Origin of the sequence: Pricia mediterranea (assembly GCF_032248455.1) — a bacterium.
Classification (GTDB): Bacteria; Bacteroidota; Bacteroidia; order Flavobacteriales; family Flavobacteriaceae; genus Pricia; species Pricia mediterranea.
This window is the reverse complement of record NZ_JAVTTP010000001.1, coordinates 1,650,856-1,708,526: the sequence shown is the minus strand read 5'-3', so window position 1 is coordinate 1,708,526 and position 57,671 is coordinate 1,650,856. Positions and strand designations below refer to the sequence as shown.

Annotated in this window: 43 protein-coding genes, 1 tRNA gene and 2 pseudogenes (2 of these 46 only partly in view); 30 read left to right on the top strand and 16 right to left on the bottom strand. The window is 47.9% G+C overall.

Annotated elements, in window-relative coordinates; genetic code table 11:
- Window positions 1-227, bottom strand: partial view of an aldo/keto reductase gene (locus RQM65_RS07095; RefSeq protein ID WP_314013735.1) — the start only. It extends 757 nt beyond the left edge of the window; 227 of the gene's 984 nt are visible here — the first part of the coding sequence; the start codon lies at window positions 225-227; the stop codon falls past the left edge of the window.
- A gap of 311 nt (window positions 228-538) precedes the next feature.
- On the opposite strand from RQM65_RS07095, the gene RQM65_RS07090 reads away from it, so the two are divergent.
- Both RQM65_RS07090 and RQM65_RS07085 read left to right on the top strand, forming a co-directional pair.
- Complete coding sequence (locus RQM65_RS07090) at window positions 539-1,171, top strand: hypothetical protein (RefSeq protein ID WP_314013734.1); 633 nt, start codon at window positions 539-541, stop codon at window positions 1,169-1,171.
- A gap of 45 nt (window positions 1,172-1,216) precedes the next feature.
- The gene (locus tag RQM65_RS07085) at window positions 1,217-1,450 is read left to right on the top strand and encodes a helix-turn-helix domain-containing protein (RefSeq protein ID WP_314016800.1); all 234 of its coding nucleotides are present in this window, start codon (window positions 1,217-1,219) and stop codon (window positions 1,448-1,450) included.
- A gap of 32 nt (window positions 1,451-1,482) precedes the next feature.
- On the opposite strand, the gene RQM65_RS07080 is transcribed toward RQM65_RS07085, so the two are convergent.
- The gene (locus tag RQM65_RS07080; RefSeq protein WP_314013732.1) at window positions 1,483-2,367 is read right to left on the bottom strand and encodes a 3-keto-disaccharide hydrolase; all 885 of its coding nucleotides are present in this window, start codon (window positions 2,365-2,367) and stop codon (window positions 1,483-1,485) included.
- A 458-nt stretch (window positions 2,368-2,825) separates the two neighbouring features.
- On the opposite strand from RQM65_RS07080, the gene RQM65_RS07075 reads away from it, so the two are divergent.
- The 8 genes from RQM65_RS07075 to RQM65_RS07040 all read left to right on the top strand — a co-directional run bounded on the left by RQM65_RS07075 (window position 2,826) and on the right by RQM65_RS07040 (window position 16,912).
- The gene (locus tag RQM65_RS07075) at window positions 2,826-4,652 is read left to right on the top strand and encodes a glycoside hydrolase family 2 protein (protein WP_314013730.1); all 1,827 of its coding nucleotides are present in this window, start codon (window positions 2,826-2,828) and stop codon (window positions 4,650-4,652) included.
- 11 nt (window positions 4,653-4,663) lie between these two features.
- Window positions 4,664-5,680, top strand: coding sequence for a glycoside hydrolase family 43 protein (locus RQM65_RS07070; RefSeq protein ID WP_314013728.1), 1,017 nt, complete (start codon window positions 4,664-4,666; stop codon window positions 5,678-5,680).
- 119 nt (window positions 5,681-5,799) lie between these two features.
- On the top strand, window positions 5,800-8,919 hold the full coding sequence (locus RQM65_RS07065) for a PVC-type heme-binding CxxCH protein (RefSeq protein ID WP_314013726.1): 3,120 nt from the start codon (window positions 5,800-5,802) through the stop codon (window positions 8,917-8,919).
- A 177-nt stretch (window positions 8,920-9,096) separates the two neighbouring features.
- On the top strand, window positions 9,097-9,954 hold the full coding sequence (locus RQM65_RS07060; protein WP_314013724.1) for a sugar phosphate isomerase/epimerase family protein: 858 nt from the start codon (window positions 9,097-9,099) through the stop codon (window positions 9,952-9,954).
- A 204-nt stretch (window positions 9,955-10,158) separates the two neighbouring features.
- Window positions 10,159-11,286 carry a Gfo/Idh/MocA family protein gene (locus tag RQM65_RS07055; RefSeq protein ID WP_314013722.1) on the top strand — a complete coding sequence of 376 codons (1,128 nt, stop codon included), beginning with the start codon at window positions 10,159-10,161 and terminating at the stop codon, window positions 11,284-11,286.
- Window positions 11,287-11,416: 130 nt separating this feature from the next.
- The gene (locus tag RQM65_RS07050; protein WP_314013721.1) at window positions 11,417-13,975 is read left to right on the top strand and encodes a M14 family zinc carboxypeptidase; all 2,559 of its coding nucleotides are present in this window, start codon (window positions 11,417-11,419) and stop codon (window positions 13,973-13,975) included.
- 416 nt (window positions 13,976-14,391) lie between these two features.
- On the top strand, window positions 14,392-15,987 hold the full coding sequence (locus RQM65_RS07045; RefSeq protein WP_314013720.1) for an amidohydrolase family protein: 1,596 nt from the start codon (window positions 14,392-14,394) through the stop codon (window positions 15,985-15,987).
- Window positions 15,988-16,180: 193 nt separating this feature from the next.
- Entirely contained in the window at window positions 16,181-16,912 is a 732-nt protein-coding gene (locus tag RQM65_RS07040) for an acetyltransferase (protein ID WP_314013718.1), read from the top strand.
- A gap of 49 nt (window positions 16,913-16,961) precedes the next feature.
- On the opposite strand, the gene RQM65_RS07035 is transcribed toward RQM65_RS07040, so the two are convergent.
- Window positions 16,962-18,275 carry a phenylacetate--CoA ligase family protein gene (locus RQM65_RS07035; RefSeq protein ID WP_314013716.1) on the bottom strand — a complete coding sequence of 438 codons (1,314 nt, stop codon included), beginning with the start codon at window positions 18,273-18,275 and terminating at the stop codon, window positions 16,962-16,964.
- A 58-nt stretch (window positions 18,276-18,333) separates the two neighbouring features.
- The gene (locus RQM65_RS07030; protein WP_314013714.1) at window positions 18,334-19,080 is read right to left on the bottom strand and encodes a hypothetical protein; all 747 of its coding nucleotides are present in this window, start codon (window positions 19,078-19,080) and stop codon (window positions 18,334-18,336) included.
- A gap of 199 nt (window positions 19,081-19,279) precedes the next feature.
- On the opposite strand from RQM65_RS07030, the gene RQM65_RS07025 reads away from it, so the two are divergent.
- The gene (locus tag RQM65_RS07025) at window positions 19,280-20,323 is read left to right on the top strand and encodes a sugar-transfer associated ATP-grasp domain-containing protein (RefSeq protein WP_314013712.1); all 1,044 of its coding nucleotides are present in this window, start codon (window positions 19,280-19,282) and stop codon (window positions 20,321-20,323) included.
- On the opposite strand, the gene RQM65_RS07020 is transcribed toward RQM65_RS07025, so the two are convergent.
- Entirely contained in the window at window positions 20,310-21,419 is a 1,110-nt protein-coding gene (locus RQM65_RS07020; RefSeq protein WP_314013710.1) for a hypothetical protein, read from the bottom strand. The two genes, RQM65_RS07025 and RQM65_RS07020, sit on opposite strands and share 14 nt — an antisense overlap.
- Before the next feature lie 177 nt (window positions 21,420-21,596).
- Here RQM65_RS07020 and RQM65_RS07015 point away from each other — a divergent pair, with 177 nt between their 5' ends.
- From RQM65_RS07015 to RQM65_RS07000, 4 genes are all read left to right on the top strand, one after another.
- Window positions 21,597-22,523 carry a pyridoxal-phosphate dependent enzyme gene (locus RQM65_RS07015; RefSeq protein WP_314013708.1) on the top strand — a complete coding sequence of 309 codons (927 nt, stop codon included), beginning with the start codon at window positions 21,597-21,599 and terminating at the stop codon, window positions 22,521-22,523.
- Window positions 22,524-22,667: 144 nt separating this feature from the next.
- Window positions 22,668-23,834 (top strand): Gfo/Idh/MocA family protein, encoded by a 1,167-nt coding sequence (locus tag RQM65_RS07010; protein WP_314013706.1) that lies wholly within the window; start codon window positions 22,668-22,670, stop codon window positions 23,832-23,834.
- A 189-nt stretch (window positions 23,835-24,023) separates the two neighbouring features.
- The gene (dinB, locus tag RQM65_RS07005) at window positions 24,024-25,238 is read left to right on the top strand and encodes a DNA polymerase IV (RefSeq protein ID WP_314013704.1); all 1,215 of its coding nucleotides are present in this window, start codon (window positions 24,024-24,026) and stop codon (window positions 25,236-25,238) included.
- A 94-nt stretch (window positions 25,239-25,332) separates the two neighbouring features.
- Entirely contained in the window at window positions 25,333-28,392 is a 3,060-nt protein-coding gene (locus tag RQM65_RS07000; RefSeq protein ID WP_432279838.1) for a DNA polymerase III subunit alpha, read from the top strand.
- Between the two features lie 540 nt (window positions 28,393-28,932).
- On the opposite strand, the gene RQM65_RS06995 is transcribed toward RQM65_RS07000, so the two are convergent.
- Genes RQM65_RS06995 through RQM65_RS06980 form a run of 4 tightly spaced genes read right to left on the bottom strand, consistent with a single transcriptional unit; the run spans window position 28,933 to window position 31,388 of the window.
- The gene (locus RQM65_RS06995; protein ID WP_314013703.1) at window positions 28,933-30,111 is read right to left on the bottom strand and encodes an acyl-CoA dehydrogenase family protein; all 1,179 of its coding nucleotides are present in this window, start codon (window positions 30,109-30,111) and stop codon (window positions 28,933-28,935) included.
- 56 nt (window positions 30,112-30,167) lie between these two features.
- Window positions 30,168-30,881, bottom strand: a complete 714-nt coding sequence (locus RQM65_RS06990) for a tRNA1(Val) (adenine(37)-N6)-methyltransferase (RefSeq protein ID WP_314013701.1) — start codon at window positions 30,879-30,881, stop codon at window positions 30,168-30,170.
- A 2-nt stretch (window positions 30,882-30,883) separates the two neighbouring features.
- Entirely contained in the window at window positions 30,884-31,153 is a 270-nt protein-coding gene (locus RQM65_RS06985; RefSeq protein ID WP_314013700.1) for a type II toxin-antitoxin system RelE/ParE family toxin, read from the bottom strand.
- On the bottom strand, window positions 31,143-31,388 hold the full coding sequence (locus RQM65_RS06980; RefSeq protein ID WP_314013698.1) for a hypothetical protein: 246 nt from the start codon (window positions 31,386-31,388) through the stop codon (window positions 31,143-31,145). The genes RQM65_RS06985 and RQM65_RS06980 overlap by 11 nt, the downstream gene beginning before the upstream one ends.
- Before the next feature lie 190 nt (window positions 31,389-31,578).
- Here RQM65_RS06980 and RQM65_RS06975 point away from each other — a divergent pair, with 190 nt between their 5' ends.
- The gene (locus RQM65_RS06975; RefSeq protein WP_314013697.1) at window positions 31,579-32,859 is read left to right on the top strand and encodes a CHRD domain-containing protein; all 1,281 of its coding nucleotides are present in this window, start codon (window positions 31,579-31,581) and stop codon (window positions 32,857-32,859) included.
- Window positions 32,860-32,966: 107 nt separating this feature from the next.
- On the opposite strand, the gene RQM65_RS06970 is transcribed toward RQM65_RS06975, so the two are convergent.
- The 4 genes and pseudogenes from RQM65_RS06970 to RQM65_RS06955 all read right to left on the bottom strand — a co-directional run bounded on the left by RQM65_RS06970 (window position 32,967) and on the right by RQM65_RS06955 (window position 37,737).
- Window positions 32,967-34,415, bottom strand: coding sequence for a sulfatase family protein (locus RQM65_RS06970; RefSeq protein ID WP_314013695.1), 1,449 nt, complete (start codon window positions 34,413-34,415; stop codon window positions 32,967-32,969).
- Window positions 34,416-34,551: 136 nt separating this feature from the next.
- Window positions 34,552-35,085, bottom strand: a complete 534-nt coding sequence (gene rimM, locus RQM65_RS06965; RefSeq protein ID WP_314013694.1) for a ribosome maturation factor RimM — start codon at window positions 35,083-35,085, stop codon at window positions 34,552-34,554.
- A 417-nt stretch (window positions 35,086-35,502) separates the two neighbouring features.
- Window positions 35,503-36,087 (bottom strand): annotated as a pseudogene (locus RQM65_RS06960) (30S ribosomal protein S16); the annotation flags it as partial.
- 201 nt (window positions 36,088-36,288) lie between these two features.
- The gene (locus RQM65_RS06955; RefSeq protein WP_314013693.1) at window positions 36,289-37,737 is read right to left on the bottom strand and encodes a sulfatase family protein; all 1,449 of its coding nucleotides are present in this window, start codon (window positions 37,735-37,737) and stop codon (window positions 36,289-36,291) included.
- A gap of 295 nt (window positions 37,738-38,032) precedes the next feature.
- Between RQM65_RS06955 and dnaE the strand changes: the two genes are divergently transcribed.
- From dnaE to RQM65_RS06925, 6 genes are all read left to right on the top strand, one after another.
- The gene (gene dnaE / locus RQM65_RS06950; protein ID WP_314013691.1) at window positions 38,033-42,418 is read left to right on the top strand and encodes a DNA polymerase III subunit alpha; all 4,386 of its coding nucleotides are present in this window, start codon (window positions 38,033-38,035) and stop codon (window positions 42,416-42,418) included.
- Window positions 42,419-42,518: 100 nt separating this feature from the next.
- Entirely contained in the window at window positions 42,519-42,836 is a 318-nt protein-coding gene (gene trxA, locus RQM65_RS06945) for a thioredoxin (RefSeq protein WP_314013689.1), read from the top strand.
- Between the two features lie 225 nt (window positions 42,837-43,061).
- Window positions 43,062-43,991 (top strand): DUF58 domain-containing protein, encoded by a 930-nt coding sequence (locus RQM65_RS06940; protein ID WP_314013688.1) that lies wholly within the window; start codon window positions 43,062-43,064, stop codon window positions 43,989-43,991.
- Between the two features lie 620 nt (window positions 43,992-44,611).
- Window positions 44,612-44,688: transfer RNA gene (locus RQM65_RS06935), tRNA-Asp, on the top strand.
- A 482-nt stretch (window positions 44,689-45,170) separates the two neighbouring features.
- Window positions 45,171-45,854 (top strand): PP2C family protein-serine/threonine phosphatase, encoded by a 684-nt coding sequence (locus RQM65_RS06930; protein ID WP_314013687.1) that lies wholly within the window; start codon window positions 45,171-45,173, stop codon window positions 45,852-45,854.
- The gene (locus RQM65_RS06925; protein ID WP_314013686.1) at window positions 45,838-46,500 is read left to right on the top strand and encodes a hypothetical protein; all 663 of its coding nucleotides are present in this window, start codon (window positions 45,838-45,840) and stop codon (window positions 46,498-46,500) included. The genes RQM65_RS06930 and RQM65_RS06925 overlap by 17 nt, the downstream gene beginning before the upstream one ends.
- Here RQM65_RS06925 and RQM65_RS06920 read toward each other — a convergent pair.
- Both RQM65_RS06920 and RQM65_RS06915 read right to left on the bottom strand, forming a co-directional pair.
- Window positions 46,482-47,642: a hypothetical protein gene (locus RQM65_RS06920; RefSeq protein WP_314013685.1), complete on the bottom strand. Its 1,161-nt coding sequence runs from the start codon at window positions 47,640-47,642 to the stop codon at window positions 46,482-46,484. The genes RQM65_RS06925 and RQM65_RS06920 overlap by 19 nt on opposite strands.
- Window positions 47,639-48,424, bottom strand: a complete 786-nt coding sequence (locus tag RQM65_RS06915; RefSeq protein ID WP_314013683.1) for a serine/threonine protein kinase — start codon at window positions 48,422-48,424, stop codon at window positions 47,639-47,641. The genes RQM65_RS06920 and RQM65_RS06915 overlap by 4 nt, the downstream gene beginning before the upstream one ends.
- Window positions 48,425-49,398: 974 nt before the next feature.
- On the opposite strand from RQM65_RS06915, the gene RQM65_RS06910 reads away from it, so the two are divergent.
- The 7 genes from RQM65_RS06910 to RQM65_RS06880 all read left to right on the top strand — a co-directional run bounded on the left by RQM65_RS06910 (window position 49,399) and on the right by RQM65_RS06880 (window position 55,613).
- On the top strand, window positions 49,399-49,755 hold the full coding sequence (locus RQM65_RS06910) for a single-stranded DNA-binding protein (protein ID WP_314013681.1): 357 nt from the start codon (window positions 49,399-49,401) through the stop codon (window positions 49,753-49,755).
- A gap of 79 nt (window positions 49,756-49,834) precedes the next feature.
- Complete coding sequence (locus RQM65_RS06905; protein WP_314013679.1) at window positions 49,835-50,284, top strand: JAB domain-containing protein; 450 nt, start codon at window positions 49,835-49,837, stop codon at window positions 50,282-50,284.
- A gap of 392 nt (window positions 50,285-50,676) precedes the next feature.
- Window positions 50,677-51,225: a BfmA/BtgA family mobilization protein gene (locus RQM65_RS06900; RefSeq protein ID WP_314013677.1), complete on the top strand. Its 549-nt coding sequence runs from the start codon at window positions 50,677-50,679 to the stop codon at window positions 51,223-51,225.
- A gap of 7 nt (window positions 51,226-51,232) precedes the next feature.
- A complete protein-coding gene (gene mobB / locus RQM65_RS06895) occupies window positions 51,233-52,258 on the top strand; it encodes a MobB family relaxase (RefSeq protein WP_314013676.1) in 1,026 nt (341 codons plus the stop codon).
- Between the two features lie 6 nt (window positions 52,259-52,264).
- Window positions 52,265-53,860: a type IV secretory system conjugative DNA transfer family protein gene (locus RQM65_RS06890; protein WP_314013674.1), complete on the top strand. Its 1,596-nt coding sequence runs from the start codon at window positions 52,265-52,267 to the stop codon at window positions 53,858-53,860.
- Between the two features lie 95 nt (window positions 53,861-53,955).
- The gene (locus RQM65_RS06885) at window positions 53,956-54,717 is read left to right on the top strand and encodes a phospholipase D family protein (protein ID WP_314013672.1); all 762 of its coding nucleotides are present in this window, start codon (window positions 53,956-53,958) and stop codon (window positions 54,715-54,717) included.
- A 569-nt stretch (window positions 54,718-55,286) separates the two neighbouring features.
- On the top strand, window positions 55,287-55,613 hold the full coding sequence (locus RQM65_RS06880) for a hypothetical protein (protein WP_314013670.1): 327 nt from the start codon (window positions 55,287-55,289) through the stop codon (window positions 55,611-55,613).
- 477 nt (window positions 55,614-56,090) lie between these two features.
- Here the strand turns inward: RQM65_RS06880 and RQM65_RS18910 are convergent.
- Window positions 56,091-56,301: pseudogene (locus tag RQM65_RS18910) on the bottom strand (IS256 family transposase); the annotation flags it as partial.
- A 228-nt stretch (window positions 56,302-56,529) separates the two neighbouring features.
- Between RQM65_RS18910 and RQM65_RS06870 the strand changes: the two are divergent.
- Window positions 56,530-57,671 carry the 5' portion of a type I restriction-modification system subunit M gene (locus RQM65_RS06870; protein WP_314013669.1) on the top strand. The gene runs 406 nt beyond the window's last position, so only the first 1,142 of its 1,548 coding nucleotides appear in the window; its start codon is at window positions 56,530-56,532; the stop codon falls past the right edge of the window.

The following is a 57,671-nucleotide window of genomic DNA, read 5'->3' as shown; positions in this document are numbered from 1 at the left end:
ACTTGGTTCTTAAACGGTTTTAATGCCTTTCCTGCCAATTCTTCATTAATATAAGGCCCGTACACTTCGGCGGTATCGAAAAGGGTAACCCCCATATCAACTGCTTTACGGATCAATTGTATCATTTCCTTTTCGTCCTTCGGGGGTCCGTAACCGAAGCTCATGCCCATACAGCCAAGGCCGATTTCCGATACTTTCAAATTCTTTCCTAATGTTCTTGTTTTCATATCATTGGTAGGATACAAAAGTATAAGGTCATTTGGCAAAAGGGCTTACCTAAATTACGGATATACCTACCACTATTACGGATTTTGGAAAAGCCGTTTGATTTACTGGGAATCAATGGCTTATCTTTGAGAACTCATCTGGACCTTTTCTTTTGCCTGCAAATTTCACATTTTGCACCCTTATTTTGTTTTTTTTGAGTTCCGTAGCTAAGGCTATGCAACTAAAAAAAGCCTTCATAAAGGCACAAAAGCCGAAATTTTCGGTTCCAAACAAAAAGTCAAGAAGAGTTCTAACGTAAAATTATAGGTCCATGAAAAATGTACTGCACATCGATACTGTAGGTGATTACCTTAATTTGAGAAAACAAGAGGTGTTGCACCCTTTGGTAGGTATTGTTGATTTTGAGGACGTGAACAAAGAAGGCTATGAGAACAAAGATTATGATGCCTTCCATTATAATTGCTATGCTATTTTCTTGAAGGATGCCAAGGGATGCAAAATGCGTTACGGAGGGAAGCCATACGACTATGATGAGGGAACCCTTGTCTTTATGGCGCCCGACCAAACTATTGAACTTAGTGGTTTCGCCCCTGATTATGTACCCAAAGGATATGCGATGCTATTTCACCCCGACTTGTTATCGGGCACCGAGCTGGGCAAAAAAATGCATACCTACGGCTTTTTCTCCTATTCAAGCAACGAAGCGTTGCACCTATCCGCCAAAGAGCGAAAAACGATTTTAAGCTTGGTCGAAAAAATACAGTTCGAGTTGGAACAGAACCTGGACAAGCACAGCAAAAAACTGATCGTGGCCAACATTGAACTCCTTTTGGATTATTGTACCCGTTTTTACGATCGGCAATTCTTGACCCGTGAACTGGAAAACCAAGGTTCTTTAGAGAAGTTCAATAATTTGTTGAACGCCTATTTCAAATCCGATTAACCTCAAGAACACGGTACGCCTTCGGTAGGTTATTTTGCCGATCAGCTGCATTTATCTTCCAACTATTTTGGGGACTTGGTCAAAAAGGAAACCGGAAAATCGGCACAGGAATATATTCAGAACAAATTGATCGATGAGGCGAAAGAACGGGTGTTCGACCCGAAAAAATCGGTCAGTGAGATAGCCTATGAGCTTGGGTTTAAATATCCCCAGCATTTCACGAGACTATTCAAGCAAAGGGTAGGACATTCGCCGAGTGAGTTTAGGAATTTGAATTAATTGACTATTACACCCTTGAACGGACTCAATTATTAATACTCACAAGTGGTATTGTCCGCCTTCACGTAGTAGCTTTTATAGTTTTTCGCCTTCTTGTCCATACACCCTTCGAGATTCAGGACTTGAATGGACTTAAAATCAATTGGGGCGGTCTCCGCTTGAATGGCGATAAACCCTTCCTTCACCGGAGTTCCCTCGCGGTACGCGCTTTCCTTATAACCTGCTACGCTCCCACCCCCAATGGTCGGTTTTCTGTATTCCATGACTACCTCCCCATCTAAAATGTGTTGGATCAGGGAATCGCCAAGTACTAGAGCTTCGACTTCCACCCATTGATCTCCGGGATATGTTTTAGAGGTCGAATTGATGCAATGCGGGGTGAACAAGGTGTCTCCAAGAACGACGTTCGTGCCCGGCGTACATAAATTGGCATTGGTACGCTCATTCACGCCATCACCGCCCAAAAGTTGCAGTTCCAACGATATCGGAAAATCTTGATCCAGCCCGAGGGTGGCGGGGTCTTGACAGTGGAGCATAAGGCCATTGTTGCGAACGGCCCAACCCGGGCCGCCGGTCATCTGCTGGCCCACGAAACGATAAACCGCCTTTAACCTGTAGTGAGAAAACTTTTGATTGTAATAAAGATGGCCAAAATCGCCGTTGAAGGTGTCCTTTTCCGCGTACCGGACACTTAAAAGACTGTCTTTGACACGGAATCTGTTTTTATAGTTATTGCCCAATTCGAATCCCGTGAACTTCGGGGTCCATTGCTTCATATCGGATCCGTTGAACAGCTCGACCCATTCTTCCTTATCGGGGTTTGGTTGTGAGGTTTCGCAAGAATTCAGAAAAATGGCAGCTATAAAAAATAGGATTAACGATGGAATTTTAAAGTGCTTGGTTGTAGGATGTTTCATTTTTGTATTGTTTTGGATTGTGGTTACACTATTTTTAAAGTTTGAGCAGCGCATGTTAGGTGTCAGGCATCTTGAATCCGTCTACTCACCCTAGGGTTGGTTTGATTTTATAGTCCATTTGAACTTTTGTATAAAGCTAATATAAATACTTCTTATCTGTAAATTTGTAGCAGTTACTTAAGCATTGTTCTTCTGATAAGCTAAGAACCTTTTGCGGTTCACCGTACGATTTAATGGGTTATATGTAATTGGCTCTTCCGAATTCGTGTGTAACTGCAAGTTGCCCCGGAGCATGCAATAGCATCCATTGATTTCCCACAATTCCTTGTTTTGATAGAATACCACCCTAAAAAGAAGGAAAAGCATTAGCTTAAATCCCCGAAAATCGTTTTATTTGAATAAGGACATTCCCCAGACTTAAAAGTTCGTAAAACCAGCAACCGAAAATCCGGCATCCAATGAAAAACAGTCTTGTTCTCGCGCTATATCTACTTTCTTTTACCTCGCTTCTGGCCCAATGGAAACCCGCCGGGGACAAAATAAAAACCGAATGGGCGCAAACTATCGACCCAGAAAACGTCCTTCCCGAATATCCCCGCCCGATGATGGAGCGGGCGGAATGGAAAAACCTGAACGGATTGTGGGAGTACGCCATACGGCCCCGGGGAAAGTCCCGTCCCGAAAAATTCGACGGCAAGATCTTGGTGCCCTTTGCGGCGGAATCCAGTCTGTCGGGCGTCATGAAGGAGGTCGGCAAGGCCAACGAACTCTGGTACCGCACAGCTTTTGAGGTGCCCGGGAATTGGGATGAAAAAAATGTTCTGTTGCATTTCGGGGCGGTGGATTGGAAGACGGATGTCTGGATCAACGAGGTGAAAGTAGGCTCGCACGAAGGCGGATATACCCCTTTTACGTTTAACATTACCCCGTTCTTGGGCCAAGGGGAACAAAAACTGATCGTCAAGGTTTGGGACCCCACCGATGAGGGCCCCCAGCCCCGGGGCAAGCAGGTCAAGGAACCGAAGGGCATCTGGTACACGCCCGTTACCGGCATCTGGCAGACGGTATGGTTGGAACCCGTGGCGCAAAAGAGTATCGCGAACCTGAGGACCGTGCCCGATATCGATACCGGCAGCGTAAAGATCGATGCCGATATCGTTGGTGGTATCTACGGCGATATCGTCGAAGTAACGGTCATGGACGGGGTTGCGGAGATAGCTACCGGCAAATCGGCGGTCGGGGAATCAGTGGTGCTGGGTATCGATAACGCCAAGCTTTGGTCGCCCGAATCGCCGTTTCTCTACGAGATGGAGGTAAAACTGCTGGCCAAAGATTCGCTCGCGGGTGAGCATACCCTTCAAGATGAGGTAAAAAGCTATTTTGGCATGCGTAAGATATCCATGAAAAAGGACGATTACGGTATCGTTCGGATGCAGCTGAACAACGAGGATTATTTTCAGTTCGGTCCCCTTGACCAAGGCTGGTGGCCCGACGGCCTTTACACCGCACCCACCGACGCGGCCCTGAAATACGATATCGAAAAGACCAAGGAACTCGGGTTCAACCTGATCCGCAAGCATGTCAAGGTGGAGCCCGCCCGCTGGTACACCCATTGTGACCGGATGGGCATTCTGGTCTGGCAGGACATGCCCAACGGCGACGATGGCCCGCAATGGCAGAACCACAATTATTTCAACGGAACGGAGTTCAAAAGGACCGCCCGATCGGAGGCGATTTACCGAAATGAGTGGAAAGGGATCATGGACTATTTGTTTTCCCACACCAGTATCGTATCCTGGGTCCCCTTTAACGAGGCCTGGGGCCAGTTCAAGACCGAGGAGATCTCGGAATGGACCAAAGCCTATGACCCTAACCGACTGGTCAACGCGGCCAGTGGCGGCAATTTTTACCGAACCGGCGATATCGTCGACCTGCACAACTATCCCGGTCCCGCCATGTACCTTTACGATGCCGAACGCACCAATGTTTTGGGTGAATATGGCGGCATAGGCCTTGCTTTGGAAGGCCACCTTTGGCGTCCTGATGAAAACTGGGGCTACGTCAAGTTCAAAAATTCCGAGGAAGCGACCGATCAATATATTGAATACGCCGAGAAACTGAAAAAGATGGTGAAATCCGGTTTCTCCGGGGCCGTCTACACCCAGACCACCGATGTCGAAGGCGAGGTCAACGGGTTTATGACCTACGACCGAAAAGTAGACAAAATGGATTTTGCGAAGGTGAAAAAGGTGAACCAAGAGCTAATAAAAGTACTACAGGAATAAATACTAGGCCAATGAAAAAATATCTTTTCTACCTGACCCTGACCGTTGGACTGTCGGTTTTTGCCCAAACCCCGGAAACATCGAGAGGCAACAACCCCATCTTCGAGGGCTGGTACGCCGACCCTGAAGGCGCAGTCTTCAACGACACCTATTGGATCTTCCCCACTTATTCCGACGACTTCGACAAGCAGCTTCATTTTGATGCCTTTTCCTCCAAAAATCTGATTCATTGGGAGAAACACGAACGCATCCTGGATACCACCAAAATCAAATGGTTGCGCCAGGCCTTATGGGCACCTTCGATTATCGAAAGGGACGATAAATACTACCTCTTTTTCGGGGCCAACGACATCCAAAGGCCCGGCAGGGATTCCTATGACCCCGATAACGACATCAACCACTACGGGGGTATCGGGGTGGCGGTCGCCGATAATCCGGGAGGACCTTATGAGGACTATCTGTGCGAACCCTTGATATCCGATTTTTACAACGATGCACAGCCTATCGATCAATTTGCTTTTAAGGATACCGACGGTACCTATTATTTTTTCTACGGGGGATGGAGCCATTGCAACCTGGGCGTGCTGAACGCTGACTTTACGGGATTCGTCCCGTGGGAAAATGGAGAAAAATTCAAGGAAATCACGCCCGAAGGCTATGTCGAAGGTCCGTTTATGTTTTTAAGGAACGGCATTTATTATTTTATGTGGTCCGAGGGCAACTGGGGCGACGGCAGCTACCGGGTGGCCTACTCCATGTCGGACAAAGCGACCGGTCCCTACGACCGCATAGGCACTATTCTGGAATCCAAGGAGGGGGATATCGCTACCGGGGCCGGGCACCATTCCGTCGTCAAAAGACCGGGCACCGACGAATATATTATGGTATACCACCGTAGGCCCGTTCCCAACGAAGACCGTGACCATCGTGTGGTCGCCCTCGATAAAATGGATTTCAACGACGACGGTACTATCAAGCCCGTAAAAATGACTTTTGAGGGAGTGTCGGCGGATACAATCAGAGAGTAGCAGCCCCAATAAAGAGCCTAGGGTTCAGAACGAAGATGGCCCCTACTCGCTATCCAATGAGTAGGTAGAGGCGGCTAAAACTTACGTTTGACCGCTAAACGCTAAGAAAACTTGAAAATATGAAAATCACTATTTGTTGTCTGGTTGTATTTATTTTATTGGCAGCTTGCAAATCCGACCAAAACAAAGAAACCGCAGCCGACGATACCCCGCGAAGAATAGAGATGCTGTTCCTGGGCCATGCTAGCGAACACCACAATTCCAGGGCTTACGAGCCCATTTTGGCGGCCGCTTTGGCGAAGGACGGTATCAACCTGACCTATACCGAGAAGGTGGGCGACCTGAATGCCAAAACCCTTGAACAGTACGACGGCGTAATCCTCTATGCCAACTACGAGAAAAGGCATCCCGCAGAGGAAATGGCTCTGGAGGACTATGTAAAGGAAGGCCATGCCTTTATCCCCATCCACTGCGCCAGTTTCAGCTTTAATGAATCCGAGTCCTATATCGACATGGTCGGCGGCCGGTTCAGCAGTCACGGCACGGGCACATTTACCACGGATATCGTGGATAAGGAACATCCTATCACCAAAAATCTCACGGAATTCTCAACGTGGGACGAGACCTATGTACATGATAACATTGCCGATGATATCACGGTACTGATGGAGCGTAAGGAAGGCGAACGGCAAGAACCCTGGACCTGGGTAAAAGAGTACGGGAAAGGCAAGGTTTTCTATACCGCGTACGGTCATGATGAACGAACCTGGAACCGACCGGGATTCCAAAAACTGATCAAGGAGGGCATTCTGTGGGCGGTGGATGACAATACCAAGAAAAATTGGGAGGAATTTTCCAAGGATATCCCAAAACTGGTCTATGAGCCGAAGGACAATATCCCCAACTATGAAGAACGGAATCCCGCTCCCCAATATCAATTGCCGCTTTCCCCGGAGGAATCCGCAAAGCTGATCCAGGTGCCGGTCGGTTTCGATCTGGAGCTCTTCGCGGCCGAACCGGATATCATCAACCCCATCGCCATGAACTGGGACGAGCGGGGCCGGCTCTGGGTCATCGAAACGGTCGATTACCCCAATACCGTGCGTGACGACAAAGCCGTGGGGGACGATAAAGTAAAGATTTTGGAGGATACCGACGGCGATGGCAAGTCCGACAAAGTGACCGTATTTGCCGAAAACCTGAACATTCCCACCAGCTTTGTCTTTTACAATGGGGGAATCGTGATTTCCCAAGCCCCGTATTTTTTGTTTTTAAAGGATACCGATGGGGACGATATGGCGGATGTAAAGGAAGTTCTAATCGACGGCTGGGGCACCTTCGACACCCATGCCGGTCCCTCGAACCTGCAACAGGGTATCGACAATCAGCTGTACGGGGCTGTCGGATATTCGGGCTTCGAAGGCAGTATCTTTGGCAAGGACCACCAGTTCTCCCAAGGACTGTACCGCTTCGACCCGGGTTTTCGGAGTTTTGAGTTTCTGACCGGAACAAGTAACAATACCTGGGGCCTGGGCATTACCGAGAGCAATGCCGTTTTCGGTTCGACGGCCAATAATACCCATAGCGTTTTTATGGGCATTCCGAATGCGAACCTGATGGAAGTAGAAGGTATTCCAGCCCAGGGAAGCCTGAAAATCGACGGCCATTACGACATGCGGCCTATCACTCCGAACTACCGTCAAGTGGATGTTTTCGGAGGATTTACCGCCGCTGCGGGGCATCACTTTTATACGGCCCGCGACTATCCCAAGGAATATTGGAACACATATGCCTTTGTTTGCGAACCCACCGGAGGTCTGGTACATATCGCCAATATCGAAAATGAGGGTGCGGGCTATATCGAAAAGGACGGTGGCAATCTCTTCGCCGGTGCGGACGAATGGGTCTCACCTGTCGAGGCCAGGGTCGGACCGGACGGCAACGTTTGGGTAGCGGACTGGTACAACTTTATCGTACAGCACAACCCGACGCCCAACGAGGAGCGGGGCGGCTACGATGCCGAGAACGGCGAGGGCAATGCCTATATCAATCCCCTACGGGACAAATCGCACGGCCGTATCTGGCGGGTCGTTCCCGAAACCCAGGGCGATCAGGAACCCAAATCCTTGGACAGGGAAGATCCCGAAGAACTGCTGGACGCCCTTTCCGATGACAACATGTTCTGGCGTATGACCGCCCAGCGGCTGCTGGTGGAACGGGGCCAGTCCGATGTCCTCCCCGCACTGTATGATTTGGTAAACGATTCGAACGTGGATGACATGGGGCTCAACCCCGCTGCCCTACATGCGCTTTGGACCATCGAGGGCCTGGGCGCGTCGGATACCGATCCTGAGGCTGCGAACGTGGTCGGCGGCGCCCTGTACCATCCTTCCGGAGCGGTAAGGAAAGCCGCCATACAAATTCTTCCGAAGAACGGCACCACAGACCACGCGCTACAAAGCGCTAAAGTATTGAACGACGGAGACCCCGAAGTACAGCTGGCCGCCCTACTGTATTTCTCGGAACGCCCCGCCTCGAATAATCTCGGGAACAAGCTGTACGACCTTAGTACGGAAAAAGAGGTCGTCAACGACCCTTGGCTTTCCAAAGCGGTGTACGCGGCCGCCAGCAAACATCCGAATGGATTTATGGCCGCGTATAAAAAGGATAATCCCCGAATTGGTCAAAAATCGGTGGAAAAGGATGAACCGAAGGTAATGGGCCCAGATGATACAGCGACTTCGACCCCGTTCGAAAATGCATCGATCGCCGAGGTATTCTACGCTTCCTATAAAGATAAGGTAGGCACGGATAGTGCCGAAACTTCCGATGCCGATGCTGCCGATGAAAGTAAAAAGGCGCAGGTCGTACTGATCAAGACCGTCAAGAACGAAATGAAGTACGACGTGACCGAATTCGTCGTTGAGGCCGGAAAAACCGTGGAGCTTGTTCTGGAAAACGTCGATTTTATGCAGCACAACCTGATCATCGTACAAAAAGGGGCCAAGGAGAAGGTGGGCACCGCTGCAGACAGACTCGCCACCGACCCAAAGGGTGCCGAAATGCAATATGTCCCTCAAATGGAAGAGGTACTGTTCGCGACCGACTTGATCGACCCCCAACAAAAAGCGACCTTAACGTTTACCGCGCCCACCGAGCCGGGAGAATATCCCTTTATCTGTACCTTTCCCGGGCATTGGCGGATTATGCAGGGGGTGATGAAGGTCGTTGATCAATAGATTATCGGTATCGATCGAAGAAGTTCAAAGTTTGAAAGTACCATGGGCGCATTCAAAGTTCAATGTTTGCTTCACACTTTGTCAGAAGTGCTTAGATACTTTGAACAGTTATGCAGTAGCCATTGAACTTTAAACCGATTCCAGAGTATTAACCAACTTAAAACTTGAATTAATTCTATGTCAAAAAACTTAAAATACGGCGTCAGTACCTGGCTCTGGCAATCTCCCTTTACCACGGAGTCGATTTTGCTCTTCCCCAAAATCAAAAAAACGGGGTTCGATGCGGTGGAGATTCCCGTGGAAGACCCTTCGTTGATCGATGGGGCCACCGTGAAAAGGGCGTTGGACGATAATGGCCTGAAAGGTTTAGTCTGCGGGGTGTTCGGTCCCACTAAGGACCTGACTTCCGATGATGTGGCCTTGCACGATAACTGTTTCCGGTACGCGGAGCAGTGCTTTGCGCTTTGCAACACTTGGAACGCGGAGTTTTTGGCCGGCCCCATGTATTCCATGGTGGGCAAGGCGAGGATGGTATCCGAGGAACAACGGAAATTGGAGTGGGAACGGGCGGTGAACAATTTGGGAAAGGTCTGTGCCATGGCGCAAGATCACGGGGTGTCGATAGCTTTGGAGCCCCTGAACCGCTTTGAGTCCGACCTAGTCAATACGGCGGAGGACGTAATGCGCCTGATAGCGGACATCAACCATAAAAGTGCCGGGGTATTGTTGGATGGATTCCACATGACCATCGAGGAAAAGAACCTCCGCAAAGCGATCAATGCCGTAGGTGAAAAGCTCATCCACGTTCAGGTATCCGAGAACCATCGGGGCATCCCCGGAACGGGACTCACCCCGTGGACCGATTTTAAAAAGGGCCTGGAGGATGTCGAGTACAACGGGATTATATCCATAGAAAGTTTTACCCCCGAGGTCAAGGAACTCGCCGGTGCCGTCTGCATCTGGAAACATATGGCCGATAGCCAAGATCAGTTCGCCTCTCAAGGGCTGCGGTTTTTACAGGAAACTTTCGGCTAATTACCAACAACGATAGCGGTCTGCAATAAAAAATTCAAGGTTCGATCACTACTTCGTAGCTGTTCAAGTTTCAAAGTTGTTCAAACCTCAAACCTCAAACCTCAAACCTCATACCTCAAACCTCAAACCTTGAACCTGCGGCAGGCAGAATTGAACCTTAAATTTTTCCGGCGGCAAAAATGATAAAAACTAAATCCTAAAATTATGAAAACAAAGATCAACATCGCCATAGTAGGCCTCGGTTTCGGCGCGGAATTCATTCCCATCTACAAAAAGCATCCCAGCGCCAATTTGCTCGCGGTTTGCCAACGTAGCGCATCTAAACTGAATGAGCTGGCCGACGCTTTCGACATCGAAAAACGCTATACCTCTTACGATGAACTTTTAAAAGATACCGACATCGATGCCGTACATATCAACACGCCCATACCCGACCACGGGGAGCAATCGATCAAGGCGCTAAAGGCGGGTAAACACGTGGCCTGTACCGTGCCCATGGCGACGACCGTAGAGGAATGTGAAGAAATCGTCCGGTTGACGCAGGAAACGGGACTCACCTATATGATGATGGAAACTGTGGTTTATGCGCGAGAGTTTCTCTATATGAAAGAACTCAGCGACAATGGCGATCTGGGCAAGGTCCAGTTCCTAAAGGCCAGCCATCAACAGGACATGGACGGATGGCCCAACTACTGGCCCGGCTTGCCACCGATGCACTACGCCACCCACTGCGTGGGCCCGGTGCTGGCGTTGACCCGGGGCGAGGCGGAATACGTTTCCTGTTTCGGATCCGGAACCATCCGGGAAGAACTGATCAAGGAATACGATTCTCCCTATGCGGTGGAGACCACCCATATCAAGTTCCGTAATTCCGACCTGAGCGCGCAGGTGTACCGTTCGCTCTTCGATGTCGCGCGGCAGTATCGGGAGAGCTTCGAGGTGTACGGTTCCAAAAAATCGGTCGAATGGCCCCTGATCGAGGGAAAACCCTTGGTCGTACACACTGCTAAAAAACCCGAACCGGAAATTCCCGAAGAAGTCGAGTGTCCCGATTTCGCCAAGTTACTACCCAAGGAAATCCGGCATTTTACCACCCAGGGCGTATATGATGAAGACGAGCACCAGCATCTTTCCTTTACCCAAGGGGCGGGTCACGGCGGATCGCATCCGCATTTGGTGCACGAATTTGTCGATGCCTTGGTGAATACGCGTGAACCCTACCCGAATGCGAGACAATCCGCCAATATGACCTGTGTGGGGATTTTGGCCCATGAATCGGCTTTGAGGGGCGGGGAGATTATCCGGTTGCCGGAATTTACATTTGGGAGCTAAGAGACTGTTTTCAATCGTGTGATTGGAATCATTGAGCGCACCTTTATATCCGAGAGTATTTTACCTATATTTATTCCGTCGATTTCAAGACCGAATCGTTCTAACATCCAATACTTTCAAAACCCTTTTTATGTTCAAAAAGTTACTTTTCTTGGTGCTCTTATGGAGCCCCGCTGCCTTTGCGCAGGATTATTTTCTTGAAAAATACGCGCCCTTGAATGAAGACATCCCCTCCCCGGAAGAGTTTTTGGGCTATGGCATTGGGGAGCACCACACCCGCCACGATCGTATCGTATCCTATTTACAAAAATTGGCCGATGTATCCGACAGGGCATCCTTACATACCTACGGGAAGACGCACGAGGGGCGCCAATTGGTCATCTTGACGGTCACGACGCCCGAAAACCTATCCAACTTAACATCCTTGAAAAAGCAACATCTAGCGTTTACCGACCCCTCGCAAAACGTGTCGAACTACGGCGAGGTCCCTATTTTTATCAATCTGGCCTATAACGTTCACGGCAACGAGCCTTCCAGTTCTGAAGCCGCCCTGTTGAGTGCCTATACCCTGGTCGCCTCCGACAATCCCGAGGTTTTGCGATACCTCTCCCACGCGGTAGTCATGGTCGACCCGACCATCAATCCCGATGGGCGGGACCGCCACACCCAATGGGCCAATAGCTATCAGGGGAGTCCCAATGTCAGCGATCCCCAGGATGCCGAGCACAACGAATACTGGCCGGGCGGGCGCACCAACCACTACTGGTTCGACCTGAACCGCGATTGGCTGCTCGCCATCCATCCCGAAAGCCGAGGGAAATTGAACTGGTACCACGAATGGTATCCGAACGTGGTGACCGATTTTCACGAGATGGGTACCCAGAGCAGCTATTTTTTCGAACCGATGAAACCCATCGGCAGCCTCGACCCCATCATGCCGAAGGAGAATTACGAAGACCTCAATGAGCTATTCGGCCAGGAGTTCGCGACCGCATTGGACAGTATCGGCTCTTTTTATTTTACCAAGGAGGTTTTTGACGGTACCTACCCGGGCTACGGCTCTTCGTATCCCGATCTACAAGGGGGGCTGGGACTGCTGTTCGAACAGGCCAGTTCACGCGGACATGAGCAGACCACCGCTTTTGGCAAGATCACCTTTCCCTTCACCATCCGCAACCAATATGTTTCCAGCATGGCTACGGTGAAGGCGGCCGTAAAAAACAGGGATTATCTCAGAAAATACCAACAGGATTTCTTTAAGAGTGCGCTAAACCGGGCCGCAAAGCCCAAGTTAAAGGGATATACCTTCGGCGATATCAAGGACCAAAATCGCACCAAGGCCTTTATCGACAAATTGTTACTGCACCGAATCAAGGTCTATCGATCGGGGGACGATTTTACCGTACCGACGGAGCAGCCTCAATACCGGATGGTGCAGACGATGTTCGAGACCTATGACAAATACCGCGATAGCGTTTTCTACGACGCCTCGGCCTGGTCCCTCGCCAATTTTTATAACATGCCCTACCGGTCGGTCCGATCGCTCGACTTGGGAAACCAAGTGACCACGACCGAAGGCTTGGTCGAAACGACCCCGGTAACACGTTCGGAATATGCTTATGTCATCGATTGGGACGATTACAACGCCCCGGCGGTACTTCACTACCTTCAGGAACGTGAACTTGTGGTTTCCTCGGCCTTCAAGCCGTTTGAGATTCGCACGATGGACGGTGCGACCGAAAAAATGGGTTATGGCAGCCTCGTGGTACCGGTAAGCCTGCAAAAGAAAAATGCCGATGAGGTCTTTGAGATCCTTCGGAAGGCGCAAGAACGTTTTCAGGTGCCGATGTACGCCCTTTCAACGGGCTACAGCAGCCAAGGAATCGACTTGGGCAGCCGGTTCGTCCGACCTTTGGAAAAGCCCAAGGCGGCGATGCTCATCGGTACCGGTACCCGCTCCTATGAGGCGGGGGAGGTATGGCATTTGTTGGACACCCGGGTACACATGCCGATCACCAAACTGCCGATGCGGACGTTCAACAGGGCCGATTTCAGCAAATACAATACCATGGTGATGGTTTCGGGAGACTACGATCTAACGGAGAAACAGTTCGGGAAATTGAAAGACTGGGTCAGTGCCGGGAACACCTTGATAACCATTGGAACAGCCACCAAGTGGGCCATCGAAAAAAATCTGGTCGAGGAGCGCCTCACCGATCAGGTGAGGGATTCGTTGGAAGTGAAGAAGAATTCCGTGAAAATGGACTCCCTCGGAGCAACGGAGCGCAAGCCCTACGTCGATGCCGACGAAAACCTAGGCAAGGAAAGCGTGGGGGGTATCATCGTAGAGGTGGACCTGGACACGACCCACCCGCTAGCTTTTGGTTACAACGATACTTCCATTCCCGTTTATAAGAACAACACCGTATGGCTGGCACCGAGCAAGAACGAATATTCCACGGTAGCCAAATACAGCAACGACCCCCACATCGACGGGTTTGTCACCCAAAAAAACCTGGAAGGAAACCTAAAGCCTTCGGCCTCGCTCGTGGTCAGCAAACTCGGCGGCGGTCGGGTGGTGCTGTTCGCCGACAACCCCAATTTCAGGGGAAGCTGGTACGGTACGAACCGGCTGTTTCTGAACGCCCTGTTTCTAGGGGACGAAATTGAGGTGCCGTCAAGGGACTGATTACTAGCAGATGAAAAGAAGAAAGGACCAAAAGACGAAAGGACGAAAGGACCAAAAGATAAAAGGAAGGGGGAACAAAAGAGTGTTTTAGGCCTTTCTCCCTAGCTGGTCTTTTTATTGGCTGACAGGCTCTGAAGATGGCCCACAAGTTCCTTGGCAGCATTAAATTAATAGGTTCTACCACGAATGTCATGGGGATTGAAGCATGGATTATTCTGACGTGGGACTTTTAGACGTAGGACATAAGACAAAAAACAATGTCCTCGATGCATGATATCAAAAATACACATCTTTGTGTCAAAATTTTACAGCTAGAAGTCTTACGTCTTAAGTCCTTTCGTCTTATTTCAGGTTTTAAGATTCAAATTTCTTATCCACAGAAATATATGGTATAACCAATTAATAAAATCCGAACTATGACATCAAATCGTATCGTATTGACAGCGCTCCTAATACTCGGGGCGATTTTCCAGGCCGCATCCCAATCCGCCCAAGGCGACGGTCCCCACGACCAGCTCATTATCCGCGGGGTGACGCTGATCAACGGTACCGGTGCTCCGCCGCAGGGCCCCATCGATATCGTGGTCGAAAACAATATCATCAAAAAAATCGCCGTGGTCGGCTATCCCGGGGTGGACATCGACCAGACTAAACGCCCCCAGGTGAAACCTGGCGGTAAGGAACTGGACTGTAGCGGCATGTACCTGCTGCCGGGATTTATCGATATGCACGGCCATATCGGGGGAGAGGCGCAAGGAGCCGAACCCGATTATGTGTTCAAACTCTGGATGGGCCACGGGATTACCACGGTACGGGAACCCAGCGGGCGTGGGGTCGACTTTGCGATGGACCTCAAACGCAAAAGCGCGGAAAACGAAATCGTTGCCCCCCGAATTTATGCCTATACCGGATTCGGACAGACGAGCGAATCCTTTGATCCCTTGAACGGTGTCCCCATTTCCACGCCCGATCAGGCACGGAAATGGGTGCGGGCCAACGCGGAAAAAGGAGCGGACGGTATCAAATTTTTCGGGGCCGAGCCCGAAATCATGAAGGCCGCCCTAGACGAGAACAAAAAGTTGGGACTGGGTTCCGCCTGTCATCACGCGCAATTGAGCGTGGCCCGATGGAACGTGTTGCACTCCGCCCGCGCGGGACTCACTTCCATGGAGCATTGGTACGGACTTCCGGAAGCACTCTTCGACGACCGCACGGTACAGGATTATCCGTTGGACTACAATTATCAAAACGAGCAGCACCGCTTCGAAAATGCCGGGGCGCTGTGGGAACAGGCGGCGGAACCCTACTCCGAGCATTGGGAAAATATCATGACCGAACTGTTGGAACTGGATTTTACCCTCGATCCCACCTTCAACATCTACGAAGCCAGTCGCGACCTGCAGCGTGCGAGGAGGGCCGAATGGCACGAAGACTACACCCTGCCTTCGCTCTGGGAGTTCTACCAGCCTAGTAAGATATCGCATGGCAGCTATTGGCACGATTGGGGCACGGAGCAAGAAGTGGCCTGGAAACACAATTATAAGTTATGGATGACCTTTGTGAACGAATATAAAAACCGTGGTGGCCGTGTGACCGCGGGCTCCGATTCCGGCTTTATCTTTCAGCTATATGGTTTTGCCTACATCCGTGAGCTGGAGTTATTGCGCGAAACCGGTTTTCATCCGCTGGAAGTTATCAGGGCGGCTACGCTGAATGGAGCGGAAGCCTTGGGAGCGGCCGACCGAATAGGTAGCGTCGCCGTAGGAAAGTTAGCTGATTTTGTAGTGGTCGAAGAAAATCCCTTGAAAAATCTAAAGGTGCTCTACGGTACTGGCGCCATTAAACTGACGGAAGACAATGAGGTCGTTCGCGTCGGCGGGGTGAAATACACCGTTAAAGACGGTATCGTCTACGATGCCAAAGCCTTGTTGGAGGATGTAAAAAAACAGGTAGAGGCTGCGAAAGCGAAAAAGAACTACCGAATTTTACAGCCCGGAATAAAAGGGCGGTAAATGCCAGACAACCATACGGCGGGTTTTGAACGTATATAAAAAGTGAGATCTACGATACCGATGGTCTGCTTTTTTGTACCGTTTGTAATGCATGGTGCTCAGGAAACAACCCGTACATCGAAAAAACCGGCTCCCAAGCCAAATTTACAAAGACTATTGCTATCTTGCACTTTGTAAGTAAATTCCCCCAAATATGAAGAACATTGTTATTATTGGAGCCTCCGGTCACGGTTCTATGGTGCTGGATTGTATTGAGAAAGAGGGCCGGTACAGCGTTATCGGCTTTTTGGATTCCTATCGGAAGAAAGGTGATCTACAGAACGGTTATGAGATTTTGGGAAGCGAAATGGACCTTCCCGAGTGTATAGAGAAATTTAACATTGCCGGGGTCATCCCCGCAATAGGGAACAACTGGACCCGAAAACTGATGATGGACGCTGTAGAGAAAATGGTGCCTGGGTTAGAGGTTGTCTCTGCGATCCACCCCAGCGCCCAAATCGGTAAGGACGTTGAAATAGGACGGGGTACGGTGATTATGGCAGGGGGTATCATCAATGCCAATTCGACTATTGGCAAATGTTGTATCGTGAATACCAACTCATCCTTGGGTCACGACGGTATTATGAGCGATTTCTCGACCATTTCTTCCGGGGTATGCACGGGAGGTAATTTGTATCTGGGACAGTTTTCTGCATTGTCCTTGGGAACCAATGTAATAGAGAATATAAGGATTGGCGAAAACTGTTTGGTCGGTGCCGGTTCATTAGTGGTTAAAGACGTAGGCGATCATTCGGTAGCCTACGGTAGCCCCGCTCGTTTTGTCAGGAAACGAAAGGTCGATGACCCTTATTTGAGTGGGGATTTGAAATCTACCGGCAGCCCGGTACCCACCATAAAGAGCCTAAACCCCCGGAAAGTGATTTGAAGAAAATCCGCTATTTTTAGGCCAAACATTGCAGTGGCATTACTCTATGCTATACGCGGCGAGATCGATTCAAGACCTTTTTACGTTTTCCAGAGCTAAGCAAAGGAATGTCGTCAACGTATGCTACGCTTATCTTAGCATCCTTTCCCAGATAACCCCGAAACTCATCTAGTAGTTCCGTTTCCCTTTCAAAACGGCCGTCGCTGTTTAGCTTGAATTCGTATTCCTTTCCCGAAACCTGTATAAATTGGTATTGCTTCAGTTCGGTATATTTCCACATGCTGTTGGTAATGATAAATGAAGAAACATGTTCGCCTTTGGTATCGAAAATGGCGTCCATTTTTCTTCCCTCGATCTGTTGGAGAACGTGTAGTTTCTTTCCGTTGTCGCCCGATAAGGCCATTACCCCATAATCTCCGGTATCGTAGCGTATCATGGGCATTGCCCTGTTGAACAAATCGGTGACCACGATGCGGCCCAGCTCCCCTTCCTGCGCTGGGATATCTTTTTCAAGATCGAGGATTTCCATCCGGTAACTGGCCGAATTTACCAGAAATTCTTCAGGGGTGTCCAAGGTATGCTGGGCCAGCATACCATTTTCCATATTGGCGTAGCGGGACGCCACCGGACAATCAAAATTTATTTCAAGGGCCTTTTTGGTAGGTTCGTCAAGGGTTTCCGACATCGCGATAATGCTGATGACATTGGCATCGCCCATATCGGTAGGTCGGCGGTTTAGATATTTGACGATACTGTCAAGGGCGGAGGCATAGCCTAAAATACTCTTGGGCCCGGAATCGGAACGGATGTCTTCTAAAAGCTGTCGGATGCGGTCATCGTCTAGTTTAAAGGCGTCGACGGGCACGATGTTCTGCAGTTCTTGAACCAGTTTGCTCTTTTCGTTCCGGTCGTTCCATATCTTAAGGTAATAAAAACGGGTTCCCCAGGGATGGCCGACCGCTTCCCAAAAAAAATGCACGTCCGCCGTATGCCGTTCTCTTTTATCGACATCCTGGACTACCGTAAAAGGGGTGCCGGTCGACCCACTGGTCGTGACCTTATGGTTTTCTTGGTCAAGATAGGCATCGGATAGAAAGTCTTCCCGATTATCCCGGATCAGGTTCTTGTTGGTTACCGGAAATCGATCAAGGCGCATTTCCTTAATCCCGAGATTGCGAAAATAGGGTACCGTATCGCAGCAGTGTTGAAGGATTTTATCTAGGTGTTGCCGCCTTTTTTGAATCGAATGTTCCGAGCCGTGGTTCGCGTTTAGCCGTTTAATATCTTTATAATGCTTTTTGATCGGCGCGCCTTTTAAGCGATCACGGAGCCAAAAAATGCTTTTTCTAAGATTGAGGGGCATATTAAAAAAAACTAAGTGTTCATGATTTTAGAGACGGATTGGATTTCAAAACAGTCTCTTAGAAACGGGCCGATGGGGATGACCGGTATAATTGATAACCGTAAACACAGAACAAAAAAGAAAGCACGGCCTCGAAATGCTCTTTTTCATACCAGCAGATCAAAGGTAAGAATATGGCTATTACCAAAAACTTTTTGGAAGGCATATATTTTCTGGGAATGCCGAAGAAAGACGCATAGTTGGTGTTCCGAAAGGCGAAAAAGACCATCAGAAAAAGGCTTATGGGCGTATAAATTGCGGTGTAGTGGCGGGCGTCGATCAAGTTATGCAGGGTAGTTTCCTGCTGATAGTTCAGCTCCTTCATTCTTTCTGGGGTTTCAATGCCAAGAATGCGCTGTCCCCAGCTAATTTCCTCCATGCCCGTAAAGAAGCACAGCAATGCTAGGGTAAGGAACACAAATTTAAGATATCCGTTCCACTGCTTTCGGTGATGACGATAGGCCAGCACAAAGAAAATCGCGGCGATTAAAAAGAAAATCGCGGTAAGGTACTCGAAGAGTCCGTCTTCGGTGTACAGATGCACGAAAGCTTCTTCGAAAAAGAATAGTCGGGAAATCACGTAAACCGACAGGTAAACCCCGAATACGGTAAGAAAAAAGGAATGGGTACGTATGTACTCGAAAAGTCCCCACCTGAAAGGCCTGTGAAAGGCAAACAGAAGAGCTCCCAGCACCAAGACGGATGCCACCCCGTAGATGTAAGGTTTTAGCTCATCAAAGCTGGTATCTATAAAAATAGGGGTCACGTTGGACGGGTTAAAGCGACCAAAATACGATTTATAATATAGGTAGTCGCGATAGTACCGACGAATTATGTTCGAAAAAGACGAACGGCTACTTCTATGGGATGATGGTGCGCGATGATCGAATCACAAAATGATTATCTTTGGGCCGAAGTGAAATCGTATAAAAACCGCGGAGGTACATTCTCAAAAATTACAGCGCATGCATTTTCAGGATCCCGGAAGAATCAAGGTATTTTTAAAGGATGCCCAGAAAAAGAATGTTCTTAGAATTTTCAAGGAAGTCCTCGTGCTTTGGACTACCAAAAAAGAGGTGCCCTTGTATTATTTCAAGCACCTGTATAAAAACGGCATAGAGAACTATCGCGATTATCTGTCCCCCGGGGAGGTGCGCACGATACATGGCAGTCCCAACCTGCACAAATCGGAATATACTTCCATTCTACACAACAAACTCAATTTCGCGCTCTACTGTGAGCGCAACGCGATACGCACCCCTGAGTTGGTAGGCCATAATTTTGGCGGTAGCTTCTTTGCGGACAAGGAGCGATGGCAAATTAGCCAAACGGGTGCCTTGGCCGCCTATTTCGAGCGGCTATTTGCTTCCTCAGGCTCGGATTCCATCTTTATTAGGCCCCTTGCCCTAAACGGCGGTCAGGGGTGTTTCCGGCTAGATCGGTCAACCTATAAGGAAGCGTTGGCGCGGACAGGTCGCAACATATTTTCCGGGGACCATATTTTTACGGAAACCTCACAACAGCACAACGCCATCGATGCCATTTATGCAAAGTCGATAAACACGCTTCGAATATTGACCTATTTTGATGGGGAAAAAGCAGAGATTCTTTCTTCGTTCATACGCATCGGCGCAGGGGGGAGTATTGTGGACAACGGCTCTTCGGGAGGGCTTTTTGTCGGCATTGACGACCCTACTGGAATTTTAAAACGAACGGGCTACAGGGACATGAAGTTCGGTGGCGGGGAATTCACGAAGCATCCCGATACCGGTTTCGTTTTTGAAGGTTTCCAGATCCCATTGTTTCGGGAGGCCTGCGAGCTGGTGTTAAAGGCGGCACGGCACATCCCCAATGGTTTTATCGGATGGGATGTCGCTATTACCCCCGAAGGTCCGACCCTTATCGAAGGCAATGAAGACCCCCATCTTTTTATGTCCGATGTTACCTATGGCGGGCTCTTGGCGAACCCGGGCATGCAAAAGGTAATGGCAGCGGTTACTGCACCTTGATCTGCACCGCTTCGCAACGTTGCAAATCCGAATTCAATACGATTTTTTCAGAAGTACTGCCGTCCGTGAGCGCTATGGATACCGTGTTCGGCGGCGCCTTTCCCAAGTTGTGCGCATAAAGAAAAAGTTCGTTGGTCTTGTCCCGGTCCAGCTTGAAATCCACTTTTTTTCTCTTGTAAGTGAGCTTGTGCTTGGAGACGACGGGTTGCCCGTTAAGGTAAATCGATACGATATCTCCGTCTTGCCGGCCGTGGTCCCATAGACTGACGCTGATATTTTCGGTGGAGAAGCTGAGGTTTTTGATGTACGAAATCTTTCGGTTCTTAAACTCGTCCCTTGGGGAAGCGGCCGGTTCGATTTTTGTTCGTATACCGGAATTTGAGGGTTTGCTATCGGCTAAGTTTTCCGAACGATTTTTTTTATGTTCCGCGACGTGGTGTTCCCCTGATTGTTTGTTGGAGTTGCCGGTCCGCTCGGATGTCTTTGGTCTCGAATCGCTACCCGCGGAGTTTTTAGCCTCAATCCGGGCCAGTGCTGCCGCTTTTCGGGCGTCGGCCATCGGATTTCGAATTGAAAAATAGGGGGTGGCATATTTGGCTACGCGGAATTTGTTGTCCGGAAAGAGCTCGATGCCCACCACTTGGTAATGGTCTCCCGAGCCGACGTTCTTGGCCAGTTCGATGCCCTCGACGGAGGAATTGTTCTCGAAGCTGCCCAATTCCTGCACCACCATATCATCTTTGGCCAAAAAAAACCGAATCGATTTGCTTGCGGCGATGTTCTCGGTTTTCCATCGGATTTTTACCGGCTCGGAGACCGTCCATACCGTATGCCGGTCTGGGTCGGATATTTCAATGACGGATTTTGGAGGAGTTACTCGAGGTATCCGCGAAGTTCCTTCGGATGTGCTGTTAGACCGACCTCGATCATTGGGGGACTGATAGACGATTTTTTCGGAAGGTCTATCAGCAAGGGGTGATTGATAGGATGGTGTTGTGTCCGCTGCCGATAGGTTGTGACAGATCAGGAAGCCAAATAACACCATAAAGGGAGCTGAAAACTTCGGGATGCTAAAAGTAGGCTTTGCGTTTGGCATAAGTCTGATCGTAAATACTTTACTGGATGTACCAAGAACGAAGAATCAGTATAAATGTTGGATGAAAGGTGTGATTTTTATGATATCCTGAATCGGTTTTTTCACTTTGCCCATCAGGGAGTATCATGTCCGGAGGGATTTATTTGTAGTTTTAAAAGGAAAATTAACAGCTTTGTTATGCAAAAGGATACCCTGATCCAGTGTCATCGCCGCATCCGGCCGTACATCCACAACACCCCCGTTTTAAGCTCGCGAGCTATAAATAGGATGGCGGGGGCGGACCTTCTTTTCAAATGCGAAAACTTCCAAAAAGGCGGAGCCTATAAAATGCGCGGAGCCACCAACGCAGTCTTGCAATTGTTCGGGAAACTTCCCGTGGTTACCCACTCTTCGGGGAATTTTGCCCAGGCCCTTTCCCTAGCGGCAAAAAGTGCGGGGGTCGAGGCCTTTATCGTGATGCCCTCGACCGCCCCCCAGGTAAAAAAGAATGCCGTTGCGGAATACGGCGGAAAAATCATCGAATGTGAACCCAGCCTTGCCGCAAGGGAAGCCGCTGCCCAAGAGATCGAACGGGAAACCGGCGCGGTCTTAATCCATCCCTCGAACGATGAAAATGTTATCGTTGGGCAAGGAACGGCCTGTATGGAATTGCTGGAAGAACACCCGGACCTTGAATTCGTTTTGGCCCCGGTAGGCGGCGGGGGACTGATTGCGGGAACAAGCTTGGCCGCCCATTATTTCGGAACAAGCTGTCGCGTCATCGGCGGGGAGCCCTTCGCGGTCGATGACGCCTATCGCTCCCTGAAAAGCGGGCGGATCGAAGCCAACGAAACCACCGATACCGTCGCAGACGGACTAAAAACCCAATTGGGGGATAAGAGCTTTCCTCTCATACAGCGGTATGTGGACAGCATCATCCGGGTCACCGAAGCCGAGATCATCAAAGCCATGCGGCTGATCTGGGAACGGATGAAAATCGTGGTCGAGCCTTCAAGCGCGGTGGCCTTGGCGGCCGTACTGCGGAAAAAGGAAAAATTCGCCGACCGGAAAGTGGGGATTATCGTTTCAGGGGGAAATGTGGATTTGGGAAATCTTCCTTTTTAGGATACTTGCAGCCTAAAACCTTGAACTTTAAACCTTGAACGGCTGCGCAGCAGCGATTGAACCTTGAACTAATTGCGGGATGATGTCGAATACAAATCCACAGTTTTTACAAAAACCGTATTTTTAAACCAAATCAAGTACACCATGGGAACACGAAGAAAATTTATCGAAAAAATTGCGGTCTCGGCGGTGGGATTGCCCCTGTTGGGCTATCCTACAAAAACTTTCGGCAATCCTGAACGTTTTTTGAACGATTATAAGAGCTTTAGGGGCCATCCTGACGGTCGGATTCCAGCGCTTGGCGAACCTCAAGGTCCCATCCTCAAGGTCGCGCTAATGGGGCTCGGCAGCTACGCCTCCAGGGTCGCCAAGGCGATGCAAGACTGTAAACGGGCCAAGATAACGGGACTCATAAGCGGTACGCCTTCCAAACTGAAGGATTGGGGCGCGAAATACGATGTGCCGGAAAAGCACCGTTATAATTACGGAAATTTTGACGCAATACAGGACAATCCCGAAATCGATGCCGTGTACGTGATCACCCCTAACGGCCTTCATGCGGACCAGTCCATACGCGTCGCCAAGGCCGGCAAGCACGTCATCTGCGAAAAGCCGATGGGCGTTAATGCGGAAGAAGGCCAGGCCATGGTGGATGCTTGCAAGGCGGCCGGAGTACAACTGTTGATCGGCTACCGGATGCACTTCGAACCGAAAACCGTACACGTCATCCAAATGCGGAAAGATGGCGAATTCGGGAAAACGAAATTCTTTCAGGGCCAGTCCGGCTTTCGAATCGGCGATCCGAACCAATGGCGGCTGGACAAGGAGCTGGCCGGGGGCGGTGCCATGATGGATATCGGAATCTATTCTATCAACGGGGCACGCTACATGCTGGGCGAGGAGCCGGTATGGGTCACCGCGCAGGAAACCAAGACGGATCCCGAAAAATTCGGGAAAGGCGTTGATGAGACCATCCAATTTCAAATGGGCTTCCCTAGCGGGGCGGTGGCCAACTGCTTATCGACCTATAACATGAGCAACCTAGATCGCTTTTTTATGACGGGCTCCGATGGTTTTGTCGAAATGCAGCCCTCCACGGGCTACGGGCCCATTGAAGGCCGCACTCACAAAGGTCCACTGACCCAGCCACACATCACCCATCAGACCCTGCAAATGGACGGGATGGCCCGGATCATCTATGACGGCGAACAGCCCATCGTACCCGTTGATGGCGAAGAGGGGGTCAAGGATATGAAAATTATCGATGCCATCTACAAGGCGGTGGAGACAGGGGATAAAATTACCCTGTAGAATAAAAATAGCATCCTAAAACTTGATAAGGGTAACGGTGCCCCTATGAATTCATTGGAACAAGTCGGAGTACGTATTTTAACATACTGTAATTAGGATAAAATCCATAAAATAGGAAATATTCCATATCTTAGCTGTCCTGTTTTTAAATATCGTGCCAAGAGAGTTTGGTATGATGATAGGATGGCTATGGACAAGACAATATTACATATCGATTTGGATACTTTTTACGTATCCGTAGAGCGGCTGATCAATCGCGAACTACAGAACAGGCCCCTGTTGGTGGGCGGAACGGGCGATCGGGGCGTGGTGGCGGCCTGCAGCTACGAGACCCGGGGCTTCGGGGTACATTCCGGGATGCCCATGAAAATGGCCCGGGAACTCTGTCCCGAAGCTACCGTCATTCGGGGAAATGCGGGTACGTACAGCAAGCATTCCGATGTCGTTACCGAGATCATCAAAGAACGGGTCCCGCTGTTCGAAAAATCCAGTATCGACGAATTTTACGCCGATCTGACGGGAATGGACCGCTTTTTTGGTTCCTATAAATATGCTACCGAACTGCGGGAAAAGATCATAAAGGAAACGGGACTCCCCATTTCCTTCGGGCTGTCGGCCAATAAAGTAGTCTCGAAAGTGGCCACCAACGAGGCCAAGCCCAACAACCAGCTCAAAATCGATTACGGACTGGAAAAGCCGTTTTTGGCCCCGCTGTCCATCAAAAAAATACCCATGGTGGGCGATAAGACCTACCAGACGCTTCGGAACCTCGGGTTGCGACAGGTACGCACCGTGCAGGAAATGCCGGTCGATGTCATGCAACGGGTGTTGGGCAAGCACGGAGAGGTGATATGGAAGCGTGCCAACGGTATCGACCATACGCCGGTCGTTCCCTTCTGCGAGCGGAAGTCCATTTCAACGGAGCGCACCTTTACCAAAGACACCATCGATGTAGTCAGGCTGAGAGGTATTTTGATCGCTATGACCGAAAACCTGGCCTACCAGTTGCGGCGGGGCGAAAAACTGACGGCCTGTATCGCGGTCAAGATCCGGTATTCCGATTTCAACAGCTATTCGAAACAAATGCGGATTCCCTATACCAGTGCCGATCATATCTTGATACCCAAGATTCTGGAACTGTTCAAAAAACTCTATAACCGTCGGCTGCTGGTACGTTTGGTAGGCATCCGGTTCAGCCATCTAGTGGGCGGCAATTACCAGATCGACCTTTTCGACGACACCGAAGAGGCCCTGAACCTGTACCAGGCGATGGACAACATCAGAAAACGCTACGGCGATAAGAGCGTGCTCCGCGCCTCGGGCCTCGGCGCCAAGACTATCGGACGCATGCAGAACCCGTTCAATGGGCAGCCACCGGTGGTGCTGGCACATCGGAAGCAATAAGTTGGTATTAAGTACAAAGTAGTGAGTATTAAGATGGTCTAACATCGCAAATCTAACCTGCAACATCTATTTAAACTGTCACACATATTATAGCATGCGCTACGGCACCTTTTCGGAGGTCGAACTTTTGCAGTTGGCCAAGGAGAACCATGTGACCCGATTGGTGCTGACCGATATCAACAATACCTCGGCGGGTCTCAATTTTGTCCGAAAGGCGCCCGAATACGGCGTAAGCCCCGTGCTGGGAATCGATTTCCGTAACGGGGTCGACCCCTGTTTTACGGGTATCGCAAAAAACAACGAGGGCTATCTGGAACTGAACGACTTTCTTTCCGAATACCTGCACCGGAAATCAGGACACACGCATCAAAAATCCGAAAATTTGCATTGTAAACCCGAACATCCGAACGGTGTTGCGAAACTACCCGCCAATGCCCCTGCATTCCGAAATGCCTACGTCGTCTATCCCTTTGAAAAAGTAGTGCAAGAGCAGCGGACCACCTTCGCCGACCACGAATTTATCGGAGTCTCTATCAATGATCTGCGACGGCTTCCGTTTTCCGGGCTGTTAAAATTCAGGGATAGGCTCGTGGTACAGCAGCCGGTCACCTTCCGCAACAAACGCGATTTCAACGCACATCGGCTGTTGCGGGCCATTGACAACAATACCCTGCTCAGCAAATTGTCCACCACCGAACAGGCCTCGGAGGATGAGAAAATGTACCCTATCCAGAATCTAGTGGCCGCTTTCTCGGAGTACACGTTTATTCTCGAAAACACGCAGCGGTTGCTCGACACCTGTTCCATCCACTTCGATTTTTCGGAAGGGCGGAAACCGCAGAACCTGAAGACCTATACCGGCACCCGGCCCGATGACGAGGCCCTGATCGAACGCCTCTGTCAAGAAGGTTTGTCCTACCGCTATCCCGAAGGCGGTGAGGCCGTTACCGAGCGTTTGAACAAAGAGCTGGGCCTGATCAAACGGATGGGCTTCGTCTCTTATTTTCTTATCAATTGGGACATCGTATCCTACGCCCGAAAACAGAAATTCTTCTACGTGGGTCGGGGCAGCGGGGCCAATAGCATCGTGGCCTACCTGCTGCGAATCACCGATGTGGATCCCATGGAGCTCGACCTCTACTTCGAACGCTTTATCAACCTCTATCGGGCCAATCCCCCGGATTTCGATATCGATTTCTCGCATCGCGACCGGCCCGTCATGACCCAATATATCTTCGATCGGTTCGAAAACGTGGCCCTGCTCGGTACCTACGTGACCTTTAAGTGGCGGGGCATGGTGCGGGAATTGGGCAAGGTGTTCGGCCTGCCCAAGGAGGAAATCGATATCCTTTGTGACGGCAATTTTCAGGCTTCACGGCTCGACAAGGTCGCCGCCCTGGTCATCAAGTACACCGAACTCCTGCAAGGTATGCCCAACTATCTGAGCATCCATGCAGGGGGCATCCTAATCACCGAAAGACCGATCCATTGGTTCTCGGCGACCAATATGCCGCCCAAGGGGTTCCCTACCACGCAGTACGACATGCACATCGCCGAGGATGTCGGGCTGTACAAGTTCGATATCCTCGGGCAAAGGGGACTCTCGAAAATCAAGGAAACGCTGGATATTCTCGAGCACGATAGGCCGGAAGAGTTCACCGATTTTGACATTCACGATATCAAGGCGTTCAAAAGGGACCCAAAAATCAATGCCATGATCAAGTCCGCACAGTGCATGGGCTGTTTTTATGTGGAATCTCCCGCCATGCGGATGTTGCTCAAAAAATTGCAGGTCGACACCTATCTAGGGCTGGTCGCGGCGAGTTCCATCATCCGGCCGGGCGTGGCCAAGAGCGGGATGATGCGCGAGTATATCTTAAGGCACCGCAATCCCGGAAGGACCGAAGAGAAAGCGTATCCCGTTATGATCGATATCATGCCCGAGACCTACGGCGTTATGGTCTATCAGGAAGACGTAATCAAGGTCGCCCACCATTTTGCCGGCCTAGATCTAGGTGAGGCCGATGTGCTCCGCCGGGGCATGAGCGGCAAGTTCCGCTCGCGAGAGGAATTTCAGCGGGTCGAGCAGAAATTCATCGACAACTGCCGTAAAAAAGGCTACGAAGACAAACTTATTTTTGAAATCTGGAACCAGGTCGCCAGTTTCGCCGGGTATGCCTTCGCCAAGGGGCATTCCGCATCCTATGCCGTGGAAAGTTACCAGACCTTGTTCCTGCGCGCCTATTATCCCTTGGAATACATGACGGCGGTACTCAATAACGGCGGGGGATTCTACCGTCCCGAATTCTACATACACGAGGCACGGATGCTGGGGGCGAGCATCCATCCCCCGTGCATCAACACCAGTAACCACGGGAATCGCATCCTCGGGAAAGACCTCTACCTCGGTTTCGGCTACTTGCGGGACCTTGAGGAACGGGTCGCGGAACGCATCTTAAAAGAACGGATAATCAACGGGCGTTTTACTTCTCTGGAGGGCTTTCTCGACCGGGTAAGCCTATCCATAGAACAGGTCAGCATCCTCATCCGAATCGATGCTTTTCGGTTTACGTGCACCAACAAGCATGAACTGCTTTGGAAGGCGCATCTCTTTTTGGGAAAAGCACCCAAAATCGACCATCCGAAGTTGTTCCGGCCCGATCATCAGGATTTTGAGATTCCCGACCTTCATACCACCGATCTGGAAACAGCTTTCACCCAGCTCGAGCTATTGGGATTCGCCTTGTGTAGTCCCTTTGAACTCTTGGTCGAGTCCCCAAAAAATACCGCAGGCAGTAAGGACCTCGAGCGGTATTTGGGTCGACATATCGATATCTATGGCTACCTCGTCACGGTCAAGAACACCAAGACACACAGAAAAAAGCCGATGCAGTTCGCCACCCTGCTCGACCAAGAGGGCCAGGTCTTCGATACCGTGCTTTTTCCTCCCGTAGCCGCCAAATACCGCTTTCGGGGCCGGGGCATCTATCGTTTTTACGGTAAAGTGGTCAGCGAATTCGGATTTTTGAGTATCGAGGTCGTCAAAATGCAAAAGGAAGACTATGTACAAGATCCGCGGTATGCCGATATGAAAACGAGCGCGAAGGTGTTTGGGATGAAGCAATTAGGTTCAACGGATACTCAGAGCGAGTAGAAGGCCAGGGTCATTAACCAAAAAGAGCCCGATCAGTGAAGACCGGACTCTTTTATCGAGAACACTATATGAAAATGAAAAAATTAACTCCGTAATAATTACATCGCAAACATAGGGCGGATGGGCGGTGCGGCAAATTCTTTGTTGTGAATCGGTCGAAAGTTGTGGTGTAGGGTCTGGATTTTGTGGTTTGTGGGATTTATCTGATGTCAAATGGAGCAGTAGGGGGGCGGAAGGACGGAAGGATGGAAGGACAGAAGGAAAAAGGATAGCTGATGAAAAGGATGATTTTGCGCATTGTCCCTCTTTTGAGCCTTTCTTCCGGGGCGGCAATTTTTTTTGTCTTTCTTCCTTGCTCTTTTCGTCCTTTATCCTTTAGTGAGCCTTTCTTCCGAGTCGGCAAGATTTGAGACTACTCACAACATTCAGAAAAAGACATTTTGTATGTGACGGGAGACGGGAGACGGGAGACGGGAGACACCACCACAGGCCGCGGGTCTTACGTCCTAAGTCCTATCGTCTTACGTCTAAAAAGAATCTTTACTTAAACGCCTGATGCCCAGTAATATCGGCTCCGGTAATCAAGAGGTGAATGTCGTGGGTGCCCTCGTAGGTGATGACGCTTTCGAGGTTCATCATGTGGCGCATGATCGAATATTCGCCTGTGATTCCCATCCCACCCAAGACCTGCCGGGCCTCGCGGGCTATCTTTAGGGCCATATCGACATTGTTACGCTTGGCCATGGAAATTTGGGCGGTGGTGGCCTTGCCCTCGTTTTTCAGCTGTCCCAATCGAAAGGCCAATAACTGGGCCTTGGTGATTTCGGTGATCATCTCGGCGAGTTTCTTTTGCTGTAATTGAAAGGCCGCGATGGGCTTGCCGAACTGTTCGCGTTCCTTGGCGTAGCGTAGGGCGGTATCATAGCAATCCATCGCAGCTCCGATGGCTCCCCATGCGATGCCGTATCGGGCGGAATCGAGACAGCCGAGGGGTGCTCCGAGTCCCGACTTGCCAGGCAATAGGTTTTCCTTGGGTACCTTAACATTATCGAAAATCAGTTCCCCGGTCGCGGAGGCGCGTAACGACCACTTGTTGTGGGTTTCCGGGGTGGAGAATCCCTCCATGCCGCGCTCCACGATCAACCCGTGAATACGGCCATCCTCGTTTTTTGCCCAGACCACTGCAATATCGGCGAAAGGGGAATTCGAAATCCAGAGTTTGGCGCCGTTCAAAAGGTAGTGGTCGCCTTCGTCCTTGAACTTAGTTTCCATCCCCCCGGGATTCGAGCCGTGGTCGGGTTCGGTCAGACCGAAGCACCCCATCAATTCGCCCGTCGCCAGTTTTGGAAGGTATTTTTTACGCTGCTGCTCGTTGCCGTAAGTGTAAATAGGGTACATGACCAATGACGACTGTACCGAGGCAGTGGATCGTACCCCGCTGTCGCCGCGTTCGATCTCTTGCATAATGAGGCCGTAGCTGATCTGGTCGAGTCCGGCCCCGCCATATTCTTCGGGAATGTAAGGTCCAAAGGCCCCGATTTCCGCCAATCCGTCTAAGATCTGTTCGGGAAATTCAGCCTTTTGGGCGTATTCTTCAATAATTGGGGACACGTCGCGCTTGACCCATTGACGGGCGGCATCGCGTACGAGTTTGTGTTCCTCGGATAAAAGTGCGTCCAAATTGTAATAATCGGGAGCTTCGAACTGATCGGATTTCATAAAGATGATTTTGTGTTAAAGATACTGATGAAATATAACATCCCAATTGTCACATGTTACATTTTTAGGTAAAATGCTTCGGTCAGCGCTCGGTAATCCGGTGTGTACTCATGGCGATCAAGTTCGATGGTAAGCGTATCAATGTCCACCTCGGTCCGTTCAAATCCTATTTGCAGCAAACTCCGTTTGATCTTGGCGGTGGGATTTCCCCGGACGCGGGTTATTTGTTGTGGATACAAGCCCAAGCTATCGGCATGAACCAAGAAATCGGTCTCTTCCTTATAGGGGATGATGGTGACAAATATTCCATCCTTGGAAAGTAATATAGAAACCCCATTCAAAAGTTCCTCAAAGGGGAGCGTGATGTTTTGTCTGGCCGCATCCCGGAAAGCGTTTCCACTCGAGACATCCTCGGAAAAAAAGGGAGGGTTGCATACTATTAAATCATATCGGTCATCCCATTCAGCTACAAATTCGTCGAAATTCGCATGATAGCAGAACAACCGATCGGCCCAAGGAGAGGCCTCGAAATTTTCAACGCACTGTTCGTAGGCATTTTCCTCAATTTCAAGGGCATCGATGGTTTCCGCCGCACTTCTTTGGGCGAGCATCAGGGCAAGGAGTCCCGAGCCGGCCCCGATGTCCAAAATCGAAGCTGGATCTTTGTCCAGGGCAGCCCATGCACCTAGTAAAACCCCGTCGGTGCCAACTTTCATGGCACAGCGGTCTTGACGCACGGTGAACTGTTTAAAACGGAAGGGTTTGTCCAAAATTAAAAATCTTGTCTTTGACCGAGAATGCGGAGGATCAACACTTTGTCCTCCTCGATGACATAGTGAATGGAATAGTTGAACTGTTCGAAACGAAGAATCCTAATATCGCTATACTTGAGTTCAAACGCCTTTGGGATGGATTTCAAAAATTCGACTTGTTTGAAAAATTCTTCCAAAAAGTCTTCGTGGAGATTTTTTTCACGAAAGAAGCATTCCGCCACATCCAATTCAATTTGGGCTTCTTTGGAAATCCGGACGTTATAGACCATATTTGGATTTTATTTCGTCGATAGAGGTAAACTCCAACTGTCCCTCATCCAATTTTTTCAGCATATCTTCTATCATCGTTCTATATTCCGCAGAGGGCGACTCGAGTTTTCGGGCCGTTTCTTCGATGGTGTACTCCAGCAGACTTTTTAGGGATCGCTTTTGCTTTCTGGCCTCCTCTTCAAGTATCTTTACTACATCGTGATCGACATCGATCAACTTTCTGACCTTTTCCATGGTATATAGATTATATATACAAATATAGTTGTTTTTATATAAGTTCCTTATAGCTCCTTGGTGCTGGTTTGCTAACTTTCTTCGTTAAAACAGTCAAAAATGCAATAAAAGCACAAATTTTCGTCGATAGAGCAAACCTTTTGGGTCATGCTCCGTATATATTGATGCTATTAATTTAAAAACATAATAAATGAGATTTAAAAAGATTGCTTTATCGACATTTTCAGCTATGACGCTAATTTTTATGGCCAGTTGCAGCAACGACGATGGATCGATTGCACCGCCCGATCCCGACCCGGAGAATCCCGACGAAACGGTAACCGAGACAGACTCAAAAACCTATGAGCTAGGTTCGGTCGCCAATCCCGATATTTCCGGTACGGCCAAATTTGTAACGTTCAGTAACGATTCTACCGTAATTGAACTGGAACTTGACAATACTCCCGATGGGGGAATGCATCCGGCTCATATTCACTTCAATACCGCGGCCGAGGGAGGCGATATTGCCCTTGATCTGGAAAGTGTCGATGGTGACACCGGTGAAAGTTCTACCCATGTGACCGAATTGAACGATGGAACCGCCATTACCTATCAAGAGCTGTTGCAATACGATGGGTATATCAACGTACATCTAAGTGCTGATGATTTGGGTACGCTTGTAGCACAGGGAGACATTGGCCAGAACGAGCTTATCGGTACCTCAAAAGAATACGAGCTTGACAGCAAAGCCGTGGAAGATATTGAAGGAACCGCAATCTTTTACGAACGAAAGAACGGCGAGGCGCTGGCAGTGCTAATGTTGGAGAACACTCCTGATGGAGGGATGCATCCGGCACACATCCATGCCAATACCGCAGCAGAAGGCGGTGATATTCTTTTTACCTTTAATTCGGTAGACGGAACTACGGGGATGAGCAAGACCAATGTAGCCGCTCTAGACGATGAAACTGCGTTTGGCTACGCCGACGTAATGGAAGTCGATGGCTATATCAATGTTCATTTGAGTGCCGATGATTTGGGTACTCTTGTCGCGCAAGGCGATGTTGGACAGAACGAATTGACGGGGGAGAGCGAAGCATACGCCCTTGGATCGGTTTCAGATCCTGCGATTTCCGGTTCGGCCGAATTCGCGGAGCGGGTGAACGGCGAAACCTTGGTCACCATTGAGTTGGAAGGTACTACCGCCGGCAACTCCCATCCATCGCACATTCATATGGGACCCGTAGCGAATGCGCCCGGAGCGATTATCGTTTCCTTGGGCGAAGTGGACGGAGAAACCGGAACTTTGGCGAAAAACGTAACCGCTTTAAACGCGGAAGACGGTACGCCCAATGCTGGGGAAGCCATTGACTACGCGGCCATCACTGCCATTGATGGTTATATCAACGTACACTTGAGTGCCGCTGACCTGGCTACTTTGATTGCACAAGGCAATGTAGGCGCCAATGCGGCCGAAGAGGATGCCGAGTAATAAGCGAATAGCCTACCAGTTTAAACCCGTTGCTTTCGAGCAGCGGGTTTTTTAGTGGTCTCTTCTAGTGGAAATCCCTCGGTAAATAGGATTCATTTTAAATACGATCATCCCGCGATTCTTCCCGGTTCCCGGTTTTCGGAACCTTCGATGTTTTGGAGGGAATCGCCCAATCGTGACCGCATAGCATCGGCCAATTCTTTGATTTTTGCTACGATTTTGGGATGCTGACCGGCCACGTTTTCGGTTTCGGCGATATCATTTTCCAGGTCATAAAGCTCGATCTGTTTCAAATCGACCATACGGTACTTCCCGGGAAGACCGTCCTTGCCCGGCTCCTGGCCGTTCATGGTGCGGTAGGTATGGGGGAAATAGAGTTTCCACTTTCCATAGCGCACGCCCATCAGTTCATTGACCCGATAGTAGAAGAAATAGGCCTCCTGCGGACTTTCTTCGGATGCTCCTGTCAACACATTCCAGACGTTCATGCCATCCATAGTTTTTTCCGGGAGTTGAGAGCCGGTGATAGCCGCTATGGTCGGTAGTAGGTCGATGGCCATGACGGGCACGTCGATTGCTCTCCCCGCAGGAAGTTTCCCCGGCCATTGTGCAACAAAGGGTTCGCGTTGACCACCTTCCCAAGCGGTGCCTTTGCCTTCCCTTAAGGGCAGAGCACTTCCGGCATGGTTTCCGTAGGCCAGCCACGGACCGTTATCGGAAGTGAAGATGACCAAAGTGTTGTCTTCCAGTCCGTTTTCTTCCAAGGCCTCCAGGATTTGGCCGACGGACCAGTCGATTTCCATGATGACGTCACCGTAGAGCCCCCTGTCGGATTTTCCCTTGAACTTGTCCGACACGTAGAGCGGTACATGCGGTTGCGGGTGCGGCACGTAGAGAAAAAAGGGATTGTCTTTGTTACGAGCTATAAAGTCCACACTTTTTTTGGTTAGTTGGGTAGTCAGCTGGGTTTGGTCGGTCAAGGTGTCGATGACCGTTTCGTTTTCATAGAGCGGAAGCGGTGGAAAGTCGAAAACCGTACCCTGCCACGGATGTTTGGGCCACATATCGTTGGAGTAGGGGATGCCAAACCATTCGTCGAAGCCGTGGCGGGTGGGCAGGAATTTGGGACTGTCCCCTAGATGCCATTTTCCGAAGATTGCGGTGCTGTAGCCGTTGGCCTTTAACATCTCGGCCATGGTGGTCTCGGAAGGATTGATGCCCACGGGACTGCCAGGGCCTAGGGCGTTATGGATACCAATACGATTGGGGTAGCAACCGGTCAGGATACCGGCCCGTGATGCCGAGCATATCGGTTGTGCGGAATAAAAGTTGGTCAGTTTGATGCCGCTTCCCGCCATTTGGTCAAGGTTTGGGGTCGCAATATCGTCCGCTCCGAATACGCCCACATCGCCATAGCCCTGATCGTCGGTAAAAATAAGCACGATATTCGGTGGTTTCGGATTTTCTTCTTCAGGGGATTTTTTAGTTCCCTTGCAGGCAAATAGTAGAATGGAGGTAAATACAATGGGAATCAACAGGATGACTGCGCGATGCATGGTTTTCGGATGTTGGTTAATGTGATAAAGATAGCGGTTTCTATGAACCGAGAAACAAGGTCCAAGAACCAAGACCAAAAGTTAAGTTTCTTGGGTCCTGTAGCTTAGCGGTAATCGAATAAGTGTCAAATTTCCATTATTCCCCAAGATAGAGTTCGACCAGACCATCAGGAGTAGCAACATTCACAATTTTGCGCTCTCGGTCCAATCCCTTAAAGATGTCGTCCGTTATAGGAACCAGCACTTCTTTGCCATCTTTGTCAATTTCAAAAATAGCTTGTGAGGTGGTGTCGTTGACGCCGGTAATCGTTCCGATATTCCCATGTACGGTATCCTCAACGCTAAAGCCGGTGATTTCGTGAAAGTAGAACTTATCGCCCTCCAACTTGGGCAACATGGATAGGGGAAGGTATAATTCATGGTTCATGATCCGGTCGGCGGCGCGCTCATCTTTGACCTCCTCGAAGTCGATACGCAGCAGTTGGGATTTGTGCAACCGACAGCGGTCAATAAAAAATGGAACCAGGTTACCGCCTTTCATGGCGATGAACACTGATTCCATATTCTCGTAAATTTCAGGCTCGTCGGTATCGATCTTAACCAATACCTCCCCTTTATAACTGTATTTTGAAACGATTTTACCGAGGTAGAAGCAAGCTGACTTGTCCATCGTTTCCCTTGAATTAAAAATTCTGTATTAAGAATTCGTGTGATGTAGGGCAATTAATACATGGCAAGGGAATTGCCAGAAAATCCCAGTTTACTTTTTGTCTTCGGCCGGCTTGGGCTTATCGGAATCTTTCTTTTCGAAGTCCTCGTCGGAAACAACTTCCTGAACGCTAGGCGCCTCTTTCTTGTCGTCGTCTTTTTTGATATCCTCTTTGTCCTCGACCGGCGCGGCGAAATTGTCCTTGGCATTTTCGGTGTCCGGCTCCGGAGCTTTCGGAGTTTCGATTACCTCTTCGGTTTTCGCTTCCGCGGGCTTTTTATCGTCTTCCTTTTTATCGGCCTCCTTCTTGCCCTCGCTTTTTGCTGTTGCTTCCGCGGACTTTCCGTCTTCTTTTTTCTCGGCGTCTTTAGAGTCGCTGTCCTCCGATTTTTTTGCTTCTGATTTGGCCTTTTCCTCGCTTTGCTCGACTGATGCTTCCGGTTTTGGAGCGGTTTCCGTTACGGCTTCCACCTCTTCGCTGGCATCTTCACCTTCGGGAGTCTCCGGCAGTGCTGCCTCGGCGGCCTCTTGCTTGCGCTTCTCATTGACCTCTTTCTCGGCTTTCAGGGCTTCTGCCTTCGCTTTTTCCTTATCCTGGGCAAGTCCCTCTGATTGTTTGGCAATTTTACTTTCTTTTTCATCTAGCCAAGCCTGAAGTTTTTCGTCGGCCTGTTCCTCGGTCAAGGCTCCTTTTCGTACGCCTCCCAGTAGGTGGTGTTTTAGCATTGCTCCTTTATGGGAGAGAATGTTTCGCGCGGTATCGGTCGGTTGCGCCCCATTTTGGAGCCATTTAACGGAACCGTCGACATCAAGTTCTATAGTCGCGGGATTGGTGGTTGGGTTGTAGATGCCCAATTTCTCCAAATATTTACCGTCTCTTTTAGCTCGGCTGTCCGCCGCGACGATCCAATAAAATGGTTTTCCTTTTTTACCGTGTCTTTGAAGTCTGATTTTTACTGGCATATCACATTAATTTTGCAGGGTGCCCGACCCTCGTTATTAATTCTTGAAATTTATTTTTTTTAATGATTCTCCCTTTGACCGCACTCTGGGTGAATTGCGAAGGGAAAGCTTCCCACTTTTCTTTAAAGCGGGTGCAAATATACTCCATTTCTCGAAAATGACAATACTGCGGAAAAATTATTGGCGGTTGTTCCTACTTTTTTATTCCCGCTCCGCCAGCTGGTCTTCGCCGCGCACCAAGTTCGCTTTATGTTCTGATACCAGCGCATTGATTTCTTTAATAATTTCTGGATGCTCGGCCGCGATATCGAATTGTTCCGAGGGGTCGTGGTCGAGATGATAGAGCAGGGGCGGGTCGTGTTCCTGCCTATCGCCAAATTGGCCGTAGGCACCTTCGGTGACGAAGTGGACCTTGTAATCGCCAAGGCGAACCGCATAGAGGTCCGTGCCGCGATAGTAGAACATGTTTTTCCTGGGACTTTCGCGCTGTTCGAACAAGGTGCCGCTTAAATCGACCCCGTCGATGACGCGGTCATCTGGAATTTCCGCTCCGGCCAGTGTGCTGAAGGTGGTAAACAGGTCCATCGTCGCCCCGAGGTCGGTCACGACGCCCGGTTCGATACTGCCCGGCGACCAAAAAATGGTCGGTTCGCGCATTCCCCCTTCCCAAGTGGTGCCCTTGCCCGCCCTGAGCAGTCCCGCACTACCACCGTTGAGCTTAAAGGGCAGCCAGGGGCCGTTGTCGGAGGTAAAGACTACAATCGTGTTTTCGGCGAGTCCCTCGTCCTTCAAAGTCCTTAAGATTTTGCCGACGCCATCATCGATTTCCTCCACCACATCGCCATAGAGTCCACGTTCGCTCTTTCCCAAAAAGTCTTTAGAGGCGAAAAGGGGAATATGGGGCAGATTGTGGGCGAGATAGATAAAAAAGGGCTTGTTCTTATGTTGTTTTATATAGGAAACGGCCTCTTCGGAATAGCGTTTGGTGATGGTATTCTGATCGGCCGGACGCTCGATGATGTCCGTGTTGCGAAACAAGGGTACATTGAAATGTTCGGTCTTGATGCTGTCGTCGGGCCGCTCCCAGTAATGCCAATATTCTTCGCCCGCGAGCTTGTCCATATCGTTGGAATAGGGGATCCCGAAATAATAATCGAAACCGTTGTTGGTGGGCAGAAATTGCTCCTTGTGGCCGAGGTGCCATTTGCCGATGCAGCCCGTGTTGTAGCCGACCGTCTTCAATTGCTCGGCCAGGGTGACCTCGTCGGCGGGGAGTCCCTTTTTTGAATCGGGAAACAGCACCCGATGCACGTTACTGGCCATACCGCTACGTACGGGAAGCCTACCGGTAAGCAGGGCCGCCCGGCTGGGGGTGCAAACGCTGGCCCCGGCGTAAAAGTTCGTCCATTTCTGTCCCTCGTACGCCATCCGATCGAGATGAGGGGTCTTGACGGTAGGATGGCCGAAAACCCCCAAGTCGCCGTAGCCCAGGTCGTCGGCGAAGATGATGACGAAGTTCATGGGGCGGGGTTCGTCGCTGTTCTGAGCGTCGGACGGGGTTTGGCCGGAAACCTGGAACATTCCTAAAATAAAAAGGAATAAGATGAAAAGATGTCCTGATGGTTTATGGAGTGTCTTTGTAGCATTCATTTTGGTGGGTTTTTTGGGATTTGAAGGTAAACAAATTTTGTATCTTTGAAATTGCCGGGCCACAATGTTTCCAACTAGTTTAAATAGGATGGTCTGCGTGCTGTTCTTCAAAAACAGGCTCCTCCCCCGAACCGGTAAGAGCGACCCTTCCCTGCTATCGGCACACGTTGATAACTCCTGAAAAATCCTTTTCCATAACCCTGTCCGATTGCCTAATTTTACATTGAGAAATCAACCTTGATCGATTTGCCCTGACATGGCTTGGCTGGCAACACTAAAAACTTAAGTTCCTTTCATGTATTTAATCTTCGACACCGAAACCACCGGATTGCCAAAAAAATGGAATGCCCCTATATCCGACACCGACAACTGGCCGCGCTGCGTGCAGATTGCCTGGCAGTTGCACGATGCGATGGGCGAGCTTATCGAGCATCAGGATTTCTTGATCCGTCCCGACGGCTACAACATTCCCTATGATGCGGAGCAGGTACACGGTATTTCCACGGCATTGGCGGAAGAGCAGGGAGTCCCCTTGTCCGAAGTGCTCGAAAAGTTCAACGCGGCCATGGCCAAGACCGAGTTCATCGTTGGCCAGAACGTTGGCTTCGACCTGAACATCATGGGAGCGGAATTTCACCGGCTGTCCGTTGAAAACCCGCTACAGCAATTGCCCGTTTTGGATACCTGTACCGAGGAGACCGCCAAGCTCTGTCAAATTCCCGGGGGCCGGGGCGGCAAGTTCAAACTTCCTACCTTGACTGAACTGCACCAGCATCTTTTTGGCGAACCTTTCAACGAGGCCCACAACGCCACTGCCGATGTCGAGGCGACGACCCGATGCTTCCTCGAACTGCTGCGGAGGGAATTCTATCCTATTGAAAAACTGGATGTCCAGCCCGATTATTTCCAAAATTTCTCCGAGGCCAATCCCCAGGAAATCCAACTGATCGGCCTCAAGCACATCAACCTAAAAAAAGCATCCGAAAAAATAGCCGCCCAACTGGGCATCCATGAGACCGAGGAGATATCCAAGGAAGAGATCAAGGAAAACATCAAGACCCTTGAAGATGCGCCCTTCTCCCACCTGCACAACCATAGCCAGTTTTCGGTCTTGCAGAGCACCATCAACATCAAGGACCTGGTCAAGGCCGCCGCGGACCACAAAATGCCGGCCGTGGCGCTAACGGACCATGCGAATATGATGGGCGCCTTTCACTTTGTCAAGGAGGTCGGCGCATACAACAAGGGGGTCAGGGAGCGAAACGAGACCGCGAAGGAAAATGCCGAGCCGGTAACGGAACAGGAACTTACCCCCATCATCGGTTGCGAATTTTTCGTCTGTGAAGAGCATACCAATAAAAATACAAAAGATAACGGGTACCAGATCGTGCTGCTGGCCAAGAACAAAAAGGGGTATCAGAACCTCTGCAAAATGTCGTCGATTGCCTATACGGACGGATTTTACTATGTGCCGCGTATCGACAGGAAGGTCGTGGAAAAATATAAGGAAGATGTCATCGTACTCACCGGGAACCTTTATGGCGAAGTGCCCGGAAAGATTCTGAACGTGGGCGAAAACCAAGCCGAGGAGGCCCTGCTTTGGTGGAAGCAACAGTTCGGGGACGACCTCTATCTCGAAATCATGCGGCACGGACAGGAAGACGAAGACCGGGTCAACCAGGTGTTGCTGCAGTTCGCCAAAAAACACGATGTCAAGCTGGTCGCGACCAACAATACCTATTACTGCCTCGAAGAAGATGCCGAGGCACACGACATCCTGCTTTGTGTCAAGGACGGTGAAAAGCAGGCTACCCCCATCGGACGGGGCAGGGGCTATCGGTACGGCCTCCCCAATTCGGAATATTACTTCAAGGGTCAGGACGAGATGAAAGATCTTTTTCAGGATATCCCCGAAGCTATTCTGAACGTGCAGGAGGTCGTCGATAAGATCGAACCTTTCGAACTGGCACGCGACGTATTGTTGCCCAAGTTCGATATTCCCGAAGAATTTAAGGTGCCGGAGGATGAGGTCGACGGGGGCAACCGCGGGGAGAACGCCTATCTGCGGCATATTACCTACGAAGGTGCCAAAAAACGCTACCGGGAGATTACCCCCGAAATTAGCGAGCGTATCGATTTCGAGCTTGATACCATCAAGAATTCCGGTTACCCCGGATACTTTTTGATTACGGAGGATTTTATCAGAGAAGCCAGGAACATGGACGTTTCCGTGGGGCCCGGCCGGGGTTCCGCGGCGGGCTCGGTGGTGGCATACTGCCTGACCATTACCAATATCGATCCCCTGAAATACGACCTGCTTTTCGAACGGTTTTTGAATCCCGATCGGGTGTCGATGCCCGATATCGACATCGACTTCGACGATGAGGGCCGGGGCCGGGTGATGGACTATGTCATCGATAAATATGGGGCGAACCAGGTGGCGCAGATCATTACTTATGGTACCATGGCGGCCAAATCCTCCATCAGGGATACGGCCCGGGTGCTGGATCTGCCTTTGGGCGATGCGGACCGGATTGCCAAGTTGATTCCCACTATGAGCAAATTGGGCAAGATTTTCGGGGTGCCGGAGGCCGATCTGAAGAAGAAGTTCCGTGCCGACGATCTTGAAAAGGTCAACCAGCTTTTGAATATTGCGGAGACCGATGACCTTGAGGGGCAGACCGTAAACATGGCCCGCACCCTTGAGGGTTCCGTGCGCAACACGGGTATCCACGCCTGTGGGGTTATCATTACCCCCGACGATATCACGAATTTCGTTCCCGTGGCGACCGCAAAGGACTCCGACCTCTACGTGACCCAGTTCGATAACTCCGTCGTGGAAAGCGCGGGATTGCTGAAGATGGATTTCCTCGGATTAAAAACCCTGACCCTGATAAAGGACACGGTCAAGATCGTAAAGGCGAAACACGGCATCGATCTCGTACCCGACGATTTTCCCTTGGACGACGAAAAGACGTACGAGCTTTTCCAGCGTGGGGATACGGTGGGAATATTCCAGTACGAATCCCCCGGGATGCAGAAACACATGAAGGACCTGAAGCCCACGGTCTTCGACGATCTCATCGCCATGAACGCGCTCTACCGTCCCGGTCCGATGGAGTACATCCCCAGTTTTATCCGAAGAAAACATGGGGACGAGGACATCGCCTACGACCTTCCGGATATGGAGGAGTATCTACAGGAAACCTATGGTATTACGGTGTATCAGGAGCAAGTGATGCTGCTGTCCCAAAAACTGGCGGGATTTTCAAAGGGCGAGGCGGACGTCCTACGAAAGGCGATGGGAAAAAAGATTTTCGCGCTGCTGGCCAAGCTAAAGCCCCAATTTTTGGACGGGGGCGAGAAAAAGGGACATCCGAGGGATATCCTAGAAAAAATATGGAAAGACTGGGAGGCCTTTGCCGCCTATGCCTTCAACAAAAGTCACTCCACCTGCTATGCCTATATCGCCTATCAGACGGCCTATCTGAAAGCGCATTATCCCGCGGAATACATGGCGGCGGTGCTGTCCAACAACATGAACGACATCAAGCAGGTGACGTTTTTTATGGAGGAATGCAAGCGGATGGGCCTTGAGGTTTTGGGTCCCGATGTCAACGAATCCTATTACAAATTCGCGGTCAATAAACAAGGGGCCGTCCGTTTCGGGATGGGCGCCATCAAGGGGGTTGGCCGATCTGCGGTCGAAACTATTGTGGCCAACCGGAAGGAAGACGGGCATTTCAAGTCCGTTTTCGACGTGGCCAAACGCATCGATCTACGCGCCGCGAATAAAAAGGCTTTCGAGAGTCTGGCCGTTGCCGGGGGCTTCGATTCCTTCGGAACCGCCCATCGCGCCCAATATTTTCAGGACGAGGGCGACGGAGTAAGCTTTTTGGAAAAAGTGGTCAAATACGGAGCCAAATTCCAGGAGAACGAGAATTCCGCCCAAGTGAGCCTGTTCGGGGATGCCAGCGAGGTGCAGATTCCTGAACCGACCGTACCTCCCTGCGAGGAATGGGGTACTATGGAGAAGCTGCGACGGGAGAAAGAAGTGGTCGGTATCTATATTTCCGGCCATCCCCTGGACGATTTCAAGACCGAAATCGATGCTTTCTGTAATGCCGAGGTTGCATTTGCCAATGACCTGGAGAGCCATATCAACCGCGAAGTGTCTTTTGCCGGGGTCATAACCGACGTGCAGCATCGGGTATCGAAAAACGGAAAAGGATGGGCCTTGTTCACCATGGAGGACTATTCCGACTCCCATGAATTCCGAATTTTTGGGGAAGAATACCTAAAGTTCCGCCACTTCCTGATGATCAACTCCTTTGCCTACGTCAAAGTGTTCGTTAGGGAAGGATGGGTCAATCGCGATACCGGGAAGAAAGGCGACCCGCGAATGCAGTACAACAGTTTTATGTTGTTACAGGAAGTAATGGAGACCTACGCCAAAAAACTGACCATTAGGCTGAACATCGATGAGATGAAAGAGGAGGGCATCCACCAGTTGAAGGATACCTTAGTGCTGCATAAGGGCAGCCATCCCCTGAATTTTGTGGTCTATGAAATGGACCGGCAAATAAAGGTCCGGCTTTCGAGCCGAAAACAAAAAGTACAGATTTCCAGTGAGCTATTGTCCAGTTTGGAAGAGAGTCAAGTTCACTATAAACTGAATTGATCGGGTATGCCGATACCGTTATAGTCAAATCCAATATCGTTTGAGTAAGCAAAACATCGAATATTTGACTAAGTTTGCATAATAATCAAAAGGAAATAACATGGCATTAGAAATTACGGACGCTACTTTTGACGAAGTGGTCCTTAAAAACGATAAACCTGTAGTAGTAGATTTTTGGGCGGCATGGTGCGGCCCCTGTAGAATGGTAGGTCCCATCATCGATGAGGTAAGCAAGGAATACGAGGGCAAGGCTGTCGTAGGGAAGCTGGACGTAGACGCCAATCAGGAATACGCGGCCAAATATGGGGTGCGAAACATTCCCACCGTACTGATCTTTAAAGATGGCGAAATCGTAAATCGGCAAGTAGGGGTATCTCCGAAGAAGGCCTATACCGATGCGATCGACACGCTACTCTAGGGCCTCGATCTTTCAGTCCTCAAAGGACGTATGAACAAAAAAATCCCGCTGTTGGCGGGATTTTTTTGTTTTGGGCAGCTTAAGGTGTCAAAAATCCGTTTGGAACCCAATCAGTTGCGATACGGCGATTGCGATTTGAACATAAACTGCTACCTACAATCCTTTTGAACCGGGCATCCACGCCGAGTGGCGAACACCCCGATTAAAAAGCCCTATCTTTATCTTATGAACCTGCAATCCGAACTGAATAAGGCATCCCTTTTCCAAAACCTAGAACTTCTGGCCAACCAGGTCGTTGAAGGATTTATCAGTGGGATCCATAAGAGTCCCTTTCACGGCTTTTCCGCGGAATTTGCCGAGCATAAAATCTACAATAATGGCGAAAGCACCAAGCATATCGATTGGAAGCTTTTTGCCAAAACCGACAAACTCTACACCAAACGCTACGAAGAGGAAACCAATTTACGCTGCCATATGATTTTGGACAGTTCCGCCTCGATGTACTATCCCAAAGTAAAAGATTTATCCATCGATAACCTGAACAAAATCGGATTTGGGGTTCTGTCCATTGCCGCCCTGATGAACGTTCTAAAACGACAGCGGGATGCCGTTGGTCTAAGTGTTTACTCCGACGCCTACGATTTTTATGCCCCCGAAAAGGGAAGCGAGCGGCACCATCAGATGTTGTTGGCCAAGCTAGTCGAAATAAGCCAGGAGACTGAACCCGTTGCGGAGACCGAAACCTACACCTATTTGCATCTGATCGCCGAAAAGATCAAGCGCCGTAGCCTCATCTTTCTCTTTACCGATATGTTCCAGACCCAAACCGATGATGAAAAATTATTCGAGGCATTACGGCATTTAAAATATAACAAACATGAAGTGGTATTGTTCCACTTGGTGGACAAGAAAACCGAATTGCGTTTCGATTTTGAAAACGTTCCCAAACGCTTTTTAGACGTCGAAACTGGGGAACACATCGATATATACTCCGACACCATCAAGGAAGCCTACGAAAACCGTGTTACCGGGTACTTTGAAGACTTGAAACTGAAGTGCGCGCAATACCGTATTAAATATGTCGGCGTAGATATCGGAGGGAATTTTTCCACCGTGCTCAATACCTTTATGACGGAGCGGCAGAAATTTGTTTGAGCCGGACAATGCATTGCGCCGGCATTTCGTCTTCTATGGACAGATTTGCTTACTACGAACCCTTGTGTTATGATCCGCATCCCTTCTTTTGCAGACACATTTGCTTCCATCGAATACTTTCCGGGCGATTGCAGTCAATTCGTATAAAACGGCCGTAGTTGGTTTTATCGCCCCGTCATAGGTTCCCAAACTGTTCGCTTTCACTAATATTCCTTTCACCATCAATGCGTTGGCCCGGAATAGCTCTATTCCGTTCGAAATTTGTTGTATGTCATGCCGAATTCAGGAGCTAAAAGCGCATTGAAATACGAAAGCTTGACGAACTCCTTGGTATTTTCGAGAGGTCTATAGTCCATAGCCAGATGCCTGAGTCGATTATTTTATCGGGTCGAGGACTTGGACCACGGTTTAAGACCATTAATTTTGAAACAGGAATATTATTTAAAAAAATTGTTTGCACAATTCAAATAGCAGCGTATATTTGCACCTGCTTAGCTAAGGGCTTCGAAGTGATTTTTCGTGACCTTTTTGAGAAGCGTTTGAACAAGATTTGAATCCCGCTGTTGCGGGAGTGCACCGAAGGGCGAGCGATAAGCCGTCGCCGGGTGAACAAAATCATTGGTCTGGTAGTTCAGTTGGTTAGAATACCTGCCTGTCACGCAGGGGGTCGCGGGTTCGAGTCCCGTCCAGACCGCCAAGTAAATAAGGGCCTCCGAGAGATTGGAGGCCTTTTTTATTTTGAATTACTTCTTTTACTCTCGATTTACTCTTGAAATTGAGAATTGATAATATTTTTCTTAAGGGAATTTTATATAATTTGATTTCGATTGAATTGTATATAAATGAGAGGTCAGCTGTTAGTCAGCAATACCTCCCGGTTTCAAAGAAGACTATTTTTTGAAGGAAGAGATTATTATGCAAAATAGATGCACTCTTTAAAACTGGTGCGATTTATAAAGTGTGGACACAAATTAATTGTTACCTCTGAAGACAATTTATACCTTTTGTTTTTCTTCGATTTTATGAAATATTTACGACTAGTGAGTACCATTAGTACTAGGTATAAAGCCTTAATCAGCTTAATGTTTTCTTAAGCGCTTAAAAATTCTCAGATAATATCGATTAAATTTCCCTAAATTTAGGTGTACTAATTATTGACTCTTTTAAACCTATTGAAAGGTGCATACGGATATAACTACATTTAAGTTAAAACACTTGGTTGGTTCTAAAAAGGGAACTAATAGAAACAAAAATCAAGATCGATTTTTGATAATTGAAAAAGATAGGTATAGTTTATTCATGGTATTTGATGGTGTAAGTTCGAATCAAATGAGCTATTTGTTTATAGATGAATTTAAAAAAAGGGTTATGTTTGAATCTAAAGTTGCCGAGATTTCGGAGCATACTTTGGGTAAAGTCCTATATGAAATAAATAAGAAGCTTATTCAATCGGGTTTGAAAGGAATGAGTACCTTGTCTTTATTATTTTTTAATATCATCAGGAACAATGTTGAATTCTTGAATATTGGGGACTCAAGAATCTATATTTTTACAAATCAATATCTGGAAAAAATAACAGAAGATGATGCGCTGCTTGGCCGCAACAATATTATTACTAAATACTTGGGGTTAGAGACTTTGACGCTGGACGATTTTCAGCTCGAAAAAACGAGTAACGATTGCAATTATTTATTGTGTACCGATGGATTCTATACGTTAATGGAGAACGAGTTGAAGGAATACTTCGCGACTCTGAACTTTAGAAAGCTCCAGAATATTAAAAAGAAGTTATTGAGTCTACAGAAAGGGAATAACAGCGACGATTCGTCCTATATTATCATTAAAAATGAAATTTCAAACTGAGACTGAACTTGTTGAGCTATTAATGAAAACCTTAAAACGTAGTTTTGGCAAAGACTACATTGAAATATTTGAAGAAGTCTCTCTTGGATATGGCGTTGCGGATATTGTTTTAACTAGACTTGTTAAACCTCGGAAAAAGCTGGAATCATCCAAATTTTTTCTAACCAATTATGATATTAATATTTACAATATAATACTTAGGACTGGGCATATTTCATTTTCTGAAATAGAAAATATTACAAGAAACTCGAAGAACAAAATTTCAAAATCAGTAGTAAAATTAATTGCTAACAAATATGTAAAAATCGAGGGGTGCGATATCCACATTGATAAGAATTATGAGTTTCCCTTTAATGTAAATTTTGCAATTGAGGCAAAGTTGAAAGATTGGAAAAGAGCCTTAAAACAGGCCTATAGGTATAAGTGGTTTGCCGAATACTCATACGTCGTTATGGATGCCCATTATTCGAATTCGGCTATCAAGAATATAGATGTATTTGAAAAATATAATGTGGGATTAGCAACTATTACAACAACAGGAGAACTAAAGAGATATTATAATCCCACAAGGGAAAGACCTTTTGATCAGAAAATGCAAATTCTTTTTTCAGAACAAATCAAGAATAACTATGAATTTGCCAAGTAGGTCTTCCAAGTGTTTAAATGGTAATTACTACTTTCATTATTCAGAAAAATTTTGTTTGATTCAAGTCGGTCATAGTTGTTGATGGCACTATCTATTAAACGCAACACAAAATCCTTTCTCGAACCTAAGTCGTCAATACGGGAAATTTTCTTTAAAAGTCTTGTGATGGATAAAAGATAATTCTTATTTACATCTGGTTTATGAATATTCCAGGGGTATCCTTGTTGTAAAATGATATCCGAAAAAATATTCTTCTCATTCTTAATAATACTGATTTTCCCCGTTTCATTTAACATGGTTACATCATCAGCCCGGACCATGTTCAAAAGTTTTTCGGAAAAATAATACCCTTTTGAGCCCCCACCAGAGGTGTTTTCCGTAAAGCGCTTTACATCGAAATTTCTTAAATTTTCGTATGTTCCAACAGTTATATAGTCAATGTTGGTTTGTGCCAAATAGAGAATTGCATCCCAATTTGCATAGGCATATATAGTCGTGAAATCCTGGTCTTTTAGTGTTTTAAATACTCTAGATAAATTTTTGTAAATTTTAAAATCAGTTGTTAATTTTTTTCTATACTCCGGTTTGTTTTCACAGGTAATGTAATACCCGTCAAAACAAATATTCATATCGGTACATGCAAATAAAATTTCTTCAACTTTGGCTTTATCAGTGATGACATGATTGGCAAAAGGCAGTGTCATAAAATATTTTTCATCTTTCCTTTTTAATTTTGAAACGTATTTGTTGATGGTTTTGATGGTAGCAACAATATCCTCAACATCTTCGTTTTCATAAAAATTAGGAATTATAATATGTTTGATGTTTTTATCTTTTTGGAACTCGATAGCTTGTTTGACACAATTGTCAAAATACAGATTAGTAATTTCATCCGAATCACAATTTGCAGGATGGAAAGGGAATTCGGATAGCTTGCCTTTCTCCAAGTTTGCACTTTCTTTTTTGCCATAAAACTGAAGATCAACCATCGACAGGTCAATCACTTTTTTCAACAGCGGCTTCTTGTCAAAATCCGCACCATGAGTAAATGCCGTTATCAAAAAAAAGTCTCCAATATTGTGTTCCAGATAGGACTCAATATTCCAATTGGAATTATGTCCCAGTGCATGAGTTACCATCATAATTTAATTAGATTTAAAAAAGATTCAATTTTTCTTGGCCTTTCAGACGGATTGTGTTTAAATACGCCATTACAAAAGATATTTATACTCTCATTGCCTGAATCCACTATGAGCCTGTTGTCTTGAAAGGATCGGTCAATTTCATCTCTCGTCTTTCCAAACGGTAGTGAATCGGTGTACAAATGATATGCAATTATACCCAGACAAAAAAAATCCGTTCTATACGAAATTAGCTTTTTATGGCCATCAAACTGCTCAGGACTGGCAAAGGGCCAAGTATATGGTTGGATACCGGTTCCTGTGATACTTTCATCATCCAATGCTCTTGCAATACCAAAATCGAGAATAACAGGTTGTCCATTCGCCCTAATTCTAATATTGGGAGGTTTCAAATCCCTATGGACATAATTGGCATTCCAAACTGGTTTGAGGATGTTGCTAGCAGCATATATCACCTTACAAACCTTTGGGGCATTGCCAACATAGTCACTTACTAATTCTGAAAGGTCATTTCCCTCAATGTATTCCTCAAGAATAATTGTGTCCTTTCCAAATTTTTCTATCTTTTTTATTACTGGTATTCCTTTGTTCCCGTCAAATTGTTTGCAGATTTTAACTTCTCTTTCAAACCTTTCATCAGCCACTTTTATTATCTTCAAAGCATATTTTTGATTCGCTATAGTAACAATAAAAACAGTTTTTTGACCCCCCGGGCTAGCGCGTTCGTAGTCACTTATATCAAAATGCTTTAGTAAGGCTTTGGAAGGTTCGATTGAAGTCATTCTTAAATAGATATATCAATATAACAAGGTAAATTATCTTGTAGGTCGTGATATGCAAATGAAGAGCGTTTAAAAGTAACCAAAAATGTTTAATTTGATAAATCAACAATGAGGAAATGAGTACAATAACGCCATTCCAGTATTTAATTACAGGTTAAATTTATGAACCTGATATTACCCATTCCAAATACGGTAACGGTAGTTGATGCAACTTTTTGATAACTCTTTAATTTAGGCCTTTCCGGGATATTTTTAGGATTGCGGTCGAACTCCATAAGCTAAACTTCAAAAAGGTGAAACTCTTCATACAATCCGCTTTTGGTAAAGAGTAGAATCCACAATTGCCGGGTTTCCCCTCAGCACATTGCCACTCCATTCCGCTGCGCTCCATTCCGGGCAAAGAGCTTCGTACCAAAGGTCTTGGACACAGGCCCGGATTTTAGCTCATATATTTAGTATGGCGGTGCTATTTGCGCCATAACAACTAACGAGCCCAGACCCTCTATTCCCACCTCAAATCCGGACCAGCGTCCGCTCGGCCCCGATTCATCCCTGTTCTTTTTATTCCGCTTCAAGACGACTTGATATTTCAAACTCCTTGTGTTTTCGATTCCCTTCCGACCTGAACCGTTTCCTTTTTTTGATGGCAAAAAAACAACATCCGTTCTTGGACGGCGGCATAAACCGTTCCGTTCCGCTTCCGCTGCGCTCCAGCTACACTCCACTATTTATACGCCTTACCAAGCCCGGATATTGTATCGCATCAAGCAACAAAAAAAGGTAACGGCGACGGCTCTATGGGAAGTAAATCAAAAACGAAAACCATGAAATCATATCGAACCCTCAAAAACGAAGCGGAACAAAAGTTAAAGAACAAAAAAAAAGGAAAACGCTCCGGATATAATAAGTAAATCAGTTTTCAATGCCCGTGCGATGGTCGTACGGGATTCAATAAACCCTTAAATATCTTAATCATGAGTACGCTCAGAAACAAAGTCCAATTGATTGGCAACGTGGGTAACGCCCCCGAAATGACCGTTTTGGAAAGCGGTAAAAAAGTAATCCGTTTTTCGTTGGCCACCAACGAAAACTACAAGAACGCCAAGGGAGAAAAGGTACAGTCCACCGACTGGCACAACCTTGTAGCCTGGGGCAAAACGGCTGAAATTGTCGACCGGTACGCTGGCAAGGGAAAGCAGATCGCTGTTGAGGGCAAACTGACCTCACGGAGCTACGAGACCAAGGAAGGCGAAAAACGCTTTATAACCGAAGTCGTGGTCAGCGAACTTGTACTGTTGGGTTCCAAGAACGACAATGGAAATGCCGTGTAACGAGTAAAAAACAAGAGGGCGATACCGTCGAAAGTTCCGCCCTCTTTTTCATCACAGTTAACCGTCAAAATCAAAAGCCATGAAAAACAAAGTTAATGAAATCCGGATAACTTATAAGGAACGGGTAAAATCGTCCTTTTGGAAAAAGGTAAATTCCTCAAAGGATGCTGCCGATCTGCTCTACGAACATTGGAGCAAGGACAATATAGAGGTGCATGAAACTTTCAAGATCGTTCTGTTGAACAACAGCAATAAGGTCAAGGGAATCTATCAACTGTCCACAGGGGGAATAACAGGGGTATTGGTCGATGTGCGGTTGATCTTTGCCGTGCTCCTAAAATCACTCTCGGTGGCTTTCGTGCTAGCCCACAACCACCCTAGTGGGACATTGCGACCGAGCGAAGCGGACAGAAAAATCACGAACAAGATCAAAAAGGCAGCCCAACTTTTGGACATCACCCTGTTGGACCATCTGATCATCGTCCCAAACGGTGAGTACTTCAGTTTTGCTGACGAAGGTATCCTATAGAAGGGATGTTATTTCACGAAGGGCCGCCGTTGGGGTGGTCCTTTTTCCTTTGCCCAATCTACAACGTTTTACCCTTACCCGTGCCGATTCCTCAAAAGTACGCCGGAAAAACTCTTAAAATTTAACGGGAATCTTGCAGCCGAAGAAACGGGTGCTAATTTCATTCAAAGCCATAAAAATTTCCCTGCGGGAAAAAAGGAATAGCAAGAGGGCAACACGCTGGCGCGGTGTTGCATGTTCAGATATATTATTAACAAACTGATAAACAGTGTTTTAAGATTAGAAGGTGTAGGGGGGTCGGATGTTCAATCGGTCCAATTTTCGTCAAATAGCCTCCCGGCCCCTGAAAACAGGCCCGAATTTTCGTCAAATCAAAAAATGTACGGCACGTGATGGATTCTTTTTGGACTTTACGCATAAAAAAAGAAACGGCAGTACGCTTTCGGGCTTTCGCACGAACGAACTATAGCACCCAGTCCCTAGCCTTGGAAGGTATGTTGGATTTTTTTAAGTACAACGAGATATCGCCCAGGGAATCGCTCGGTCCGAACGCCCGGACGTTGGAGAGCCTGATCAAAAAAAGGTTCAGCGGACTGGCCGCCATTATGAAGGATATGGAGAAACACGGTGTGCTTCCCACCAAGGCCATGATGCAACTCCTTTTCGAGCATACTCCCCAAAAAAACGGGCGACAAAGTTCGATCAAACCGTCGTCCAAGGAAAAGAACATCCGGGACGATGCATTTTTCCGATCTGCCTTTGATGCCATCGAACTCCAAAAGGAGAACACCATCCTGAAACAAAAACTTGAAGAGTCCGAAAAACGGTTGACCGGGATCCTGGACAAAGTCCAAATAATCAAGGGCAGCTTCGGAAAGTCCAAGTTGGTACTCGAAATGGACCTTAAGGAGTTTCAGCAATTGAAATCACCAGCAAAATAAACGCCATATGTACATCAGCATTACAAAGCAGCATCTCGACAAAACGTTTTCCCGGAGCGCATCGGATTTTGTGGATTATTTACAAAAGGAAAATCAGGGAAAGGAACCGGAAGTGCAGGAACACTTTTTCGACCAGGAAAATGACCGTATTCCACCCGAGCAGGTAACAAAGGAAATCGACGGCAATACTGCCAAACTAAAAAAAACGGAGCCCAAGTTCTATTCCCTGACCATCAATCCGAGCCAACGCGAACTGAAGGCTATCAATAACGACCCGGAACTGTTGCGCCGGTACGTGAGGGAGGCAATGAGGGACTATGCGGCATCCTTCCACCGTGATAGGCCGGTCACCGTGGACGACATCAAATACTTTGCGAAGATCGAACACGGACGCACTTTTAAGGGCTTTGACAGGGAAGTTAAGGAAAACCGTCCTTATCGGGCACAGATCGTAAAGCTGGAAAACGATATAAGAAAAATCGAGCGCGGGGAACTGCAGGGCGATATCCGAAGGACCGAAAAGCGGATAGCTGAATTGTATGCGCAAATCCCACATAAGATTCACGGTGAGGCGATCGTACAGGGGATGAAAAAGCCAGGGTTCCAGACGCATGTGCATATCATCGTAAGCCGAAAGGATGTGACCAACAGATACAGCCTGTCCCCGGGCAGCAAGTATATGGAATCGGAATCCAAACTGAATGGCAGGCTGGTAAAACGTGGCTTTAACAGGAACCTGTTCTATGAACGTGCGGAGAAGACCTTTGATACGATGTTCGATCACAAGCGGAATTTCGTGGAGACCTATGGAGCAAGAAAAACTTATCTCAAGAACCCTCACAAGTATTTTGCGCGTTTACTTGACCTACCGACGAGCGAGAGGAGTGCCGCTTTCAAAATACTGGGAAAAGCGGGCGTTAAGATGCCAATCGTCAGCATTCCCACGAGCAAGGTGCAGGTGGCGCTAAAGACCATCAAAAAATTCAAGAGGGCGATGGACGTGGCGCGGTCCTCGGGTTCCATCGGAATCTGACGGGCTATGGATACTATCTCCACTATACTTCTATATTATGTCACCGCCACCGGTGGCATCCTCTTGATACACCGTTACCTGGACTATTCGATCCTACTGGTATCGGCACTTTTGGTCTACATGGGTTTTACGGCATGCTATGGACAAAGTTTCCTTTTTTCCGTGGATTTTTCGGTACGTTGGCTGGCACCTCTTCAGTTGGTAAGCCTAACGTGCTTTCTGGTCCTGTCCGGTGAAACCGAAAACAGCGCCACATCCAAGAAATACAAGGTCAGGTTCCTGCTCAGGAACGGAATCCTGAGTATGGACAATATCCGTCGGGGCATTTCTATAATCGGCTCCGCTGGAAGCGGGAAAACGGAATCGGTGGTCTATAGTTTGCTGAAGCATTTCTGTAAACACGGTTTTTGCGGGGTCATCCATGACTACAAGTATTTCGAGATCACCGAAATGGCCTATCCCTTGTTCAAAAGCCCCCGGATACCCTTTCATATTATTTCTTTCGACGACATCCACAAGCGGGTCAACCCCATTGCGCCCCGGTATCTGGAAGACGAGGAAAGTGTAAACGAAATTTCACGTGTACTTCTTGAAAATCTTTTGGAACAAAAAGAATCGGTCGCGGCCGGATCTTCCAAGTTTTTTAACGATGCGGTCGAGGGGCTGTTAGGGGGGATGATATGGAAATTGAAAACGGACCGTCCGAAGTATTGCACCCTTCCCCATTTGATCGCCCTGTACCAATATCTGGACGCGGAGGCCCTGGTCGATTGGCTAAGCTCCGATTTCACCGCCAAGGCCATGGCCGATGCCTTTGTTTCCGGAATAGGTTCGGAACGGCAGACCGCTGGTGTTATGAGCACCTTGGCCAACGCACTAAAGAAGATCAGCACCAAACGTATATTTATGGCGCTGTCGGCCGACGAAGTGCCCCTTGACGTTAACAATCCGGATAATCCCTCGGTCGTCTCGGTGGTGAACAATCCCAAGTTCGAGACCGCCTATTCCCCGGTCATAGCGACCATCATCCATACCATCACCAAACAGATGAGCGTACGCAACCGGATTTCGTCCTTCTTCCTGGCGGAAGAGGCCTCCACGTTTCGGTTGCTCAACATGCAGCGTATCCCGGCCACCCTGAGAAGCTATGATATCCTGACGGTCTATGTACTTCAGGACAAGATCCAGAACGACCTCATGTACGGGGACAAGGCGAGCAAGGCCATACTCAGCAACCTGTCCTACCAATTTTTCGGGAAGGCCAACGACCCCGATACGGCAAAATATTATGAACGTTTTTTTGAGATTGTCAAGAGGCAGACCAGAAGTGTAAGCCAGAGCTCCAACTGGAATTTCGATTCGCGTATTACCAAAGGAGAGAAAGAGGTCAGTAAAAGACGTTCGGATGCCTTCTTCCGTCTTCGAATGGGCGAGTTTATCTCCTTCGCCGACGGAAAGGATAGGCGGGTCCGGTTCAAAAGGCCGAATATCCGAAGAGCGTTGCCCGAACCTCGATTCGTTTACGACCATGCGGAAATCACGGCCAATTTTCAGCGCATCCATCTGGAAGTACGCGAAATGATGAATAACCTACTAAAATGATAAGGATAAAGAACGGCAATACTTAAGGATGCTACCTCCTTGCAAAAGTTTGCTGGATTGCGTATTTTTAAAGGTTATTCTTTTAACAAAAAACGATGTGGTTCAACCAGGCAAAATGCGATATCTACATGGGGACCGGCGCGGGAACCAAACTCCTGAAGGAAATCGGTAACGCACAAAAGTCCGTCAAGATTTCCTCGCCGTATCTCTCCCCAAAAATGGTCGACGAACTCATCTGGCTGCACCATCAAGGTGTCAAGGTATCGGTGATTACTTCGGACACGGTCCACGGACATAACGGCAGACAGGAAAGGAGCATAAAGCCGCTCGTAGTACAGAACCGGCATACTGATTCCCGGGCCATCAGGTCGAGAAAAAGATTAAATAGGGCCCGGACAATACTGCAAATTGTCGGTATCGCAATTGCTATACACTTTGTGTACTGGTTTTTCTCGAGCACTAATGGGGACTATTTATTTGCTTTGGCATTGCCTGCTGCGATTTTCATAATCGGCGAATACTTGCGAGGCAAGGCCAAGCGAACAAGGATTTATTCCTATTCCTATTCCCAACTATTTCCTTTTAGGGTTTTCGTCACTCCCGATTCGAATAGGATAAACAATATGTTCGTCCACGGCAAAATCTATATTATCGATGGGCACACCGCCTATTTAGGATCTCTGAACTTCACCGAGAGCGGTACCCGGTACAATTATGAGACTAGGGTGAGGGTAACAGATCTAGACGTGGTCGGTAAGATTGATCGGGAGTTCGATGAGCTCTATAGTCATGAGGAGTTGGTCTATTTTGGGACGGAGGTTTGGGGAAAGCGGTTGTTTGCGGAACCTTTAAACTGAGCAAACATCTATTCTAGTTATGCAATTTTTTCTTTACGCTTTGGTCTTCTCAATGCCATTTATGAATATTTTACACCTCACTAGGCAGCGTACCGAACTGCTCCCGGAGCGTTTAGAATCACTTGAGGGGATTGCTAATCTGCACAGCGAGCCCTTAGAATTATGGGAACATACGGGGTGCTTGCAATATCTCCAAAGACGACACCACAGTTCCGAATTACCGTCATGGGAGGCTACACCCCCTAGTAGGAACCAAAGCCTGCCGAAATTTTTTGGACAGGAAAGCTGACTGGCAACCTTGCTCCATAGAGAATGTATTTGAAAGGGTCGTAATGGACTTCAAAGTCTTTTCGCAGAGACACACATTGACTATTTAAGACTTCGACGAGATTATATCAGCAAAGGCTGTTTCCGGTTAATTCACAGCTTCGGTAAGGCGAACAATTTCGACAGCTCTGTAGCAATGACGATGGAGACCGGATTCGTATTATAGCCACAACAATGATAGGAATCTTTCGTTGTGGATAAATAGGAAGACGGAATAGTTTTTAGAATTAAAAAACAATAGAATGGATTATAATGAACAATTACAATCTGACCAATGGAAAAAAAAGAGGGAAGAAATAATCTCCCGCGACAACAGTTCTTGCAAGGGATGTCATGTTAAAAGAAATCAGCTGTTGGGTTTAATTAGAAAATTTGGAATAAATAGTTACAATGAAATAAAAGCCAAAGGGTATTCTGTTAAAAGATTAGATAATTCTATTAAAATACTCTTAGTCAAAAATAAAATTGAAAGTTCTTGCATCTATATAGGGAATCGAAAGATATTAAATCTAAACAATTTACGGTATGCTTTGCAGTGGGTAAAACCACAAAATCCTTTTGCGCTATAACGAGGAGATATGTCTGTTTTGATAAAAATACGCCAGTCGGGGAAATGTTTGATTTGAATGTTCACCACAAATATTACGTAAACGGCAGAAAGGCGTGGGAATATGATAATGATGCTTTGGTGACTCTTTGTGCGAGTTGTCACAAAAAAGAACATCAAAAAACAAAAATACGGGTTTACAATGAACAATTGGAATTTCAATCGTATGCAAAAATATGTTCTAAATGCTGTGGTTCGGGAGTTCTTTGTAAATTTCACTATTACATGAATGGAGTCTGCTTTCAGTGTATGGGGACCGGCAACATTAATGAATTTGATAAGGCTTGAACACAACAGTAGTTATAATGAGACGGAAGTAACGGGAGTGTAATTTAGAATCTGTCCAGTTTACTTTTCTTCCATTTCAAAACATGTCGGGTTTTAATCCGACGGGTTTTGGAATGCGCCCCCGCGGCAGTGGCACCACATTGGGGTCCGTTTTCAGGTCGAGCTGTATACGGTCGCCAAAATTTAATATAAAGTTGTTGCACCGTCAAGCTCCAGTTATGCAACGGGGCCGTCCATTTCTTTTCGATGTTCCTGGTGGCGAGATAGACCAGTTTGAGCAATGCCATGTCGCTTGTGAAGGCTCCCTTGGTCTTGGTCACCTTGCGCACCTGGCGGTGGAACCCTTCCACGGCGTTGGTGGTCCGTCCGAGCAATTATATGCTGTAAGCATCCGAGCAAGTACACCTAGGGCCGCCGCCCGGCACTACGTACGAAGAACTCGGAACTACCCGAATGCTCTTTCAGTACGAGAACCCCCAAGAACAGACGTAACAGCTCAATATCGACACAACTTTCGAAAACGGCAAGAACGTATTGGATGCCCTGTCCCTTATCGTTAAATTGCAGCTTCTGTAAACAAAATATATTATATGACAAGTACACTACAACGCGCCCAATTACAAAGTCAAATTTGGAAAATAGCCAACGATGTTCGAGGTTCGGTAGATGGATGGGATTTTAAACATTTTGTTTTAGGAACCCTTTTCTATCGATTTATTAGTGAAAACTTTACTATTTACATAGAAGGTGGCGATGATAGCATAGATTATGCAAGTTTATCAGATGATGTCATCACTCCAGAAATAAAGGAGGATGCTGTAAAAACCAAAGGCTATTTCATCTACCCGAGTCAGCTTTTTGCAAATGTGGTTAAAGATGCCAATACCAATGAAAACTTAAATACCGACTTAGCCGCTATCTTCGCGGCTATAGAAAACTCTGCAAATGGTTACCCTTCTGAAGAAGATATCAAAGGCTTGTTTGCAGATTTTGACACCACCAGTAGCAGGTTGGGTGGTACGGTTGAAAATAAAAACAGCCGTTTAGCTAAAGTGCTAAAAGGAGTGGCTGGCTTAAAATTTGGCAGTTTTGAAGATAATAAGATTGACCTGTTTGGTGATGCTTACGAGTTTCTAATTTCTAACTATGCAGCCAATGCGGGTAAATCTGGTGGCGAGTTCTTTACCCCTCAAAATGTTTCTAAGCTTATTGCACAACTAGCAATGCATAAGCAAACCACAGTCAATAAAATTTACGATCCCGCTGCGGGTTCTGGTTCTTTACTTTTACAAGCCAAAAAACACTTTGATAGTCATATCATCCAAGATGGTTTCTACGGTCAGGAAATTAACTATACCACTTACAATCTGGCACGTATGAATATGTTTTTGCACAACATCAATTACGATAAATTTCATTTAGTTCACGGCGATACTTTGATACATCCCGAGCTAGGCGATGAAAAACCTTTTGATGCCATTGTTTCTAATCCGCCCTATTCTGTAAAATGGGCTGGCGATAACGACCCCACTTTAATTAACGACGATAGGTTTGCCCCTGCTGGGGTATTGGCACCAAAGTCAAAGGCAGATTTCGCCTTTGTAATGCACGCCCTAAGTTATTTATCGAGTAAAGGTAGAGCAGCTTTAGTTTGCTTTCCGGGTATTTTTTACCGTGGCGGTGCAGAGCAAAAGATTAGAAAGTATTTGGTAGATAACAACTTTGTAGAAAC

Excerpts from the sequence above, each read along its gene's own strand:
- RQM65_RS07090 (WP_314013734.1), top strand. The coding sequence starts at position 539 with ATGAAAAATGTACTGCACATCGATACTGTAGGTGATTACCTTAATTTG.
- RQM65_RS07080 (WP_314013732.1), bottom strand. The coding sequence starts at position 2,367 with ATGAAACATCCTACAACCAAGCACTTTAAAATTCCATCGTTAATCCTA.
- RQM65_RS07075 (WP_314013730.1), top strand. The coding sequence starts at position 2,826 with ATGAAAAACAGTCTTGTTCTCGCGCTATATCTACTTTCTTTTACCTCG.
- RQM65_RS07070 (WP_314013728.1), top strand. The coding sequence starts at position 4,664 with ATGAAAAAATATCTTTTCTACCTGACCCTGACCGTTGGACTGTCGGTT.
- RQM65_RS07065 (WP_314013726.1), top strand. The coding sequence starts at position 5,800 with ATGAAAATCACTATTTGTTGTCTGGTTGTATTTATTTTATTGGCAGCT.
- RQM65_RS07060 (WP_314013724.1), top strand. The coding sequence starts at position 9,097 with ATGTCAAAAAACTTAAAATACGGCGTCAGTACCTGGCTCTGGCAATCT.
- RQM65_RS07055 (WP_314013722.1), top strand. The coding sequence starts at position 10,159 with ATGAAAACAAAGATCAACATCGCCATAGTAGGCCTCGGTTTCGGCGCG.
- RQM65_RS07050 (WP_314013721.1), top strand. The coding sequence starts at position 11,417 with ATGTTCAAAAAGTTACTTTTCTTGGTGCTCTTATGGAGCCCCGCTGCC.
- RQM65_RS07045 (WP_314013720.1), top strand. The coding sequence starts at position 14,392 with ATGACATCAAATCGTATCGTATTGACAGCGCTCCTAATACTCGGGGCG.
- RQM65_RS07040 (WP_314013718.1), top strand. The coding sequence starts at position 16,181 with ATGAAGAACATTGTTATTATTGGAGCCTCCGGTCACGGTTCTATGGTG.
- RQM65_RS07035 (WP_314013716.1), bottom strand. The coding sequence starts at position 18,275 with ATGCCCCTCAATCTTAGAAAAAGCATTTTTTGGCTCCGTGATCGCTTA.
- RQM65_RS07025 (WP_314013712.1), top strand. The coding sequence starts at position 19,280 with ATGCATTTTCAGGATCCCGGAAGAATCAAGGTATTTTTAAAGGATGCC.
- RQM65_RS07020 (WP_314013710.1), bottom strand. The coding sequence starts at position 21,419 with ATGCCAAACGCAAAGCCTACTTTTAGCATCCCGAAGTTTTCAGCTCCC.
- RQM65_RS07015 (WP_314013708.1), top strand. The coding sequence starts at position 21,597 with ATGCAAAAGGATACCCTGATCCAGTGTCATCGCCGCATCCGGCCGTAC.
- RQM65_RS07010 (WP_314013706.1), top strand. The coding sequence starts at position 22,668 with ATGGGAACACGAAGAAAATTTATCGAAAAAATTGCGGTCTCGGCGGTG.
- dinB (WP_314013704.1), top strand. The coding sequence starts at position 24,024 with ATGGACAAGACAATATTACATATCGATTTGGATACTTTTTACGTATCC.
- RQM65_RS07000 (WP_432279838.1), top strand. The coding sequence starts at position 25,333 with ATGCGCTACGGCACCTTTTCGGAGGTCGAACTTTTGCAGTTGGCCAAG.
- RQM65_RS06995 (WP_314013703.1), bottom strand. The coding sequence starts at position 30,111 with ATGAAATCCGATCAGTTCGAAGCTCCCGATTATTACAATTTGGACGCA.
- RQM65_RS06985 (WP_314013700.1), bottom strand. The coding sequence starts at position 31,153 with ATGGTCTATAACGTCCGGATTTCCAAAGAAGCCCAAATTGAATTGGAT.
- RQM65_RS06980 (WP_314013698.1), bottom strand. The coding sequence starts at position 31,388 with ATGGAAAAGGTCAGAAAGTTGATCGATGTCGATCACGATGTAGTAAAG.
- RQM65_RS06975 (WP_314013697.1), top strand. The coding sequence starts at position 31,579 with ATGAGATTTAAAAAGATTGCTTTATCGACATTTTCAGCTATGACGCTA.
- RQM65_RS06970 (WP_314013695.1), bottom strand. The coding sequence starts at position 34,415 with ATGCATCGCGCAGTCATCCTGTTGATTCCCATTGTATTTACCTCCATT.
- rimM (WP_314013694.1), bottom strand. The coding sequence starts at position 35,085 with ATGGACAAGTCAGCTTGCTTCTACCTCGGTAAAATCGTTTCAAAATAC.
- RQM65_RS06955 (WP_314013693.1), bottom strand. The coding sequence starts at position 37,737 with ATGAATGCTACAAAGACACTCCATAAACCATCAGGACATCTTTTCATC.
- dnaE (WP_314013691.1), top strand. The coding sequence starts at position 38,033 with ATGTATTTAATCTTCGACACCGAAACCACCGGATTGCCAAAAAAATGG.
- trxA (WP_314013689.1), top strand. The coding sequence starts at position 42,519 with ATGGCATTAGAAATTACGGACGCTACTTTTGACGAAGTGGTCCTTAAA.
- RQM65_RS06940 (WP_314013688.1), top strand. The coding sequence starts at position 43,062 with ATGAACCTGCAATCCGAACTGAATAAGGCATCCCTTTTCCAAAACCTA.
- RQM65_RS06925 (WP_314013686.1), top strand. The coding sequence starts at position 45,838 with ATGAAATTTCAAACTGAGACTGAACTTGTTGAGCTATTAATGAAAACC.
- RQM65_RS06920 (WP_314013685.1), bottom strand. The coding sequence starts at position 47,642 with ATGATGGTAACTCATGCACTGGGACATAATTCCAATTGGAATATTGAG.
- RQM65_RS06915 (WP_314013683.1), bottom strand. The coding sequence starts at position 48,424 with ATGACTTCAATCGAACCTTCCAAAGCCTTACTAAAGCATTTTGATATA.
- RQM65_RS06910 (WP_314013681.1), top strand. The coding sequence starts at position 49,399 with ATGAGTACGCTCAGAAACAAAGTCCAATTGATTGGCAACGTGGGTAAC.
- RQM65_RS06905 (WP_314013679.1), top strand. The coding sequence starts at position 49,835 with ATGAAAAACAAAGTTAATGAAATCCGGATAACTTATAAGGAACGGGTA.
- RQM65_RS06900 (WP_314013677.1), top strand. The coding sequence starts at position 50,677 with ATGGATTCTTTTTGGACTTTACGCATAAAAAAAGAAACGGCAGTACGC.
- mobB (WP_314013676.1), top strand. The coding sequence starts at position 51,233 with ATGTACATCAGCATTACAAAGCAGCATCTCGACAAAACGTTTTCCCGG.
- RQM65_RS06890 (WP_314013674.1), top strand. The coding sequence starts at position 52,265 with ATGGATACTATCTCCACTATACTTCTATATTATGTCACCGCCACCGGT.
- RQM65_RS06885 (WP_314013672.1), top strand. The coding sequence starts at position 53,956 with ATGTGGTTCAACCAGGCAAAATGCGATATCTACATGGGGACCGGCGCG.
- RQM65_RS06880 (WP_314013670.1), top strand. The coding sequence starts at position 55,287 with ATGGATTATAATGAACAATTACAATCTGACCAATGGAAAAAAAAGAGG.